The organism is Streptomyces sp. NPDC111520 (genome assembly GCF_055635295.1).
Genome location: NZ_JBVKBW010000001.1, coordinates 282,159 through 335,779, shown reverse-complemented (window position 1 = coordinate 335,779; position 53,621 = coordinate 282,159). Strand labels below are relative to the sequence as shown.

The 53,621-nt window shown below is 71.6% G+C and carries 60 protein-coding genes and 2 pseudogenes (2 of these 62 cut by a window edge); 39 read left to right on the top strand and 23 right to left on the bottom strand.

The genetic code is table 11. The features are described 5' to 3' along the window. Positions 1 to 67 carry the start of a pyruvate dehydrogenase (acetyl-transferring), homodimeric type gene (aceE, locus tag ACZ7MY_RS01570; protein ID WP_499598663.1) on the bottom strand. It extends 2,678 nt beyond the left edge of the window, so the window shows 67 of its 2,745 coding nt (coding positions 1-67); it begins with the start codon at positions 65 to 67; its stop codon lies off the left edge, out of view. 406 nt (positions 68 to 473) lie between these two features. Here aceE and ACZ7MY_RS01565 point away from each other — a divergent pair, with 406 nt between their 5' ends. The 6 genes from ACZ7MY_RS01565 to ACZ7MY_RS01540 all read left to right on the top strand — a co-directional run bounded on the left by ACZ7MY_RS01565 (position 474) and on the right by ACZ7MY_RS01540 (position 4,767). Continuing rightward, the gene (locus ACZ7MY_RS01565; RefSeq protein WP_026250565.1) at positions 474 to 914 is read left to right on the top strand and encodes a DUF3052 domain-containing protein; all 441 of its coding nucleotides are present in this window, start codon (positions 474 to 476) and stop codon (positions 912 to 914) included. Between the two features lie 132 nt (positions 915 to 1,046). Continuing rightward, a complete protein-coding gene (locus ACZ7MY_RS01560; protein WP_499598661.1) occupies positions 1,047 to 1,505 on the top strand; it encodes a peroxiredoxin in 459 nt (152 codons plus the stop codon). Between the two features lie 73 nt (positions 1,506 to 1,578). Then, the gene (locus ACZ7MY_RS01555; protein ID WP_499598660.1) at positions 1,579 to 2,154 is read left to right on the top strand and encodes a TerD family protein; all 576 of its coding nucleotides are present in this window, start codon (positions 1,579 to 1,581) and stop codon (positions 2,152 to 2,154) included. Positions 2,155 to 2,217: 63 nt separating this feature from the next. Further along, entirely contained in the window at positions 2,218 to 2,793 is a 576-nt protein-coding gene (locus ACZ7MY_RS01550) for a TerD family protein (RefSeq protein ID WP_431966316.1), read from the top strand. Between the two features lie 16 nt (positions 2,794 to 2,809). Beyond that, positions 2,810 to 3,952: a DUF475 domain-containing protein gene (locus ACZ7MY_RS01545; protein ID WP_499598659.1), complete on the top strand. Its 1,143-nt coding sequence runs from the start codon at positions 2,810 to 2,812 to the stop codon at positions 3,950 to 3,952. A gap of 83 nt (positions 3,953 to 4,035) precedes the next feature. Next, on the top strand, positions 4,036 to 4,767 hold the full coding sequence (locus ACZ7MY_RS01540) for a TerD family protein (RefSeq protein ID WP_499598658.1): 732 nt from the start codon (positions 4,036 to 4,038) through the stop codon (positions 4,765 to 4,767). Positions 4,768 to 4,792: 25 nt separating this feature from the next. On the opposite strand, the gene ACZ7MY_RS01535 is transcribed toward ACZ7MY_RS01540, so the two are convergent. Further along, a complete protein-coding gene (locus ACZ7MY_RS01535; RefSeq protein WP_499598657.1) occupies positions 4,793 to 5,761 on the bottom strand; it encodes a TerD family protein in 969 nt (322 codons plus the stop codon). A 226-nt stretch (positions 5,762 to 5,987) separates the two neighbouring features. On the opposite strand from ACZ7MY_RS01535, the gene ACZ7MY_RS01530 reads away from it, so the two are divergent. From ACZ7MY_RS01530 to ACZ7MY_RS01520, 3 genes are read left to right on the top strand one after another with little or no spacing between them, the layout of a single operon-like run. After that, positions 5,988 to 7,154, top strand: a complete 1,167-nt coding sequence (locus ACZ7MY_RS01530) for an HpcH/HpaI aldolase/citrate lyase family protein (protein WP_499598656.1) — start codon at positions 5,988 to 5,990, stop codon at positions 7,152 to 7,154. A gap of 32 nt (positions 7,155 to 7,186) precedes the next feature. After that, a complete protein-coding gene (locus ACZ7MY_RS01525) occupies positions 7,187 to 9,613 on the top strand; it encodes a phosphoribosyltransferase (RefSeq protein WP_499598655.1) in 2,427 nt (808 codons plus the stop codon). Then, complete coding sequence (locus ACZ7MY_RS01520; protein ID WP_499598654.1) at positions 9,610 to 10,437, top strand: HAD family hydrolase; 828 nt, start codon at positions 9,610 to 9,612, stop codon at positions 10,435 to 10,437. The genes ACZ7MY_RS01525 and ACZ7MY_RS01520 overlap by 4 nt, the downstream gene beginning before the upstream one ends. Here the strand turns inward: ACZ7MY_RS01520 and ACZ7MY_RS01515 are convergent. Next, complete coding sequence (locus ACZ7MY_RS01515) at positions 10,418 to 11,062, bottom strand: nucleoside/nucleotide kinase family protein (RefSeq protein ID WP_499598653.1); 645 nt, start codon at positions 11,060 to 11,062, stop codon at positions 10,418 to 10,420. The genes ACZ7MY_RS01520 and ACZ7MY_RS01515 overlap by 20 nt on opposite strands. A gap of 22 nt (positions 11,063 to 11,084) precedes the next feature. Between ACZ7MY_RS01515 and ACZ7MY_RS01510 the strand changes: the two genes are divergently transcribed. After that, on the top strand, positions 11,085 to 11,744 hold the full coding sequence (locus ACZ7MY_RS01510) for an O-methyltransferase (protein ID WP_499598651.1): 660 nt from the start codon (positions 11,085 to 11,087) through the stop codon (positions 11,742 to 11,744). A 20-nt stretch (positions 11,745 to 11,764) separates the two neighbouring features. After that, a complete protein-coding gene (locus tag ACZ7MY_RS01505) occupies positions 11,765 to 11,989 on the top strand; it encodes an FmdB family zinc ribbon protein (RefSeq protein ID WP_499598650.1) in 225 nt (74 codons plus the stop codon). 52 nt (positions 11,990 to 12,041) lie between these two features. Here ACZ7MY_RS01505 and ACZ7MY_RS01500 read toward each other — a convergent pair whose 3' ends face one another. From ACZ7MY_RS01500 to ACZ7MY_RS01490, 3 genes are all read right to left on the bottom strand, one after another. Then, the gene (locus ACZ7MY_RS01500; RefSeq protein WP_499598649.1) at positions 12,042 to 13,286 is read right to left on the bottom strand and encodes a hypothetical protein; all 1,245 of its coding nucleotides are present in this window, start codon (positions 13,284 to 13,286) and stop codon (positions 12,042 to 12,044) included. Positions 13,287 to 13,376: 90 nt separating this feature from the next. Then, positions 13,377 to 14,144 (bottom strand): DUF4097 family beta strand repeat-containing protein, encoded by a 768-nt coding sequence (locus tag ACZ7MY_RS01495; protein ID WP_499598647.1) that lies wholly within the window; start codon positions 14,142 to 14,144, stop codon positions 13,377 to 13,379. A gap of 196 nt (positions 14,145 to 14,340) precedes the next feature. Then, positions 14,341 to 15,762 (bottom strand): family 2B encapsulin nanocompartment shell protein, encoded by a 1,422-nt coding sequence (locus ACZ7MY_RS01490; RefSeq protein WP_499598645.1) that lies wholly within the window; start codon positions 15,760 to 15,762, stop codon positions 14,341 to 14,343. A gap of 488 nt (positions 15,763 to 16,250) precedes the next feature. Here ACZ7MY_RS01490 and ACZ7MY_RS01485 point away from each other — a divergent pair, with 488 nt between their 5' ends. Together ACZ7MY_RS01485 and ACZ7MY_RS01480 are read left to right on the top strand one after the other, a co-directional pair. After that, entirely contained in the window at positions 16,251 to 16,922 is a 672-nt protein-coding gene (locus ACZ7MY_RS01485; protein ID WP_499598644.1) for a DedA family protein, read from the top strand. A gap of 129 nt (positions 16,923 to 17,051) precedes the next feature. Continuing rightward, the gene (locus ACZ7MY_RS01480; RefSeq protein WP_499598642.1) at positions 17,052 to 17,729 is read left to right on the top strand and encodes a hypothetical protein; all 678 of its coding nucleotides are present in this window, start codon (positions 17,052 to 17,054) and stop codon (positions 17,727 to 17,729) included. Between the two features lie 30 nt (positions 17,730 to 17,759). On the opposite strand, the gene ACZ7MY_RS01475 is transcribed toward ACZ7MY_RS01480, so the two are convergent. From ACZ7MY_RS01475 to ACZ7MY_RS01465, 3 genes are all read right to left on the bottom strand, one after another. Continuing rightward, positions 17,760 to 18,026: a DUF2087 domain-containing protein gene (locus tag ACZ7MY_RS01475; protein WP_499598640.1), complete on the bottom strand. Its 267-nt coding sequence runs from the start codon at positions 18,024 to 18,026 to the stop codon at positions 17,760 to 17,762. A gap of 197 nt (positions 18,027 to 18,223) precedes the next feature. Continuing rightward, positions 18,224 to 18,469 (bottom strand): DUF7848 domain-containing protein, encoded by a 246-nt coding sequence (locus tag ACZ7MY_RS01470; protein WP_499598639.1) that lies wholly within the window; start codon positions 18,467 to 18,469, stop codon positions 18,224 to 18,226. After that, positions 18,466 to 18,666 (bottom strand): hypothetical protein, encoded by a 201-nt coding sequence (locus ACZ7MY_RS01465; protein WP_499598637.1) that lies wholly within the window; start codon positions 18,664 to 18,666, stop codon positions 18,466 to 18,468. Before ACZ7MY_RS01465 ends, ACZ7MY_RS01470 begins: the two co-directional genes overlap by 4 nt. A gap of 117 nt (positions 18,667 to 18,783) precedes the next feature. Between ACZ7MY_RS01465 and ACZ7MY_RS01460 the strand changes: the two are divergent. From ACZ7MY_RS01460 to ACZ7MY_RS01440, 5 genes and pseudogenes are all read left to right on the top strand, one after another. Next, positions 18,784 to 19,526 (top strand): annotated as a pseudogene (locus ACZ7MY_RS01460) (XRE family transcriptional regulator). Between the two features lie 3 nt (positions 19,527 to 19,529). Further along, positions 19,530 to 20,000 carry an NUDIX domain-containing protein gene (locus tag ACZ7MY_RS01455; protein WP_499598635.1) on the top strand — a complete coding sequence of 157 codons (471 nt, stop codon included), beginning with the start codon at positions 19,530 to 19,532 and terminating at the stop codon, positions 19,998 to 20,000. 38 nt (positions 20,001 to 20,038) lie between these two features. Beyond that, complete coding sequence (locus ACZ7MY_RS01450) at positions 20,039 to 20,494, top strand: hypothetical protein (RefSeq protein WP_499598632.1); 456 nt, start codon at positions 20,039 to 20,041, stop codon at positions 20,492 to 20,494. Positions 20,495 to 20,622: 128 nt separating this feature from the next. Then, positions 20,623 to 20,955 (top strand): antibiotic biosynthesis monooxygenase family protein, encoded by a 333-nt coding sequence (locus tag ACZ7MY_RS01445; RefSeq protein ID WP_499598630.1) that lies wholly within the window; start codon positions 20,623 to 20,625, stop codon positions 20,953 to 20,955. A gap of 92 nt (positions 20,956 to 21,047) precedes the next feature. Next, positions 21,048 to 21,554, top strand: a complete 507-nt coding sequence (locus ACZ7MY_RS01440) for a hypothetical protein (RefSeq protein ID WP_499598627.1) — start codon at positions 21,048 to 21,050, stop codon at positions 21,552 to 21,554. Between the two features lie 13 nt (positions 21,555 to 21,567). Here ACZ7MY_RS01440 and ACZ7MY_RS01435 read toward each other — a convergent pair whose 3' ends face one another. Further along, entirely contained in the window at positions 21,568 to 23,613 is a 2,046-nt protein-coding gene (locus ACZ7MY_RS01435) for an MFS transporter (protein ID WP_499598625.1), read from the bottom strand. A gap of 187 nt (positions 23,614 to 23,800) precedes the next feature. Here ACZ7MY_RS01435 and ACZ7MY_RS01430 point away from each other — a divergent pair, with 187 nt between their 5' ends. The 3 genes from ACZ7MY_RS01430 to ACZ7MY_RS01420 all read left to right on the top strand — a co-directional run bounded on the left by ACZ7MY_RS01430 (position 23,801) and on the right by ACZ7MY_RS01420 (position 26,309). After that, positions 23,801 to 24,784 carry a peptidoglycan-binding domain-containing protein gene (locus ACZ7MY_RS01430; protein WP_499598622.1) on the top strand — a complete coding sequence of 328 codons (984 nt, stop codon included), beginning with the start codon at positions 23,801 to 23,803 and terminating at the stop codon, positions 24,782 to 24,784. Positions 24,785 to 24,943: 159 nt separating this feature from the next. Next, positions 24,944 to 25,477, top strand: a complete 534-nt coding sequence (locus ACZ7MY_RS01425) for a hypothetical protein (protein ID WP_499599330.1) — start codon at positions 24,944 to 24,946, stop codon at positions 25,475 to 25,477. Positions 25,478 to 25,646: 169 nt separating this feature from the next. Beyond that, on the top strand, positions 25,647 to 26,309 hold the full coding sequence (locus ACZ7MY_RS01420) for an HAD-IA family hydrolase (protein WP_499598620.1): 663 nt from the start codon (positions 25,647 to 25,649) through the stop codon (positions 26,307 to 26,309). Between the two features lie 234 nt (positions 26,310 to 26,543). On the opposite strand, the gene ACZ7MY_RS01415 is transcribed toward ACZ7MY_RS01420, so the two are convergent. Next, entirely contained in the window at positions 26,544 to 26,888 is a 345-nt protein-coding gene (locus ACZ7MY_RS01415; RefSeq protein ID WP_499599328.1) for a DUF8847 domain-containing protein, read from the bottom strand. Here ACZ7MY_RS01415 and ACZ7MY_RS01410 point away from each other — a divergent pair. Next, complete coding sequence (locus ACZ7MY_RS01410) at positions 26,838 to 26,984, top strand: hypothetical protein (RefSeq protein WP_499599375.1); 147 nt, start codon at positions 26,838 to 26,840, stop codon at positions 26,982 to 26,984. The two genes, ACZ7MY_RS01415 and ACZ7MY_RS01410, sit on opposite strands and share 51 nt — an antisense overlap. A gap of 30 nt (positions 26,985 to 27,014) precedes the next feature. Here the strand turns inward: ACZ7MY_RS01410 and ACZ7MY_RS01405 are convergent. Next, positions 27,015 to 27,472: pseudogene (locus ACZ7MY_RS01405) on the bottom strand (transposase); the annotation flags it as partial. Between the two features lie 269 nt (positions 27,473 to 27,741). On the opposite strand from ACZ7MY_RS01405, the gene ACZ7MY_RS01400 reads away from it, so the two are divergent. The 3 genes from ACZ7MY_RS01400 to ACZ7MY_RS01390 all read left to right on the top strand — a co-directional run bounded on the left by ACZ7MY_RS01400 (position 27,742) and on the right by ACZ7MY_RS01390 (position 29,804). After that, positions 27,742 to 28,266 (top strand): ferredoxin, encoded by a 525-nt coding sequence (locus ACZ7MY_RS01400; protein WP_499598618.1) that lies wholly within the window; start codon positions 27,742 to 27,744, stop codon positions 28,264 to 28,266. Positions 28,267 to 28,539: 273 nt separating this feature from the next. After that, positions 28,540 to 28,833, top strand: a complete 294-nt coding sequence (locus tag ACZ7MY_RS01395) for a polymorphic toxin-type HINT domain-containing protein (RefSeq protein ID WP_499599327.1) — start codon at positions 28,540 to 28,542, stop codon at positions 28,831 to 28,833. 620 nt (positions 28,834 to 29,453) lie between these two features. Beyond that, positions 29,454 to 29,804, top strand: a complete 351-nt coding sequence (locus ACZ7MY_RS01390) for a hypothetical protein (RefSeq protein ID WP_499598615.1) — start codon at positions 29,454 to 29,456, stop codon at positions 29,802 to 29,804. A gap of 328 nt (positions 29,805 to 30,132) precedes the next feature. On the opposite strand, the gene ACZ7MY_RS01385 is transcribed toward ACZ7MY_RS01390, so the two are convergent. Next, positions 30,133 to 30,708 carry a TetR/AcrR family transcriptional regulator gene (locus tag ACZ7MY_RS01385; RefSeq protein ID WP_499598614.1) on the bottom strand — a complete coding sequence of 192 codons (576 nt, stop codon included), beginning with the start codon at positions 30,706 to 30,708 and terminating at the stop codon, positions 30,133 to 30,135. 127 nt (positions 30,709 to 30,835) lie between these two features. Between ACZ7MY_RS01385 and ACZ7MY_RS01380 the strand changes: the two genes are divergently transcribed. Continuing rightward, on the top strand, positions 30,836 to 31,855 hold the full coding sequence (locus ACZ7MY_RS01380) for an NAD-dependent epimerase/dehydratase family protein (protein WP_499598611.1): 1,020 nt from the start codon (positions 30,836 to 30,838) through the stop codon (positions 31,853 to 31,855). 67 nt (positions 31,856 to 31,922) lie between these two features. Then, on the top strand, positions 31,923 to 32,681 hold the full coding sequence (locus ACZ7MY_RS01375) for a Mut7-C RNAse domain-containing protein (RefSeq protein ID WP_499599325.1): 759 nt from the start codon (positions 31,923 to 31,925) through the stop codon (positions 32,679 to 32,681). Positions 32,682 to 32,689: 8 nt separating this feature from the next. Here the strand turns inward: ACZ7MY_RS01375 and ACZ7MY_RS01370 are convergent, their stop codons facing one another. After that, positions 32,690 to 33,091, bottom strand: coding sequence for a hypothetical protein (locus ACZ7MY_RS01370; protein WP_499598609.1), 402 nt, complete (start codon positions 33,089 to 33,091; stop codon positions 32,690 to 32,692). A 407-nt stretch (positions 33,092 to 33,498) separates the two neighbouring features. Between ACZ7MY_RS01370 and ACZ7MY_RS01365 the strand changes: the two genes are divergently transcribed. Both ACZ7MY_RS01365 and ACZ7MY_RS01360 read left to right on the top strand, forming a co-directional pair. Further along, entirely contained in the window at positions 33,499 to 34,170 is a 672-nt protein-coding gene (locus tag ACZ7MY_RS01365) for an HNH endonuclease family protein (RefSeq protein WP_499598606.1), read from the top strand. Positions 34,171 to 34,283: 113 nt separating this feature from the next. Continuing rightward, complete coding sequence (locus ACZ7MY_RS01360; RefSeq protein WP_499598603.1) at positions 34,284 to 35,957, top strand: alkaline phosphatase D family protein; 1,674 nt, start codon at positions 34,284 to 34,286, stop codon at positions 35,955 to 35,957. Between the two features lie 72 nt (positions 35,958 to 36,029). Here the strand turns inward: ACZ7MY_RS01360 and ACZ7MY_RS01355 are convergent, their stop codons facing one another. The 5 genes from ACZ7MY_RS01355 to ACZ7MY_RS01335 all read right to left on the bottom strand — a co-directional run bounded on the left by ACZ7MY_RS01355 (position 36,030) and on the right by ACZ7MY_RS01335 (position 40,391). Continuing rightward, entirely contained in the window at positions 36,030 to 36,824 is a 795-nt protein-coding gene (locus tag ACZ7MY_RS01355; protein ID WP_499598600.1) for an ABC transporter permease, read from the bottom strand. Next, positions 36,821 to 37,825, bottom strand: coding sequence for an ATP-binding cassette domain-containing protein (locus ACZ7MY_RS01350; protein WP_499598597.1), 1,005 nt, complete (start codon positions 37,823 to 37,825; stop codon positions 36,821 to 36,823). Before ACZ7MY_RS01350 ends, ACZ7MY_RS01355 begins: the two co-directional genes overlap by 4 nt. A gap of 59 nt (positions 37,826 to 37,884) precedes the next feature. Then, on the bottom strand, positions 37,885 to 38,727 hold the full coding sequence (locus tag ACZ7MY_RS01345) for a DUF4097 family beta strand repeat-containing protein (protein WP_499598594.1): 843 nt from the start codon (positions 38,725 to 38,727) through the stop codon (positions 37,885 to 37,887). An 84-nt stretch (positions 38,728 to 38,811) separates the two neighbouring features. Then, positions 38,812 to 39,330: a hypothetical protein gene (locus tag ACZ7MY_RS01340; protein ID WP_499598592.1), complete on the bottom strand. Its 519-nt coding sequence runs from the start codon at positions 39,328 to 39,330 to the stop codon at positions 38,812 to 38,814. Between the two features lie 383 nt (positions 39,331 to 39,713). Continuing rightward, on the bottom strand, positions 39,714 to 40,391 hold the full coding sequence (locus ACZ7MY_RS01335; protein ID WP_499598589.1) for a type 1 periplasmic-binding domain-containing protein: 678 nt from the start codon (positions 40,389 to 40,391) through the stop codon (positions 39,714 to 39,716). A gap of 173 nt (positions 40,392 to 40,564) precedes the next feature. Between ACZ7MY_RS01335 and ACZ7MY_RS01330 the strand changes: the two genes are divergently transcribed. From ACZ7MY_RS01330 to ACZ7MY_RS01320, 3 genes are all read left to right on the top strand, one after another. Continuing rightward, a complete protein-coding gene (locus tag ACZ7MY_RS01330) occupies positions 40,565 to 41,773 on the top strand; it encodes a HupE/UreJ family protein (protein WP_499598586.1) in 1,209 nt (402 codons plus the stop codon). Positions 41,774 to 41,903: 130 nt separating this feature from the next. Next, positions 41,904 to 43,829 carry a purple acid phosphatase family protein gene (locus tag ACZ7MY_RS01325; protein WP_499598583.1) on the top strand — a complete coding sequence of 642 codons (1,926 nt, stop codon included), beginning with the start codon at positions 41,904 to 41,906 and terminating at the stop codon, positions 43,827 to 43,829. 71 nt (positions 43,830 to 43,900) lie between these two features. After that, complete coding sequence (locus tag ACZ7MY_RS01320; RefSeq protein ID WP_499598580.1) at positions 43,901 to 44,983, top strand: WxL protein peptidoglycan domain-containing protein; 1,083 nt, start codon at positions 43,901 to 43,903, stop codon at positions 44,981 to 44,983. A gap of 117 nt (positions 44,984 to 45,100) precedes the next feature. Here ACZ7MY_RS01320 and ACZ7MY_RS01315 read toward each other — a convergent pair whose 3' ends face one another. Next, entirely contained in the window at positions 45,101 to 45,616 is a 516-nt protein-coding gene (locus ACZ7MY_RS01315; RefSeq protein WP_499598577.1) for a VOC family protein, read from the bottom strand. 240 nt (positions 45,617 to 45,856) lie between these two features. Between ACZ7MY_RS01315 and ACZ7MY_RS01310 the strand changes: the two genes are divergently transcribed. The 6 genes from ACZ7MY_RS01310 to ACZ7MY_RS01285 all read left to right on the top strand — a co-directional run bounded on the left by ACZ7MY_RS01310 (position 45,857) and on the right by ACZ7MY_RS01285 (position 51,131). Then, positions 45,857 to 46,411, top strand: coding sequence for a hypothetical protein (locus ACZ7MY_RS01310; protein WP_499598575.1), 555 nt, complete (start codon positions 45,857 to 45,859; stop codon positions 46,409 to 46,411). 221 nt (positions 46,412 to 46,632) lie between these two features. Continuing rightward, positions 46,633 to 47,724 (top strand): hypothetical protein, encoded by a 1,092-nt coding sequence (locus ACZ7MY_RS01305; protein ID WP_499598572.1) that lies wholly within the window; start codon positions 46,633 to 46,635, stop codon positions 47,722 to 47,724. Between the two features lie 410 nt (positions 47,725 to 48,134). Beyond that, on the top strand, positions 48,135 to 48,434 hold the full coding sequence (locus tag ACZ7MY_RS01300; RefSeq protein ID WP_499598570.1) for a hypothetical protein: 300 nt from the start codon (positions 48,135 to 48,137) through the stop codon (positions 48,432 to 48,434). Positions 48,435 to 48,621: 187 nt separating this feature from the next. Then, positions 48,622 to 48,816, top strand: a complete 195-nt coding sequence (locus ACZ7MY_RS01295; RefSeq protein ID WP_499598567.1) for a hypothetical protein — start codon at positions 48,622 to 48,624, stop codon at positions 48,814 to 48,816. A 33-nt stretch (positions 48,817 to 48,849) separates the two neighbouring features. Continuing rightward, positions 48,850 to 49,809, top strand: coding sequence for an RNA polymerase sigma factor SigJ (sigJ, locus tag ACZ7MY_RS01290; RefSeq protein ID WP_499598566.1), 960 nt, complete (start codon positions 48,850 to 48,852; stop codon positions 49,807 to 49,809). A gap of 98 nt (positions 49,810 to 49,907) precedes the next feature. After that, positions 49,908 to 51,131 carry an NAD(P)/FAD-dependent oxidoreductase gene (locus tag ACZ7MY_RS01285; protein WP_499598563.1) on the top strand — a complete coding sequence of 408 codons (1,224 nt, stop codon included), beginning with the start codon at positions 49,908 to 49,910 and terminating at the stop codon, positions 51,129 to 51,131. A gap of 98 nt (positions 51,132 to 51,229) precedes the next feature. Here ACZ7MY_RS01285 and ACZ7MY_RS01280 read toward each other — a convergent pair whose 3' ends face one another. Beyond that, entirely contained in the window at positions 51,230 to 51,550 is a 321-nt protein-coding gene (locus ACZ7MY_RS01280; protein ID WP_499598560.1) for a hypothetical protein, read from the bottom strand. 133 nt (positions 51,551 to 51,683) lie between these two features. Beyond that, the gene (locus ACZ7MY_RS01275) at positions 51,684 to 52,697 is read right to left on the bottom strand and encodes a DUF1259 domain-containing protein (RefSeq protein ID WP_499598558.1); all 1,014 of its coding nucleotides are present in this window, start codon (positions 52,695 to 52,697) and stop codon (positions 51,684 to 51,686) included. Positions 52,698 to 53,008: 311 nt separating this feature from the next. Here ACZ7MY_RS01275 and ACZ7MY_RS01270 point away from each other — a divergent pair, with 311 nt between their 5' ends. Then, positions 53,009 to 53,518: a DUF4240 domain-containing protein gene (locus ACZ7MY_RS01270; RefSeq protein ID WP_499598556.1), complete on the top strand. Its 510-nt coding sequence runs from the start codon at positions 53,009 to 53,011 to the stop codon at positions 53,516 to 53,518. Here ACZ7MY_RS01270 and ACZ7MY_RS01265 read toward each other — a convergent pair. Then, positions 53,482 to 53,621: the end of a helix-turn-helix domain-containing protein gene (locus tag ACZ7MY_RS01265; protein WP_499598554.1), read on the bottom strand. Its footprint extends 427 nt past the window's final position; the window shows 140 of its 567 coding nt (coding positions 428-567); its start codon lies beyond the right edge, outside the window — the gene reads right to left on this strand; its stop codon occupies positions 53,482 to 53,484. The genes ACZ7MY_RS01270 and ACZ7MY_RS01265 overlap by 37 nt on opposite strands.

Genomic DNA, 53,621 nt, shown 5'->3' with positions numbered 1-53,621 from the left:
CGAAATCCGGGACCTGGCTGGGAAGGCCGCCAATGATGATCGGGTTGCGATCTGATCCGGAAGCCACGCTATTCCTTCGCTTCTAGGGTCTTGCTCTGCTGGGTCGCGCCGCCTCCATCGTGTACCGCGCGTTCGGGATACGTCATCTCTACTGAGTGGTAACCACCACTAAGTGAGACAGACCCCTCTTCCAGACCCTCTTGAGGCTCTCGCATGGCTGTCCGGTGGCCGTTCGACCAAACCGCAACTCTACGCCCACTCGGACGTACGACCGACCGCAACCCCGATTCGGGAGAAACCCTGGCATAGTGGAGTGAGCCACGTCACCCCTCACGGTTCGGGTTGCGGTGACACGTCAACGTTTGGGCGGGATGGGCGGCTGGGTACTTGCGCGATCCGCCGCGCCCGTGTGGACTACCGCCCATAACCCCGCACAGGAGCGGGAAGACAACCCCCATGACAGGAGGCAGAGCGTGAGCGCGACCGCGGGCCACGCGGAGGAGCAAACCAACCCGGCGAGCCGGCTTGGTTTTGAGCCCGGACAGGTGGTCCAGGAGCTCGGCTACGACGACGACGTCGATCACGAGCTCCGTGAGGGTATTGAGGGGATCACGGGCGAAGAGCTCGCGGACGAGGAGTACGACGACGTCGCCGACGGCGTCATCCTGTGGTTCCGTGATGATGACGGCGATCTGACCGACGCCCTGGTCGACGCCACGTCCGCCATCGACGAGGGCGCCCAGATCTGGCTCATGACCCCGAAGACCGGCCGTGACGGGCACGTCGAGCCGAGTGACATCGGAGAGGCCGCGCAGACCGCGGGCCTGGCTCAGACCAGCAGTGTCAACGTCTCCAAGGACTGGACCGCCAGTCGTCTGGTGACCCCCAAGACGGCGAAGGCCGGCAAGCGCTGAGCGCAGCCCGGTACCGCGCCCCCGTGACCGAGCGTCGCGGGGGCGCCTCGTATCGCGTGCGTCCCGCGGTGCGAGACTGACGGAGGGACCCGGCCGTGGGTCCGTCTCCGTCCACCGAGAGGTGTGTCCACCATGGCGCTCGCCGTAGGCGACCAGGCCCCCGACTTCGCGTTGCGGGACCAGCACGGCCGGACCGTGCGGCTGTCCGACTTCAAGGGCTCCAAGAACGTCGTCCTGCTCTTCTTCCCCTTCGCCTTCACCGGGGTCTGCACCGGCGAGCTGTGCGCGCTCCGCGACGAGCTGCCGGCCTTCCAGAACGACGAGGTCCAGCTGCTCGCGGTCTCCAACGACTCGATGCACACCCAGCGCGTCTTCTCCGACCAGGAGGGCCTGGAGTACCCGCTGCTCTCCGACTTCTGGCCGCACGGTGAGGTCTCCCGGGCCTACGACGTCTTCGCCGAGGACAAGGGCTGCGCGGTGCGCGGCACCTTCGTCATCGACAAGGAGGGCGTGATCCGCTGGACCGTCGTCAACGGCCTGCCGGACGCCCGTGACCTGAACGAGTACGTCAAGGCGCTCGAAGCCCTGTAGTCCTGGGGAACCGGGTACTAACCTCAGGGCGTTGATCCTGATACGAGCAGCACGCGATGACATGGGAGGACCCGTGGGAGTCAGCCTCAGCAAGGGTGGCAACGTATCGCTGACGAAGGAGGCCCCCAACCTCACGGCCGTCATCGTCGGCCTCGGCTGGGACGCCCGCACCACCACGGGCGCCGACTTCGACCTCGACGCCAGTGCCCTGCTCACGGGCACCGAGGGCAAGGTGCTCTCCGACCAGCACTTCGTCTTCTTCAACAACCTCAGGAGCCCCGACGGCTCCGTGGAGCACACCGGTGACAACATCACCGGCGAGGGCGAAGGGGACGACGAGCAGATCAAGGTGAACCTGGCCGGCGTGCCGGCCGAGGTCGCCAAGATCGTCTTCCCGGTGTCGATCTACGACGCCGAGACCCGTCAGCAGTCGTTCGGCCAGGTCCGCAACGCGTTCATCCGCGTCGTCAACCAGGCCGACGACAAGGAACTGGCCCGCTACGACCTCACCGAGGACGCCTCGACCGAGACGGCGATGGTCTTCGGCGAGCTCTACCGGCACGGTGCGGAGTGGAAGTTCCGGGCCATCGGCCAGGGTTACGCGTCCGGCCTGCGCGGCATCGCGCAGGACTTCGGCGTCAACGTCTGATTCGCCGGGGCCTCGCGGTCCGCGCACGGCGGGCCGCGAGCCCCCGCGGGGGAGGAGAACAGCATGGGCGTGACGCTCGCCAAGGGAGGCAACGTCTCCCTCACCAAGGCCGCACCCAACCTGACCAGCGTGCTGATCGGGCTCGGCTGGGACGCGCGCTCCACCACCGGGGCGCCCTTCGACCTGGACGCCAGCGCCCTGCTGTGCGCCTCGGGCCGGGTGCTCGGCGACGAGTACTTCGTCTTCTACAACAACCTCAAGAGCCCGGAGGGCTCGGTCGAGCACACCGGCGACAACCTGACCGGTGACGGCGACGGCGACGACGAGGTCCTGCTGGTGGACCTGTCCGCCGTGCCCGAGCGGGTCGACAAGATCGTCTTCCCGGTCTCCATCTACGACGCCGACGCCCGGGGCCAGACCTTCGGCCAGGTCAGCAATGCCTTCATCCGGGTGGTCAACCAGACCGACCAGAGCGAACTGGCGCGCTACGACCTCTCCGAGGACGCCTCGAGCGAAACAGCGATGATCTTCGGTGAGCTCTACAGGTACGGCGGCGAATGGAAGTTCCGAGCCGTTGGCCAGGGGTATGCATCAGGGCTCCGGGGCATCGCCCTAGACTTTGGGGTCAACGTTTCGTAAAGGGATTGGATATCCAGTGCTCCTCCGAACTTTCGGCTGGTCGTTCGGTGTCACCGCCGCCGGCCTCGCCCTCGCCGGTTATCTGTGGGGTGCGGAGGGGCTTGCCCTCGTCGCCATCCTGTCGGTGCTGGAGATCTCGCTCTCCTTCGACAACGCGGTGATCAACGCCGGCATCCTGCGGAAGATGAATGCCTTCTGGCAGAAGATCTTCCTCACCATCGGCATTCTGATCGCCGTCTTCGGCATGCGCCTCGTGTTCCCGATCATCATCGTGTCGATCACGGCGAAGCTCGGGCCCATCGAGGCCATCGACCTGGCGATCAACAACAAGGAACAGTACGAGCACCTCGTCACCTCCGCGCACCCGGCGATCGCCGCGTTCGGCGGGATGTTCCTGTTGATGATCTTCCTCGACTTCATCTTCGAGGAGCGGGAGCACAAGTGGCTCGCCTGGCTGGAGAAGCCGCTCTCCAAGCTCGGCAAGCTCGACACGCTCTCCGTGGTCGTCGCCCTGGTCGCCCTGCTGATCACCGCCACCACCCTCGCCACCGACGTCTCGCACGGCGGCGGCGACAAGTCCTCCACGGTGCTGCTCTCCGGCATCGGCGGCCTCATCACCTACCTCGTCGTCGGCGGCATCTCGGGCTACTTCGAGGACAAGCTGGAGGACGAGGCCGACGAGGCCGACGAGGAACTCGAGGAGATCAGCTCGGGCGGCAAGCCGGCCGGCAGCGGTGCCTCGGCCGTGGGCCTGGCGGGCAAGGCGGCGTTCTTCCTCTTCCTCTACCTCGAGGTCATCGACGCGTCGTTCTCGTTCGACGGCGTCATCGGCGCGTTCGCGATCTCCAACGACATCTTCATCATCGCCCTCGGCCTCGGCATCGGTGCGATGTACATCCGGTCGCTCACCGTGTTCCTGGTGCGCAAGGGCACCCTGGACGACTACGTCTACCTGGAGCACGGCGCGCACTACGCGATCGGCGCGCTGGCCGTCATCCTCCTGGTGACCATCAAGTTCGAGATCAACGAGGTCATCACCGGCCTCATCGGCGTCGTCCTGATCGGCGCTTCCTACTGGTCGTCGGTGGTGCGAAACCGCCGTCTCGGGGAAAGCTCCGAGCAGCGGGACGACAAGACGGAGGTGACGAGCGGGGTCTGACCCCCGGCTCGTCACGACAATCGGGTTCACGCCGCCCCCCGCCGACCGGTGGGGGGCGGCCTGCGTGCAGGGGACGGACGGACATGTGGAACTTCCTGCGGCCGAGCGGCGGCTTCAACGCGCAGTTCGACATGGCGAACGCGCACACCATCGAGCTCACCAAGCGGCACCAGGTCGTCTCGCTGACCAAGCAGGGCGCGGCCGTCGGCAACCTGCGCATCAACCTGTCCTGGCAGATGCGCACCTCCGACACCGGCGGCTGGAACCAGCGCGGCGGCTCCTGGCTGAGCCGGCAGATGCACCTGTTCAAGCCGGAGCCCGTGCAGGCCGCCGGCCCCGCCATGGTCAACGTCGACCTCGACCTGGCGTGCATGTACGAGTTGGCCGACGGCACCAAGGGCGTGGTCCAGCCGCTCGGCAACTTCCTCGGCGACCTCGACGCCCCGCCGTACATCCAGATGACCGGCGACGACCGCTTCGGCGGCTCGTCCGGCGAGACGCTCTACATCAACCTCGACAAGCACGAAGAGTTCAGGCGCATGCTCGTGTTCGTCTACATCTACGACGGCACGCCCGCCTTCGACCGCACCCACGCCAAGGTGGAGATCTTCCCCAGTTCGGGCCCGCGGATCGAGATCCTGCTGGACGAGCGCGAACCGCAGGCCCGCTCCTGTGCCGTGGTGCTCATCGAGAACAGGAAGGGCGACCTGACCGTGCGCCGCGAGGTGAAGTACGTCTACGGCTTCCAGGCCGAGCTCGACCGGCTCTACGGCTGGGGCCTGCAGTGGGGCCGCGGCTACAAGACCAAGGTCTGAGCGCGCGGCCCCGTGCCGGGCCCGCTCAGCGGCGTTCCTGGAACTGCGGGCCCATCGGCGGCAGCCGGAACCCCTGGACCGGCTGCGGGTAGCCGTACGCGGGACCGGGGGCCGCGGAGGTCGGCGCGGGCTGCTCCTGCGGGTAGCCGTACGCCGGGGCGGCGGCCACGGTCGGCTGGGGCTCCTGCGGGTAGCCGTACGCCGGCGCCGCGGCCACGGTCGGTTGGGGCTCCTGCGGGTAGCCGTACGCCGGGGCGGCGGCCACCGTGGGCTGGGGCTCCTGCGGGTAGCCGTAGGCGGGCGGCGCGCTGGGCTGCGGGGGCACCTGGGCCGGGGCCTGCAGGGTGTACGCGTCCGGCTCCCCGGTCACCGCGACGGTCGGCGGCACGGGCTGCGGCACCGCGGCCGCCTCGCCCTCCGGCCGCGGCGGCGGCGCCTCGTCGAGGTCGCCCTCCTCCACGGTGATGCCGAACTCGGTGGCCAGCGCCTCCAGCCCCGCCGCGTAGCCCTGCCCCAGCGCGCGGAACTTCCAGCCGCCCGACCGGCGGTACAGCTCGCCGCAGATCAGGGCCGACTCGTCGCCGGTGTCCGGGACGACGTCGAAGAGCGCCAGCGGCTCGGCGTCGGCGCCGCCTGCCGTGTCGTACAGCAGCACCGTCAGGTCGGAGACCAGGGCGAAGGGGCCGCCGTCCGAGGAGGCCGCGACGACCACCCGGTCCACGCCCTCCTCCAGCGCGGTCAGGTCGACCTCGATCGCGTCCGTCAGGCCGGCCGGCTCGCTGCGCTTGGGCAGGTGCCGGGCGGCGCCCCCAGGGTGCCGGGGCTGGTTGTAGAAGATGAAGTCCTCGTCCGAGCGCACCCGGCCGTCCGCACCCAGCAGCAGCGCCGAGGCGTCGACGTCCGGCACACCCGCCCCCGGGCTCCAGCGGAGCACCGCCCGCACCCCCGAGGCCGTCACCGGGATGTTGGAGCCCTTCACCATCGCCTGCGTCATGCGCGTAATCCTGCCCTCCCGGGGGCCGTGGCCACAACGCGGGGCGTGTGACGGGTGCGGCGAGGGGGAGAGATGCGGACAGGTCGACACGTTCCGGACCCGCGGGGGTTACCTGATTTTCACGTACGCCGGGAACGTCCGCAGGGGGCTCGCACGTACGATAATCGGCCACGGCGTCGGGGGACGCTTCCCACCACACCATCCACCACCTGCCACGGGGGAACGCATGCGCCACTTCGGGCACCTCGCGCCGGACGTACGGAACGAGCTCTTCCACCAGGAGCCCGCGGAGTTCACCGCGGCCTCCCCGGCCGGCACGCTCGCCGTCGCCCTCGGCGCCACCCTCTACTGCCCGGCCACCCGGTCGCGGCTCGCCGACGACGTGCTCAAGCAGGCCGCGCGCGGGGTCGTCTCGATGGTGCTGTGCCTGGAGGACTCCATCGACGACGGCGACGTCGAGGCCGCGGAGGAGAACCTGGTCCGCCAGTTCGGCGAACTGTCCCACCGGATCCCGGACGGCGACCCCCCGCTGCTCTTCATCCGCGTCCGCACCCCCGGCCAGATCACCGACCTCGTCCGCCGGCTCGGCGACCACGCGTCCCTGCTCTCCGGGTTCGTGCTCCCCAAGTTCACCGAGGAGTCCGGGGTCCCCTTCCTGGAGGCCCTCGCCGCCGCCGAGGCGGACAGCGGACGACGGCTGTTCGCGATGCCGGTCCTGGAGTCCCCGCAGCTGCTCCACCTGGAGACCCGCACCGAGACGCTGTACGGCATCTCCCGCACCGTCGACAAGTACCGCGACCGGGTCCTCGCACTGCGGCTGGGCGTCACCGACTTCTGCTCCGCCTACGGGCTGCGCCGCTCGCCCGACATGACCGCCTACGACGTCCGCATCGTCGCCTCGATCATCGCCGACGTCGTCAACGTCCTCGGGCGCGCCGACGGCACCGGCTTCACCATCACCGGACCGGTCTGGGAGTACTTCAAGCACTCCGAGCGCATGTTCAAGCCACTGCTGCGGCAGAGCCCCTTCGTCCCCGCGGCCGTCGACCTGCGCGAGGCCCTCATCCAGCGCGACATGGACGGGCTGCTGCGCGAGATCGAACTGGACCGGACGAACGGCCTGCAGGGCAAGACCTGCATCCACCCCTCGCACGTCCAGCCCGTGCACGCACTCAGCGTCGTCTCCCACGAGGAGTGGAGCGACGCCGTCGACATACTCCACGAGGACCGCAGCGGCGGGGGCGTGCTGCGCTCGGCCTACACGAACAAGATGAACGAGGTGAAGCCGCACCGCGCCTGGGCCGAGCGCACCGTGCGGCGCGCCGAGGTCTTCGGCGTGGCGCGGGAGGAGATCGGCTTCGTCGAACTGCTCTCCGCGTGCGTGCCGTCGTGACCGACCACAGCGAGAGGGAGAGTGCCGAGCGCATGGCAGTCGAGCACGTCTGGTCCGGGCAGTGGGTCGCCGACCGCCTCGGCGTCACCCTGCGGGGAGAGGGGCTGAGTGGTCTGCTCGGCCTCGCCCTGCGCCGCAACCCCAAGCGGGCGCACCTGCTCGTCTCCAACGTGCTGGGCAAGCACGTGCCGCAGCGCCCGCGGGTCGTCTACGACGCCGGGTACGGGCTCGGCGTGCGCGTGCGGGAGCTGCTGGGCGAGGAGGAGGCGGCCCGTGCCGTGGTGCTCGGCTACGCCGAGACCGCGACCGGCCTCGGGCACGCCGTGGCCGACGGCGTCGGCACCGTCCCGTACCTGCACTCCACGCGGCGCCCGGTCGCCGGGGTCGAGCCGGTCGGCGGCTTCGAGGAGGAGCACAGCCACGCCACCTCGCACCTGCTGCTGCCCGAGGACGCCGGCCTGCTGTCCGGGGACGGGCCGCTGGTGCTGGTCGACGACGAGTTCTCCACCGGCCGGACGGTGCTCAACACGGTCCGGGCGCTGCACGCCCGCTACCCGCGCCGCCGCTACGTCGTGGTCGCCCTGGTCGACATGCGCTCGGAGGCCGACCGCGCACTCCTCGACCGCTTCGCGGCCGACCTGGGCGCGGGCGTCGACGTCCTCGCCCTGGCCTCGGGCACGGTCGTCCTCCCCGAAGGCGTGCTGGAGCGGGGCCAGGCCCTGGTCGCCGCCCATGCCGCCGCCGAGCCGGCCCGCCGGGCCGCGGCCGTGGCCGCGGTGCCGCACCGGGTGCGGCTGGACTGGCCCGCCGGGCTGCCCGACGGCGGCCGGCACGGCTTCACGCCCGTGCACCGCGCACGGCTGGAGGCGGCGCTGCCCTCGATGGCGGCAGGCCTGGCGGAGGACCTGCGCGTCCTCGGCGGCAACCCGGCCCGGCGCGTCCTCGTGCTCGGCAACGAGGAGCTGATGTACGCCCCGCTGCGGCTGGCGCAAGCCCTGCAGGACGCCCTGCCCGCCGCGGAGGTGCGGTTCTCCACGACGACCCGCTCGCCGGTCCTGGCCGTGGACGACCCGGGGTACGCGATACGCACCCGGATCACCTTCCCCGACCACGACGGGCCCGCCGACGGCCCCGGCGAGCGCTACGCGTACAACGTGGCGGGCGCGGGCTTCGACACCGTCGTCGCCGTCGTGGACAGCGCGGGCGACACGCCCGCCCTGCACGCCCCCGGAGGGCTGCTCGCGCAGCTCGCCGCCCACACCGAAAGGCTCCTGCTGGCCGTGGTGCCCTCGTACGAACCCCGCCCGCCCGCCCCCACGCTCCCGGAGCCGCTGCGCGGACCCGCGTTCTCCTCGTACGCCGCCGACGAGGTCGGCTGGCTGCTGAAGGACCTCTCCGACGTCGAGCTGGAGGCGCCCACCGAGGAGCGCGAGGAGGCCATCCAGAGCGGCGGGGCGCACTACGCCGAGTCGCTGCCCGTGGAGTACCAGCCCAGCGCGGAGTACCAGGAGCTGTTCCGGTCCGCGCTGGCGGACTCCGCCGGCCGGATCGCCCGCGCCGTCGGCGCCGTGACCGAGCTGGTGCTCGCCGAACGCGGCCCGGACGCCGTCCTGGTGTCGCTGGCCCGCGCGGGCACCCCGGTCGGCGTGCTGATGCGCCGCTGGGCCCGGCACGCGCACGGCCTGGACCTCCCGCACTACGCCGTGTCCATCGTCCGCGGCCGCGGCATCGACACCACCGCCCTGCGCTGGCTGGCCGGACACCACGACCCCGCCCGTGCGGTGTTCGTCGACGGCTGGACCGGCAAGGGCGCCATCACCCGCGAACTGGCCGACGCCGTGGCCCCGTTCGGGGGCTTCGACCCGGAGATCGCGGTGCTCGCCGACCCCGGCTCGTGCGTCCGCACCTTCGGCACCCGCGACGACTTCCTCATCCCGTCCGCGTGCCTGAACTCCACCGTCTCCGGCCTGGTCTCGCGCACCGTGCTGCGCTCCGACCTGATCGGCCCCGACGAGTTCCACGGCGCCAAGTTCTACCGCGAGCTGGCCGGCTCGGACGTCTCCGGCCTCTTCCTGGACGAGGTGTCGGCCCGCTTCGCCGCCGTGACCGACGAGGTCGCCCGCGACGTCAAGGAACTCCAGGCCGGCGACCGCACGCCCACCTGGGAGGGCTGGAAGGCCGTCGAGCGGATCAGCGAGGAGTACGGGATCGGGGACGTCAACCTGGTCAAGCCCGGCGTCGGCGAGACCACCCGGGTGCTGCTGCGCCGCGTGCCCTGGCGGGTCCTCGCCCGGCGCGGCGCGGGCGGCGACCTGGCGCACATCCGGCTGCTCGCCGAGCAGCGCGGCGTCCCGGTGGAGGAGGTGGACGACCTGCCGTACTCCTGCGTCGGGCTGATCCACCCGCGCTTCACCCGGGGCGCGACCGGAACGGACGGCAAGGCGGTGGAGGCCAAGTGAAGCAACGCCCGGAGATCGTGAAGTCCCTCGTCGCCAGCGACCTGGACCGCACCCTCATCTACTCGCCCTCGGCCCTGGCCCTGTCCATGGCCGACGAGGAGGCACCGCGGCTGCTGTGCGTCGAGGTGCACGAGGGCCGGCCGCTGTCCTTCATGACCGAGAACGCCGCCGCGCTGATCCAGCGGCTCGCCGCCGCCGCCGAGTTCGTCCCGGCGACGACCCGCACCCGCAAGCAGTACCGGCGCATCAACCTGCCGGGCCCGGTGCCGCGGTACGCGATCTGCGCCAACGGCGGGCACCTCCTGGTCAAGGGTCACACCGACCACGAGTGGAACGCCGAGATGCGCCGCCGCCTCGCCGAGGGCTGCGCGCCGCTGGAGGAGGTCCGCGCCTACCTGGCCCGCACCGCGGACGGGTCCTGGCTGCGCAAGGAGCGCGTCGCCGAGGACCTGTTCGTCTACCTGGTCGTGGAGCGGTCGCTGCTGCCCGAGCTCTGGGTGAAGGACCTCGCCGAATGGGCGGAGGAGCGCGGCTGGACGGTCTCGCTGCAGGGCCGCAAGGTCTACGCCGTCCCCAAGCCCCTCACCAAGTCCGCGGCCCTGGCCGAGGTCGTCCGCCGCACCGGCGCCGACCACGTGCTCGCCGCGGGCGACTCCCTCCTGGACGCGGACCTGCTGCTCGCCGCCCACACCGCCTGGCGGCCCGGCCACGGCGAACTCGCCGACACCGGCTGGGGCGCGCCGCACGTCGACGCGCTGACCCTGCCGGGCGTCGCGGCGGGGGAGGAGATCCTGCGCCGGATGCTCAGCGTGGCGCGCCGCTGACCCCGTCCGGCCGCACGACCCGCGTGCACGCGCTGCGCGTCGCCTCGACGCGCAGCGCGTTCGGCCGTTCGCTGGCCTCGATGAAGGCCCGGGCCTCCGACTCGGTGCGACCGCCCGTCAGATGCCGTTCCAGCAGCCGCTCCTCGCGGACCGCCGGGTCGGCCTCGACGAACCACAGCTCGTCCAGCAGGTCCCTGACCTCGTGCCAGCCGGCGGCGTCGTCCGCCAGGTAGTTCCCCTCCGTCACGACCAGCCGGGCCTCGGGCGGCACGGCGATCCCCGCCGCGACCGGCTCGTCCAGCGCCCGGTCGAAGTCCGGCGCGTAGACGGTACGGCCCTGCCACGAGCGCAGCCGCCGCAGCAGGTGGACGTAGCCGTCCACGTCGAAGGTCTCCGGCGCGCCCTTGCGGCCGCGCAGCCCGAGCCGGTCCAGCTGGGCGTTGGAGAGGTGGAAGCCGTCCATCGGCACGTAGGCCGCGGTGCCCGCGCCGAGCCGCGCGTCGACCCCCTCCACCAGCGAACGGGCCAGCGTCGACTTGCCCGCCGCGGGCGCACCCGTCAGCCCCAGCAGAACCCGTCTGCCTGGCATGCTGGGCACCAGGGCGAGGACGTCATCCACGTACATGCCGCCACCTTAAGGAGCAGCCGTGCACGAGACCAAGAACCCGCAGCTCACGCCCGAACTGTACGAGTACGTCCTCCAGCACAACCCGCCCCTGGACCCGGTCCAGGAGGAACTGGTGGAGATCACGCGCGCCCGCTTCGGTGACGCGGCCGCCATGCAGTCGGCGCGCGAGCAGGGCCCGCTGCTGGCCTTCCTGGTACGGCTGACCGGCGCGCGGCAGGTCGTCGAGGTCGGCACCTTCACCGGCTTCTCGGCGCTGTCCATGGCGCAGGCGCTGCCCGCGGACGGGCGGCTCATCGCCTGCGACGTCTCCGAGGAGTGGACCGCGGTCGCCCGTGAGGCCTGGGCCAAGGCCGGTGTCGCCGACCGCGTGGACCTGCGGATCGCGCCCGCGCTGGACACGCTGCGCGCCCTGCCCGGCGATCCCTGGATCGACTTCGTCTACCTCGACGCCGACAAGGACAACTACCTCAACTACTGGGAGGAGCTGGTGCCGCGGATGCGGCCCGGCGGGATCGTCGCCGCCGACAACACGCTCTACCACGGGCGGGTCGTGGACCCGCACGCCACGGGCGGCACGGCGGGGATCCAGGCCTTCAACGACCGCGTCGCGTCCGACGGGCGAGTCGAGGCGCTGCTGCTGACCGTGGCGGACGGGCTGACCCTGGCGCGCAAGCTGTGAGCCGTGGTTAATCTGTGCCCATGCCCCGTTACGAGTACCGCTGCCGCTCCTGCGGCACCACGTTCGAGCTGAGCCGGCCGATGGCCGAGTCCTCCGCACCGGCGGAGTGCCCCGCCGGACACGACGACACCGTCAAGCTCCTGTCGACGGTCGCGGTGGGCGGCACCGCCTCCGCGTCCGCCGCGGCGGCCCCCCGCCCGGCCGCGGGCGGCGGCGGGTGCTGCGGCGGCGGGTGCTGCGGCTGAGGCTGAGGCTGGCTGACGGCGCGACAGCCGAACGGCACGCGGCCGGGGTGCGCTACGGGCGTCCCGAGGCGCGGTCCTCGCGGATGGTGGTGACGACCCGCGCCGCCGCGTCGCGTACCGCCGCCGTCTCCATGAGGAAGTGCCACCAGTCGGGGTGACGGCCCTGGAGGCCCTCGACGGCGCGGTCGAGCCGGGCCACGGCCTCGTCGAGCGGGCGCGCGTGCCGCTGCTCCGGTGTCGTACGGCCCTGCATGGCGAGCCGCTGGGCGTCCCGGACGGCGAACCGGGTCCGCTCGATCTCGCCCTGCGGGTCCTTGCTGACCTCGTTGAGCCGGCGCAGCCGGCCACCGGCCGCGGACACCGCCGCGTCGGCGTCGTCGAGCAGCGCCCGTACCGTGCCGAGCAGGGCCGTCGCGTCCGGCCAGCGCTGCTCGTCCCGGGCCTTCGCCGCCTCCGAGAGCTTCTGCTCCGCACGGCCGACGGCCTCCGTCGCCCGCTCCGGTACGTGCTGCAGGTCCTGCCAGCACGCCATGCTGAAACGGCGGCGCAGCTCGCTGAGGACCGGATCGACGCCCTCCGTGCGGGTGGCCAGGGCCTGCGTGCGGGTGCGCAGCGACACGATCCGCTTGTCGATCTCGCGGGCCCGCTCGGGCAGCCGCTCGGCCTCCGCGCGGATCGCCTCGGCCGTGCGCAGCACCTCGTCGGCCCGCCGGATCGTCTCCTGGACGCCGTGCGTCCCGGCGCCTTGGTTGAGCTTGGTCAGCTCCGGGCCCAGGGCGGCCAGCCGGGCCGCGAGGTCGTCCGCGCGCAGGCCCGAGGCCCGTACCGCGTCCAGCGCGTTGGACGCGGCGAGCAGGGCCTGCCGGGCCCGTTCGACGGCCGGGGCCAGCCGGGCGAGCTGGGTCTCGGCCTTGTCCAGCAGCGGGCCGAGCCCCCGGGCGAAGGCGTCCAGGTCCTGCCTGGCCCGGACCAGGTCGTCCTTCGCCTTGGTGAGCTCGGTGCGGGCGCGGGCCGCGGTGGCGGCCTCCAACTCGTCGCGGTCCAGGTCGTAGGCGTCGACCGCCGCGATGTAGGCGGCGCTGACCTGGTCGATGCGCTCGCCCAGCGAGCGGAAGTCCTCGCTCGCGCGCCGCGCGGCGGGGGAGCTGTCGACCGCGGTGATGGTCTCTATGGAGATCACCAGGTCGCGCTGGGCCGTGTCCAGCTCGTAGAACGCCTCGGCGGCGGCGTCCTTCGCGGCCTGGGCGTCGGCGCGCAGGTTGTCGCCGCGCCGCCACCACGAGCGTGCCGTCGTCACAGTCGCCCTCTCCCGCAGGTCCGCCGCCGGTGGTTGTCCGCTCCAGTCTCCCACCTGGCTGGGACGAATACACGGGTCGGGCGGTTGCGGTCAGCGGCCGGCTTCCGTGACGCTCACCGAGCCGTCGCCCGTACGGACCGTCACGACGTGGCCGCTGCTCTCGTCGCGGGGAACGTCGACGCTGACGTGCCCGTCGCCGGAGCGCGCCGAGACCTTGTAGCTCTGGTGGGGCAGCGCGACGCTGACCCGGCCGTCGCCGCTCGTCGCCTCGACGAGATCGGGCACCTCGTCGAAGGCCAGCTTCACCGAGCCGTCGGAGGTGTGTGCGCTCACCTCGCGGGAGCCGATGCCGTCGGCGTCGATCCGGCCGTCGCCGCTGGAGAGCCGCAGCGGGCCGGTCACGTCCCGGACGACGACCGAGCCGTCGCCCGTGCTGAGCTTCAGCGGGGTGCTGAAGCCGCTCGCCTCCACGCTGCCGTCGCCGTTGACCACCGTCAGGCGTACTCCGCGCGGCACCAGGACCTCGTGCCGCACCGAACAGTTCTGCGCCACGCCCTGGCACTTGGTGCGGAAGCTGAGGGTGTGCCCCCGTATCGACCAGGTGGCCTTCGGGGTGTCCCCGAACACGGCCCACCCGTCGAACCAGCGGGTGACCTGGACCTCGTCCACGTCGGCCGGTTTCACCACGACCGCGCTGTCGGAGGAGTCGATGGTCAGCTCGTTCCCGTCGAGCGCGAAGCTCTTGCGCTCCGGCTCGCTGTCGTCGGAGGCGTTCGCGCAGGCGGACGCCGTACCGATCAGCGCCACGACGCCCGCGGCGGCGGCGATGGTCCTCAACGTGCGGGTGCTCTTCGTCATACCCAGGACGCTACGGAGCGCCCGTTCTGCCCGGAATCAGGGCGCCCACCGGAAGCGGGGTGGGGAAAACCCCCGCCCCGTCCGGGGGTTCCGCGGGCGGCGGCCGTGCTCGTGACGGACGGTGCGGCCGGCCGGGGCCGTTCCGCCGCGCCACGGGCACGCGCCGTCGTTCCCGCGGGCCGCGCGGGCGCCGGGGCTACTCCCCGGCCCGCGCGATCTCGACGTTCTCCAGGACGCCGAGGGCGTCGGGGACGAGGACGGCGGCCGAATAGTAGGTGCTGACGAGATAGGAGATGATCGCCTTCTCGTCGATTCCCATGAAACGCACCGAGAGGCCCGGCTCGAACTCGTCCGGGATTCCCGTCTGGTGGAGGCCGATCACACCCTGGTTGTCCTCGCCGGTGCGCATCACCAGGATCGAGGTGGTGTTCTCCCGGGAAATCGGGATCTTGTTGCAGGGGAGGATCGGGATTCCGCGCCACGACGGGATGTGGTGGCCGTGGAAATCGACGGTGTGCGGCACGAGACCGCGGCTGTTGAATTCCCTTCCGATGGCCGCGATGGCCCGCGGATGGGCCAGCAGGTACTGGGCGTTGCGGCGCCGGCTGATGAGCTCGTCGAGGTCGTCCGGGGTGGGCGGGCCGGAGTGCGTGGTGATGCGCTGCCGGTAGTCCGCGTTGTGCAGCAGGCCGAACTCCCGGTTGTTGACCAGTTCGTGCTCCTGCCGTTCGCGCAGTGCCTCGATGGTCAGCTTCACCTGCTGCTCGACCTGGTTGTAGGGCTGGTTGTACAGGTCGGCGACGCGGGTGTGGACCTTCAGCACGGTCTGGGCGACGCTCAGCTCGTACTCGCGCGGGGCGAGGTCGTAGTCCACGAAGGTGCCGGGCAGGTCGGGTTCCCCGACATGGCCGGAGGCCAGTTCGATGGCCTTCTCGCCGTACTTGTTCTGTGCCTGCTGGGTTCCGGTGACGAAGCCCGCGACGTGCTCGCGCAGTCCGTCGGCCTGCTGCATGACGGACTGGAAGGCCTGGCGCGGCAGGGCGAGCGCGGTGACCGGGGTGGCCGCCCTCGCGGTGTAGTCCCAGGTGCTCTCGGGGCCGGCCAGGCCCTCGGAGCCGAAGTGGTCGCCGTCGGCGATGCTGCCGATCACGCCCTGGCCGTCCCACTTGGCCGGGGCCAGCTTGTTGATCCTGCCGTGGGCGACGAGGAAGACGTGGTCGGCCGGCTCCCCGGCGGCCACGATCGTGTCGCCGGGCGCGTACTCCCGCTGCTCGAACTGCCCGGCGAGGGCGGTGAGCACCGCGTCCTCGGTGAAGCCCCGCAGCAGCGGCAGTTCGCCGAGTTCCGCCGGGATCACCCGGACCTCGGAGCCGGTCTGGACGAAGTCCACCCTCCCGTCGCCCACCGAGTAGCTGAGCCGCCGGTTGACCCGGTAGGCGCCGCCGGCGGCCTCGACCCACGGCAGCACCCTCAGCAGCCACCGTGACGTGATTCCCTGCATCTGTGGCGCAGATTTGGTGGTCGTCGCCAAATTCCGCGCCGCAGCGGTGCTCAGACTCCGCTGAGACTGGCCGTTCCCCGTCGCCGCCTCCGACGCGACACCCGGCTCAACCGTCATGGATGGTCCTTCCCTTGCGGCCTGATGGCCCACGCGCACAAAGGCGTGGTTAAGACAAACAATTCACGGTGGAACGAGGTTTGTTGTGCGGTGGTCCCCCTGCCTTCGGCCGCTTTCCTCCCGGTAACTACCCACCGGGTGGAGCACCCTGCACTCACTCATTCGGGTGAGCGCGCCCGGACGTACGCGTGTGCGACCGCTCGCGCAGGTCGGCAGGGTGTGAATGTGTGGCATGTCCATGATGCGCACGGGAAGGTGAGTGGAACATCTCGTTCCGGGGACGTTTCGTCGCCCCTCCCGGTTAATCGCGTGCTATTCCCGATGCCCACCATCGAAGATGAGGAAAACGTCACGCGCCCCCGAGGGGATCACCTGAGCATGGCTGGCGTACGCTGTACGGCTGAGAGCGGGTCGCAGGAGAACCGCTTCTGCGCGACACCGCCTCACACCCCGGAGGCGCCGCGCACTCGCCAGGAGAGGAGGACGCGGTGTTCGTCGGAGCAGGTTCCCTGTTCGATTCACCGTGGATCTACGCCCTGGTAGCCGCCTCCATCGTGCTCGACGTCTTCCTGCCGGTGATGCCGAGCGGCGTCCTGCTGATCTCGGCCGCCACGGCCGGCACCGCCGCCGGCGGCAGCAACGACCTCCTCGACGTACTCGCCCTGCTGCTCTGCGCGGCCGCGGCCTCCACCCTCGGCGACCTCGCCGCGTACCGCCTGGCCTGGCGTGGCGGCAACTGGATCGACCACCGCGTGGCGCACTCCCGCCGGCTCTCCACCGCCCAGGAGATCCTCGGCGCGGTCCTGTCCCGCGGCGGCGGCGCGCTCGTCGTGCTCGCCCGCTTCGCCCCGGCCGGCCGCTCCGTCGTCAGCCTCAGCGCGGGCGCCGCGCACCGCCGCATACGCGAGTTCCTGCCCTGGTCCGCGCTGGCCGGACTGGCCTGGGCCGCGTACAGCGTGGGCCTGGGCTACGCGGGTGGCCAGTGGCTCGGCGCGGGCTGGCTGGGCACCGCCACCTCCGCCGTCGCCCTGCTCGGCTCCGGCTCCCTCGCCGCGTACGTCTTCCGCCGCGAGCGCCGCGCCCACGCGGTCGTCCCCGTGACGCTGCCCGCGCAGGTCGCGGCCTCGCCCGAGCGGGCCGCCGTCGCCGAGGCCCGCTGACCCGTACCGGCTCGGACCCGGACCCGCCCCGGGTGGTCTCCGCCGGTGGGCGGCCCGCCACGAGGCGTGACAGCATCGGTACGGACATCCACCGGTCTGGGGGGCCCACGGACGGATCGGAGACCCCCGATGCGACTCGGACCGCTCACCGGCCTGGCAGCCGTGATCCTGGCCGCCGTCTCCTACGCGCTCCAGGGGGCCACCCCCGGCATCGGCAGTTCCGGAGTCGCGGTCAGGGCGTTCTACCTCAGCCACGACACCAGGCAGGGCGTCGGCCTCTACCTGCTGCTCATCGCCGGGCTCTTCCTCGCGTTCTTCGCCGGCTACCTGCGGCACGTCCTGGCCGCGTCCGACCGCACCGGCTGGCTGCCCCAGGTCGCCTTCGCCGGCGGCATCCTGGCCGCCCTCGGCTTCTGGATCAGCGCCGGGCTCACCCTCAGCCTCATCGAGGCCAGCGACCGGCCACTGGTCGGCGGCGGCGCCCTCCAGGCGCTCAACGCCCTCGGCAGCGACCTGTTCATGCCCATCCTGGCCGGGATCGGCGTCATGCTGCTCGGGGCGGGACTGGCCGTCTCCCGCAGTGCCGCCGGCGCACTGCCGCACTGGCTGGGATGGGCGGCCTTCGTCCTGGGCGTGCTGATGTTCATCCCGTTCGCCGGCTTCATCGGCCTCGGGCTCGCCGGGCTCTGGGTCATCGCCGTGTGCGTGCTGCTGCTGGCCCCGGGGCGCCCGCAGCCCGCCGGCGGCGCCCCCGGCCCGGACGGCCCCGCCGGTCCGGGTCAGCCGCGCAACGGCGCCCCCCGCTGACGCCCCCGGCTCCAGCGCCGCGGCGGGGGGTCAGCGCTTCCTGCGGTACGCGGCCCCGTCCGCGGAGCGCTCCAGCCAGCCGCCCTCGACCAGGTAGCGGCGCAGGGCCGCGCAGTCGTCGTGCACCGTGCGCAGCGCCTCGTTGACCTCGCGCTCGTGGTAGTCCCGGCCCGGCAGGAAGAGGGTCTCGGTCAGGTGCCGCAGCAACTGCTCACGCCGCGCCGCCCGGCGCGGGACGACCGTCAGCCGCCCCTGCGAGAACAGGGCCGACACCGCATGCGCACCACTCTCGGACACCGCGCACTCCTCCAGGATCAGGACGACTACTCCGTCGCGCAGCGTCCCACGCCTGACCGGCCGCGGCACGCGATTTTCCCTCCCGGCGCCGTGTGGGCACGCCCGGCACGTGGTGCGCGGCCCGCCGGGCCGGTGACGGGCGTGCGCTGAGGCAGGATGGACGCATGAGCGTCGTCAAGATCAATGATCTTGCCGAGCTACGCGCATGAGATGGGGCCGTCGCGGGTCACGCGCGCGTGGTCGGTCACGACGCGCCGGAACAGGTCGTGCCCCGTTCGGCCCGTGTGCCGCAATGCCCAGTCCTGCGCCACCCCGTGCGTGCCCTGTGCCCCTGAGTCCTGGCCGCAGCCGGACGTGACGCAGAACGCTTCGTATGTCACTCCGCCCTCGGGCAGGTGGCGGATGGTGTGATCGACTAAACGGTAGACCGACCGGGGGCTCATCTCCGAACTCCGTGAGCATGGTCGCGCATCTCGACGTTGAGATCGGAGACCCGGGAGAGGTCCCCGCGCATTCGCGCTTCGGTGCGCTGAGTGTCGAGTGCCAGGCACACGTCGCACCCAGCAGTCGGCACGGGGTCGGAATCGAGCCGCAACGGCAGCTCGACCGGCGCCGGCAGGTACCTGGTCGGCTTGGTCATGAGCTGATCTTCGCCCCCGGGGCCGGGACGCCGGAACCTCCCGTGAACCACACTTCGGGACGTCCCGCAACGGGTAAAACGTCCCGGGGAAGGTTGCGCGCCACCAGGAGAGACCGAATGCCCAACGAGAGACTACGAGCCGCCATGGCTGCCACAGGGTGCACGTACGCCGGCCTGGCGGCGAAGGCCGAGGTCGACCCCAAGTCGGTCGAGCGGTGGGTGAATCTCGGCCGGACCCCACGCCGAGAGGCGGCCATGCGTGCCGCCGAGGCCTTGGGTGAAGATGTGTTCGCACTCTGGCCTGCGCTACGGCAGGCACGTGCGGCACGTGCTGTGAGCCCCGAGTTGGTCGCGCTGCACGACCAGCGGGCGGACGTCCCGGTATCCGCATTCTCGATCTGCTGAGCCGAGCGCGTCAGCACATCGACGTGCTGGTGTACGCAGCGGTCTTCTTGCACGAGGCTTACCCGCGTCTCAACGAACTCCTGCGTGAACGTGCCGCCGAAGGATGCGCGGTGCGTGTCGCGCTGGGTGACGCGGACAGCGAGAACGTCCGACAACGGGGCAGCGAGGAAAGGTTCGGACACGGCATCGAATCGCGGTGCCGCCTGGCCCTCATGCATTACTGACCGCTGGTCGGCCTGCCGGGGATCGAGATTCGCACGCACGCCACGACGCTTTACAACAGCATCTTCCGTGCCGATGATCAGGTGTTGGTCAACGCTCACGTCTTCGGCGTGAACGCGTACGCCTCTCCCGTGTGGCACTTGCGTCGCAGCTCCGACGGTGGGCTGTTCGACACCTACGCCGGGAGTTTCGACGCGGTGTGGGCGGCGGCCGCACCCGTAGGAGAGGTCTGACCGATGGCCCGGACCGAGTACTACGACGACGGAAACGCCCCCGAGCCCAACAGTCTGGTTGTCGCCGCTTCGGCCGTCGTGACGGACGACGCAGGACGCATTCTGTTGCAGCGCCGCGCGGACAACGGGCTCTGGGCTCTGCCGGGGGGTGGCATGGAAATGACCGATTCGCTCCCGGGAACGGCCGTGCGCGAAGTGAAGGAAGAAACCGGTCTGGACATCGAAATCACGGGACTTGTCGGCACGTATTCCGACCCGCGACACGTGATCGCGTACACGGACGGGGAAGTGCGGCGACAGTTCAACGTCTGTTTCACGGCGCGCATCACCGGTGGCTCGCTCGCGGTGTCCTCCGAATCCACGGAGGTGCGCTTCGTGGACCCGGGTGAACTTGACGCGCTGCCCATCCACCACACGCAGAGGTTGCGCCTGACGCACTTCTTGGAGCACCGGGATCGGCCCTATCTTGGCTGAGCAAGCGAGGTTCGGCAGTGAGTGAATGAGGATTCCGTATGGAAGTGACGCTTCGGAGGATCCCGGCGACCGACGTCGGGAGAGGGTTCGAACACGTGGTGTCCGGATTCTCCGGCGAAGGCGAGGACGGCGACCGGGAGTGTTGCCTCGGTCGTGAATGGGTGGCGCTGGAGAAGGTCTTGATCCCGCTGGGGGAGGACGGGATGGGCGAACTGGCCGTGCGGTTCGGTGACCTGCTGGGGGATGACGATCTTGGCACCGTCTGCCTCTACTTGCCTCCGGACGAGGTCGTACTCGTTTCGCATTTCCTGAAGCCGCTTGATTTCGAAAAGGCCGTAGCGGATCAGGCCGGAGGGCTGGCCGCGTCATTCCGTGGCGGTCGAATTCCGGACGGATACCAGGAATCTCTCGTCTTTTGTCTGCACCGGCTCAGGGATCTTTATGCCGAGGCGGGGCGGGCGGGGGAAGGCGTCGCGAAACTCATTGAGGCGTGATCCCTCGCGTCCTGCGCCTGGGGGGCGACTTGCTGTCGTCATCGCGCTGTCCGGACCGCCGGATGTAGGAGACTGCACTCACAGGTCCAGAAGGAGCCCGTCCGGGTCCCCTTGGTGAGAGGTGTCGCGTGCCCAGCGTCGTCAAGATCAACGTACTGACCGTCCCGGCCGAGCAGCGCGAGGTGCTGGAGCAGCGGTTCGCCTCGCGGGCGGGCGCCGTCGAGAGTTCGGACGGCTTCGAGTGGTTCGAGTTGCTGCGTCCGGTCGAGGGCACCGACCAGTACCTCGTGTACACGCGCTGGCGCAGCGAGGAGGACTTCCGCAACTGGATGTCCGGTCCGATGCAGGCCGCGCACCGCGAGGGCGGCGGCGAGGGCGGCGAGCGCCCCAGGCCGGCCGCCACCGGGTCCACGGTGTGGTCCTTCGAGGTCGTCCAGCAGGCCGCGCCGAAGCAGGCCTGAGCCCGCGCGGCGCCCCGTCCTGCGGGGCGCCGCGCACCCGGCCCCGGGAAACCGCCTTGCCGTCCGCGATCACCGGACGTCAGGCTGTGACCATGGACAGGCCGCTGCTCTTCCTCGACGTCGACGGCCCGCTCAACCCGTACGCGGCCAAGCGCACCCGGCGGCCCGTGGGCTACACCACGCTGCGGGTCCCGGTGGCCGGCGTCTCCGCACGTCCGCTGCGGGTGTGGCTCAACCCCGCGCACGGCGAGGCGCTGCTCGGGCTGGGATTCGAACTGTGCTGGGCCACCACGTGGATGGCGGAGGCCAACCACTGGATCGGCCCGGTCATCGGTCTGCCCGAACTGCCGTACGTCGACTTCGGTGCCGCGCTGTTCGCGCACCGCCCCGACCTCGTCCACTGGAAGACCGAGGCGCTGGTGGCGTACGCCGCCGGACGGCGTTTCGCCTGGGTCGACGACGAGCAGAGCCCGGCCGACACGGACTGGGTCGCCGCCCACCACCCCGGCACGGCCCTGCTGCACCACGTCGACCCGCGCGTCGGGCTGCGCGAGCCGGACTTCACCGCGCTGGCCGCCTTCGCCGCGCTCGCGCCATGACCGTCCCGCCCGCTCACGCCGCCGGGCGGTGGGGGCCGGGCCGGTCCTGGTCCTGGCCGCAGAGCTCGGTGGTGAGCCGGGTGAGCAGGGCCGCCAGGTCGGCGTGGTGTTCCGGGTCCCAGTCGCCGAGGAGTTCGGCCAGCACCTTGCGGCGGGCCTCGGTGAGCAGGGCCACGACCTCCTGACCGCGTTCGGTGAGGTACAGCGGGTTGCCGCGGCGCGCGGCGTAGCGGTGTTCCTCGATCTCGAAGGCGGCGGCCTCGATGACGTCGTAGGGCACGGTGGTCTGCACGGCGAGGTCGACGGGGTCGGCGGAGCCGGTGCGGGCGATGTACAGCAGCAGCCAGCCGGAGGCGGGCTGGAGGCCGAGGCCGGTCAGGTCGGTGATCCGTACGTACAGGTCACGGCGGGCCTCCCGGCTGCCGAGCACGCTCAGGCCGCGGGCGATCTCGTCGAGGGAGGAGCGGTCGACGGGGTTGGCGCCGATCGTCTCGCTCGCGTCGGGCACGGTGACGGTGCGCCGCAGCGGCTGCTCCTTGAGGAACCAGGCCACGACGAAGGCCAGCGCGCAGACCGGCACCGCCCACAGGAAGACGCTGGTGATGGCGGTGGAGTACGCGTGCAGCACGGGGTCGCGCAGGGACGCCGGGAGTTGCCGTACGCCGCGCGGATCGGACTGGACCATGGCCGGGTCGAAGCCGGGCGGCAGGGCGAGACCGCTGAGGGCGGCGGTGATCTCGCGGGCCAGGTTGGTCGCGAAGATCGTGCCGAAGATGGAGACGCCGAAGGCCGCGCCGATGGAGCGGAAGAAGGTGGCACCGGAGGTGGCGGCGCCCAGGTCGGCGTAGCCCACCGCGTTCTGCACGGCGAGGATCAGCACCTGCATGACCAGGCCGAGCCCCAGGCCGAAGACGAGCAGGTAGCTGCTGAGCGCCCAGACCGCGGTGGTCTCGTCGAGCCGGTGCAGCAGGAACAGCCCGAGGATCGTGACGGCGGTCCCGGCGATCGGGAAGACCTTGTAGTGGCCGGTGCGGGAGACGATCTGGCCGGAGGCGGTGGAGGCCACCAGCATGCCCACCACCATGGGGATCATGTGCACGCCCGACCAGGTCGGCGAGTAGCCGTGGACGACCTGGAGGAACGTCGGCAGGAAGGTCAGCGAGCCGAACATGGCGAAGCCGATGACGAACGAGATCACCGAGCACAGCCAGAAGGTGCGGATGCGGAACAGCCGTAGCGGCAGCACCGGTTCCTCCGCCCGCCGCTCGACGAGGACGAAGACCCCGGCCAGCAGCACGCCCAGCACCGCCAGACCGATGACCTGCCAGGAGCCCCAGGCCCAGGTCGTGCCGCCCAGTGAGGTCATCAGCACCAGACAGGTCGCCGCGGCCGCCACCAGCACCATGCCGCCGTAGTCGATGCGGTGCGTGGTCCGCCGGACCGGGATGTGGAGCACGGTGGCGATGACGGCGAGCGCGACGATGCCCAGGGGGAGGTTGACGTAGAAGACCCAGCGCCAGCTGAGGGTGTCCACGAACAGCCCGCCCAACAGCGGCCCGAGTACGCTGCTCGCGCCGAACACCGCCCCGAACACGCCCTGGTAGCGCCCCCGGTCGCGCGGTGGCACGATGTCGCCCACGATCGCCATCGACAGCACGATCAGCCCGCCGCCGCCCAGGCCCTGCAGCGCGCGGAAGGCGATGAGCTCGCCCATGCTCCGGGACAGGCCGCACAGCGCGGATCCGATCAGGAAGATCACGATGACGGACTGGAAGAGCTTCTTCCGCCCGTACATGTCGCCGAGCTTGCCCCACAGCGGGGTGGCGGCGGTGGAGGCCAGCAGGTAGGCGGTGACCACCCAGGAGAGGTGCTTCAGTCCGCCCAGGTCGCTGACGATCGTCGGCAGCGCGGTGGAGACGATCGTCTGGTCGAGGGCGGCGAGCAGGAGGCCGAGGGCGAGCGCGCCGATCGCGACGTACACCGCACGTTTGTCGGTCACTTCGGCCGGGCCGTCCCCCGCGGCCCGCCCCGCCGGGGCAGTGGTGTCGTCCTGCGCCATAGGGACTCGTTCCGCTCGGGCACCGGGGCTCCGGTACCGCGTTCACGTCACTTCTTCATAAATATTCACACCCTTTCCACGAGATTGGCTCCGTTTGTACGACCGGAGGGGCCGGAGGCGCCTGGGCACCGGGCCCGCGCGGTCTGCATAATCACTGCGTCTGTCAGGGGATGGGGAGGGGGCGCCGGTGGCGTCTGACAAGCCGGGGTCACCGGCTTCGCAGGAGGAGCACGAGTACGAGTCCCTCCGGGTGCGGCCGTACGTGCCGGGACCCGAGGGCTACGCGGACGCGGAGGAGGCCGTCCCGGCCGCCGTCGCGGCGGGGGCGGCCGAGGCCTTCCCGTCGCACGACGCGGGCCCGCCGACGGCACCCCTGCCGCCCGTGCCGCCGGAGGGGGCCGGCGGGGCGGCCGGGCAGGAGGAGGACACCGACCTCATCGACCTCGGCACGGTCTCCTCGGACCGGCTGCCGGTGCCGGTGGCCGCCACGTCCCGCGAGCTGGTGCCCCATCCCTCCCGCGCCGAGGGCAGGCGCCGCGCCGGGGCGCACCGCCGCCGTCGGGGCGCGCTCGTCGCCGGTGCGGGCATCGCGGCCGTCGGCCTCGCCGTCGGCGCGGTCTTCCTCACCGCCCAGCTGACCGGCGTGCCGGACCGCACCGAGGCGGCCCCCGACCAGGGCGTGTCCGAGCCGGCGGTCGAACTGCCGTCCTCCGCGCGGCCCTCGGCCTCCGTCTCGCGCTCGGCCTCGCCCAGCGTCACCGCCTCCACGCTCGCCTCGGCGAGCGCCTCGGCCTCGGCCACGACCGGCGCGCCGACGCCCAGCGTGACCGCGTCCCGGCCGACGGCCTCCGCGAGCGGTCAGGTCTCCCAGGCCCCCAGTTCCGCGCCGCCGCCGGCCGCGCCCGTGACGCTGCAGCGCGGCGACACCGGCCCGGCCGTGGTGGACCTGCAGAACCGCCTCAAGGCGATGCGGCTCTACTACGGTCCCGCCGACGGCGACTACAGCCGCAAGGTCGGCGACGCCGTGTCCCGCTTCCAGTTCTTCTACGGGGTCAAGGGCGACCCGCAGGGCGTCTACGGGCCCAACACCCGGGCCGCCCTGGAGGCGAAGACCGGGTCCACGCAGGACCCGGACCCCGACGGGGACGAGAACGGACACGGCCGGGACTGACCGGCCGCCGCGTTCCGCACGACGACGCCCGCCCCGGACCGCACCCGGTCCCGCGGCGGGCGCCGCCGTGTCCGGCCCGCGGGGGCGCTCGGGCAGGATGGGAGCGTGGCGATCGACGACTTCGGGCTGAGGGGCTTCCAGCTCGTACTGCTGCGGCGCATGGCCGACCACCGGCCCGAACTGGTGGAGGAGGCGCTGCGCACGCTCGGGGCGAGCCGTGGCGAGATGCGGGAGGCGAACCGCCGCTGGCAGGCCTGGGGGCACGCCAAGGGCTTCCCGCGCGGTGAGCGCCGCTACCGGACGGTGCTCGGGCCGCCCGAGACGGTGCTCCGGCGCCAGGTGGGCGACCTGACCTGCCCCGCGCTGCTGTGGCCGGTTCCGCTGTGGCCGACCCTGCGGTACGAGGTGCTCTGCGCTCCGGGCGGCGGGGCGGTCTGGAACGAGTGGCTGGTCCGCGCGCCGGGGGAGCGGGGGCCGCGGCTGTCGGGCCTCGCCGACCTCGCGCCCTGGTCCTGCACCGTCGACGAGGTGGCCCGGGCCTTCCCGCCCGCGCGGCCCCTGGAGGGCGACGCCCCCACCCGCTGGCGGCTGCAGTTCACCGACCCGCAGGCCCCGCCCGGGGCGGCGCCCCGGACCGCGGGCTTCACCCACGGACTGCTGCAGTACGTGGACGGGGCGGACGCCGCGCGGTGACCCGCGTCGCGCGCTGGAGGGGCGCGGCCGGCCCGCGAGCCGGACACGCCGGCGGGCACCCCCCTGGCGGAACCGCCGCACGGTTTTGTATCGTGTAGGAACAAAGTGGTTCCGCCCGTTTCCCCTGACCGGCGGGCGGGCCACTTGCTTGTACGTCCGAGGGAGTTCCATGCTGTCGCCGTCCACCGTCGTCCCCGCCCGCGCCCTTCTGCTGGACATGGACGGCACGCTGGTCAACTCCGATGCCGTGGTCGAGCGCTGCTGGCGCCGGTGGGCCGCGACGCACGGGCTCGACGGCGACGCCGTGATGAAGGTCGTCCACGGCCGCCAGGGCCACGCCACGATGGCGGTGCTGCTCCCGGACCGCCCGATGGCGGAGAACCACGCCGACAACGCCCGCATGCTCGCGGAGGAGACCGCCGACGTCGACGGCGTCGTCCCGGTCGAGGGCGCCCCGGCGTTCATGGCGGCGCTGCAGGGCCGCCCGCACGCCCTGGTGACCTCCGCGGACGAGGCCCTCGCCCGGGCCCGCATGGGCGCCGCCCGGCTCCCGATGCCCGAGGTCATGGTCACCGCGGAGAGCGTCAGCGCCAGCAAGCCCGACCCGGAGGGCTTCCTCAAGGGCGCCGCCGAGCTGGGCTTCGGCCCCGAGGACTGCGTGGTCTTCGAGGACTCCGAGGTCGGCATCGCGGCCGCCAAGGCCGCCGGGATGCGGGTGGTCGGCGTGGGGCCCCGCGCGGCGGCCCACGGGCCGACGGTTCACGTCGACCACCTCGCGCAGGTGCGCGTCGAGGCCGCGGCGGACGGGACGCTTCTGCTCCACATCGGCTAGGCATCGGTGCGGGCCGGTTGTCGTGTGCGGGTCCGTTGCGCCTGCGGCGGGCTGTTCCCCCACCCTCCGCCCTCCCCCCAGCCTTCGGCCGGGGGGACCCCCATCCGGCACGATTGGTGCGGGCCTGCGTACGTCGTTGTGGGGTCGGTGCCGCGCCGGCGCACTCCCCCAGCCTTCGGCCGGGGGGACCCCCAGAACGCTCGCGCTTTACCCCAACATCCTTGGGCACCGGACTTAACCGCTCGTCTCCCCCAGCCTTCGGCCAGGGGGAGCACCCCGACACACCCCCTCCCGTCGTATGGGCGCACAACGGCCGGGGGGTGCCCCTATCTCGTTGGTCAAGCCGTGTGGGCGCGTGAGGGGCCCTCCGGTGGAGGCGTCAGTCGTGTCGGCTCCGGCGTATCCGTAGGTCCAGCCGGCGGCAGTATCGGGGGCAGGGACGGCTTCGTAGATGTGCCAGGCAGCAGGGCTTCCAGGTGTCTGTCCCTGGCCGCCGCGAGCACGAAGGCGTGCGGGCGGAAGCCCGTCTTGGCTGAGCTGGACGATTTTGGTCCGTCCGTTGAATGGGCCGCCGGTCACCTTGATGCCAACGGTGTTGTTGACCACCTCGCCGGCGAGCCAGCGGTGGATGAGTTTCATGTGCTCGGAATCCTCGGCCTCCATCTCCGAAGCTGATCACGCGCCTGTCCGCAGGACAAGAAGGTCTCAAGTCGCTGCGGCGGGACGGGACTCATAGAAGGTTCCATCGCGGAGCATCGCGAACAGGACGTCCGCCCGCCGTCTGGCGAGGCAGAGCAGGGCCTGGGTGTGGTGCTTGCCCTGGGCGATCTTCTTGTCGTAGTAGGTCCGCGATGTCGGGTCGGCCAGGGCCGCGAACGCGGAGAGGAAGAAGGCCCGTTTGAGCTGCTTGTTCCCCCCTCTTGAGGGCTGTTCGCCGCGGATCGACGAGCCCGAACTCCGGGTGGCAGGGGCGAGGCCGGCATAGGCGGCGAGGTGGCCGGCGGTCGGGAAGGTGCTGCCGTCGCCGACCTCGATCAGGATCCGGGCTCCGGTCCTGACACCGACTCCCGGCATCGAGGTCAGGACCTTGAAAGAGGGTGGTCCTCCAGCAACTCCTCGATCCGCCTGGCCAGCAGTTTCCGCTGGTCGAGCACGGCCGTCAGCGGTCCGTCGATGCCTCCGGCCCCGGTGACACCACCCCCCGGATCATGAACAACAAGGGGGGGAAGTCATGCCGGGCCCGAAGGCCGGAGGCCCCATTGCGGAGCCACGAAGACGGTAACGGGGGGCGGATAGGCAGGTGCATCCACCGCCGACCGCTGTCGAACCCCGCACCGGTCTTCAGCCGCCCCCACCCTTCCGGAGGGGGTGTTCGGACAACGACCATGCGAGGGGCGGCCGAGGCACCCCGGCTGGGGCCTAGTCTCGGTGGGTGACCCTCTACTTCGACCCCCTCCCGCTTCTCGGCGACGACCGTAAAGTGTTCGGCGGCCGTTGGGAGGACCGCATGTGGCTCAACGTTCCCGGCCCTTTCTATGGCGCCGAGACCGACAACTGCTGGACGGGCCGGCTTCACGCGCCCTGTCACGTCCTCTACGGGGGCGAGTACCTGACGGAGTACGTCTACCGGCAGCCCCGGACGCGGGACGAGTTGGCGCGGCTCGTCGAAGCGGCGGACCAGGACCCCTTCGCCGGATACGCCTGCGACGGCGACGCACACTGGACCGTCGAGTCCGTCCGGGAGTGGTGGCGCGAGCGCGGCCGGATCACCTCATACCTGTCGGCTGAGGAACGCCGCTGGGAAGAGGCGGATTGGGCCGGACAGGGCCTTGCCCTCGCCGTCGCCGACTACGCGGCGTACATCGAGGATGGGCTCGCGGCGGACCTGCGGGTCTACCTCCACTGGCTGGAGGAGGGAATCTCCCCCACTCCCGGTGACCGGCTGCCGCGGCTCTAGGCGGCCGCGCAGCCGACGAGCGGAGCAACGTGGTGCAGCGCGTTACATGGGATACCCGCCACACACCCTCGTCGGCAGTCGAGGCGTACGACAGCCGGACGCGGTGCGAAGGCGGTCCGGGGTTGCCGCACGTGCCTATCTGACCCCCACCGGCCGTTGTGCGCCCATACAACGGGAGCGGGTGTGTCGGGGTGCTTCCCCTGGCCGAAGGCTGGGGGAGACGAGCGGCGGACCCGGCGCCCAAGGATGTGGGGGTAAACCGCGAGCGCCACCATCACCAATCATGATGACGACCTGGTCGACCTCACGGTACGCACCGCCGATAAGCGAACCGCCGGGTTTCACACCACCTCCAAACACCCAATTTGGGACGACACTCTCCACACTTGGATCCGCGCCGCCAATCTCACCCCGGTCCACGCCCTCAACACCGCTGACAACCGCCACGTCTACGTTGTCAACGTCAAGGCGATCGCCGGCGCGGCCAACATGCACAACCTCACCGTCGCCGAGCTCCACACGTACTATGTACTGGCGGGTGAGACCTCTCTCCTCGTCCACAACTGAAAAAAGAAGCAAGGCGTCTACGAATTTCCCGATCAGTGGAATCCAGGAGCGACGTACGTCGGCATGACGCTGAATTTTAACGTCAGGCTCGCGGAACACCTGCGGACTGGGCGATTGAGGAGTCTCGATGCGCAGGATGACATTTTCACGTTGCGGCGAATGTATGGAGATGCCAGTGACGCCATCCCGAGCAACCAGACCGCTAAAGATAGGGTCAAATCCCTTGATTTAGTCTTGAGGGCATGGCACTGGATCGGGTAGTGGCTAGCGAGTCCGGCTAGTTTTGACACGAAAAAGCGGGGCCTGAGTGATATCCAATTTCACTCAGGCCCTGTGTTGACCTGATGGCATGGCGTTAACCGACACCCACCGGCACTAAGAACGGCGAAATTGTGACTACAACGTACTGGGATCCAACCCCCATTGCCAGGTCTTCGGTCGGATTCTCCGTTGAGTTCTCAAATGAAAGATTTGAACTGCCCAGCCCGGAGTCCTACCTACTCGGGGCATGGGAGAATCGGGACTGGCGAAATGTCCCGGGACCGTTCTACGGGGCTGGAACCGACAACTGCATGATGGGGAGAGAGATCGCCCCGAATAATATCCTCTACGGAGATGACATGGAGGAATTCGTATTTCGGCAGCCTCGAAATCATTCCGAGGTTAAAAATGTCCTATTTTCCGCATTCAACGACCCTTACCGTGCCTACGCGTTCGATGGCGATCAGGGCTGGACGGTCGAAAGTGTCAGGGGTTGGTGGGAGAATCGGGGAGATCTGCAACAGTGGATTCGAACTGTCTCCCAAAAATTGGCCCATAAAACAAATGCAACAGATTGCGATCTAGTTTCTGGGCTACGGGAAAATCTTGCTTATATCGACGGTGACCTGGGTCGGGATTTGAGGTCGTACATGTATTTTCTCGACAACGGTGAATCGCCAAAAATGGGTGTAATCCTGCCCGATCTGTAAGGGCTTGGTGCGCTGGGCTGTTTTTTGGCGGAGTGATTGTGCTTCGCGTTCCCGCTGGCCGATGGGGAGAAGTTTGTTCTGCGGTGGGAGGCTGAGCACCCTCCTGTGTCTGGGTTTATCCTCAGTACGACCATGGCGTTCTGGGGTCCCCCCGGCCGAAGGCTGGGGGAGTGCGCCGGCGCGGCCTCGACCCCAACACAACGTGCGCAGGCCCGCACCAATCGCGCCGGATGGGGGTCCCCCCGGCCGAAGGCTGGGGGAGGGCGGCAGGGTGGGGGAGAAACCGCAACAGCAACCACAACGGCGCCGCACACGACAACCGGGCGCCTCACACCCCCCGGCCCCCCGCGGAGCGAAGCCCGTCGACGATCAGGTCCAGGATCCGCCCCGCCCGCGCCTCCCCGTTGCGGGCCGGGTCGATCCGCCACAGCACGCTCAGCTGCAGCAGCACGTCCTCGGGGTCGAGCCCGCGCTTGAGCGACCCCTCGGCGGCCCCCGCCTCGAGCAACGTGCCGATGGCGGCGACGAAGGGTTCGTAGTTCTCGTCGTCCAGGCCGCCGTTGGTCGCCGCGTGGACGACCTCGGCGACGCCGAACTTGAGCCGCCCGTAGTGGGCGACCTCGTCGAACCAGAGCCGCAGCGCCGTCAACGGCGGGTGGACTTCCAGCAGTTCGGGGGCGCGGCCGATCAGTTTCCCGATGTCGTGCCGGTAGAGCTCCATGATCAGGGCTTCCCGGGTGGGGAAGTGGCGGTAGAGCGTCCCGATGCCCACGCCCGCCTTCCTGGCGATCGCCGTGAGGGACGCGCCGCTGGAGGTGGAGAGCTCCTCGCGGGCGGCGGTCAGGATCCGCTCGCGGTTGTCGCGGGCGTCCTTGCGGGTCGGTCCGGGGGGCTTCGGGTTCACGGGTGTCGGCCGTCCGTCGGTGGTCGATTGCTAAAACGGAGGGGCCTCCGGTACGGTCGTGACGTGTGGCGGAGGGGCCTCCGCTTCATTCTGGCACACCCCATCCCCACGCACGGAGGACACCGTCATGCCCGAATTGGTCCTGGTCACCGGCGGCAGCGGCTACATCGGAGGCTGGTGCGTCGCCGAACTCCTGCGGCGTGGCTACGACGTGCGGACGACCGTGCGCGGCCGGGACAGGGAGCGGGCCGTCACCGAGGCCGTGGCGCAGGTCGCCGACCCCGCCGGGCGGCTGCGGTTCGCCGTCGCCGACCTCACCTCCGACGAGGGGTGGGACGCCGCGCTGGAGGGCGTCGACCGGGTGCTGCACGTCGCCTCCCCGCTCGGCCTCACCGCCGCCGACCCCGGCGCCCTGGTCGCCACCGCCCGCTACGGCGCGCTGCGGGTGCTGCGCGCGGCGACCGCGGCCGGGGTGGGGCGCGTCGTGATGACCTCCGCGGCGAACGCCGCCAGTCCGTCCTCGTACGCGGAGGAGGGCGTGACCGACGAGACGCTGTGGACCGACCCCGACGACCCGACGCTGATCCCGTACCGGCGCTCCAAGACCGTCGCCGAACGCGCGGCCTGGGACTTCGTGGCCGCCCACGACGGCCCGACCGAGCTGACGACCGTGCTGCCCGGCGCGGTCTTCGGCCCCGTGCTCACGCCGGACACCCGCGGTTCCGTCGGCATCGTCGCGCGCATGCTGACCGGCGGGATGCGCGGGGTCCCGAGGATCGGGCTGGAGGTGGTGGACGTGCGCGACCTCGTGGACGTCCACATCCGGGCGATGACCTCCCCGCGGGCCGCGGGCGAACGCTTCCTGGCCACGGGCGAGTTCATCTGGATGGCGGACATGGCCCGCGCCCTGCGCGACGGGCTCGGCCCGGACGGCCGCAAGGTGGCCACCCGGCAGGTCCCGGACCTGGCCGTACGGTTCGCGGCCCGGTTCACCGACCCGTCCCTGCGAGAGATCACGCCCTCGCTCGGCCGCCGCAACCGCCACAGCACCGAGAAGGCGCGCCGCGTCCTGGGCTGGGAGCCCCGGCCGGCCCGGCAGACGGTGCTGGACTGCGCCCGCAGCCTCATCGACCACGGGGCGGTGTGATCCGGCTCGCGGAGAAATCCGCGTGTGCCCCGCGCCGCCGGGGTGACATCCTGGCGGGGTGAGCGGCCTGAACGGACCCGAGATCGGCATCACCTTCGCCTCCGCGCTGCGGCTCTTCGCCGCGGCGCCACGACGGGAGGGGCGGACGACCGTCGTCACCGACGGGGTGTCCACCCTGGGGCACGTCGTGGAGTCGCTCGGGGTCCCGCTCACCGAGGTCGGCCGGCTGCTGGCGGACGGCCGGGAGGTGCCGGTCTCGTACGTGCCCGCCGGCGGCGAGCACGTGCAGGTCGAGCCCGTCACCCGGCCGCAGTCGGTGCCGGGTGCGCCCCTGCGCTTCCTGCTCGACGTGCACCTGGGCACGCTCGCCCGGCGGTTGCGCCTGCTGGGCGTCGACGCCGCGTACGAGAGCGAGGACATCGGGGACCCCGCCCTGGCCGCCCGCTCGGCCGCCGAGCGGCGGGTGATGCTCTCACGCGACCGCGGACTGCTGCGCCGCCGGGAGCTGTGGGCGGGCGCGTACGTCTACAGCGACCAGCCCGACGAGCAACTGCGGGACGTGCTGGGGCGGTTCGCCCCCGACCTGGCCCCGTGGACGCGCTGCACGGCGTGCAACGGGCCGCTGCGGGAGGCCGACAAGGACGCGGTCTGGGAGAAGCTGGAGCACGGCACCCGTCGCAGCTACGACGTCTTCGCGCAGTGCGCCGACTGCGAGCGCCCCTACTGGCGCGGCGCGCACCACGCCCGCCTGGAGACCATCGTCCGGGACGCGGTGACCGAGTTCGGCGCCGCCCAGGCCGCCCCGCCCGGCCGGCTCGCCAACTGAGGGACGGCTTACAGGCGTTCCCCGATGCGGGCCGGTTCCGAGGGGTGCGGGCCGCCACCGTCCTTGATGTCCTGCTCGCAGGTCCGCCTGTCGTAGGACCGGTCGTTGGGTATCACGAGTACTCCGGCCACCCGCTCGGGGTCCTCGACGGTGAGCCAGTCGCCGCCGGTGGGGTCGCCGTTCGGCCCGAACGCCTGGGACGGGGAGATCGTCCGGCACCCCAGCACCACGCGCTCCTCGTCGACCGCGCAGGCCTCCACCACGGGGTCGGATCCCCTGCCGGCGCCGGCGTCGGCGCCGTCGAAGCGGAAGCGGAAGCGGACCTGGTCGCCTTCGGAGGGCTCCTGCGGGTGGAGTTCGAGGCGCCAGCCGACGACCTCGGCGGTGACGCCGACCGGCTGCCCGTACACGTCCTCGACCCGCAGCCGGAGCAGCCGGACAGGGCGAGGACCGCCAGGGCCGAGGAAGCACCGGCACGTACGCGTGCGGGGAACACTGAGGGGGCCTCCCGTCGGGGTCGGGCGGAGCAGTGTAGCCAGGGCCCTCGCGGCGGTGCGGCACGTTCCGGCCATGACTGACGGCCGATCAGAGACGCCTGATCCGTGCTGCCTTGGCGGCCTGAGCCCACCGCGCCCGGACCGTAGGGGGTCGGCCGGCGCGGGCCCCGTGGTGTGGATCCGGTGACGTCCGGCCTCTAGACATGACGTGTCCATGTCGCCAACCTGTTACCTGCCGCTTGTCCCGCAGAAACGTCCCAGCAGAAGGATGGCCAGCGGTTTCAGCGGCCAAACACCCCCACACCAAAAGGGAGTTCCCTATGTCCCGGATACGCAGTGCTCTCGCGCGGCGCAGTGTCTACGCGCGTCGACGCCTGGGTCTCCTCGTGGCTCTCACCAGCCTGTTCGCCGGTTTCGCGACCCTGAACGGCCCCACCGCGCAGGCGGCGCTCCCCACGCCCGTCAGCGCCGCCACGGCCCGCACCTACCTGGCCTCGCTCAAGGTCGCCACCGAGAACCGCTCCGGATACAACCGCGACCTCTTCCCGCACTGGATCACCATCAGCGGTGCCTGCGACACCCGTGAGACCGTCCTCAAGCGCGACGGCAGCGGCGTGGTCACCAACTCCTCCTGCTCGGCCACCAGCGGCAGTTGGTACTCCGTCTACGACGGCGCCACCTGGACCGCCGCCTCCGACCTCGACATCGACCACCTCGTGCCCCTCGCCGAGGCCTGGGACTCCGGCGCCTCCGCCTGGACCACCGCCAAGCGCCAGTCCTTCGCCAACGACCTCACCCGTCCGCAGCTGATCGCCGTCACCGACAACGTCAACCAGGCCAAGGGCGACCAGGACCCGGCCACCTGGATGCCGTCGCGCTCCGCCTACGCCTGCACCTACGTGCGCGCCTGGGTCCAGGTCAAGTACTACTACGGCCTGTCGGTCGACACCGCCGAGAAGAACAAGCTCAGCAGCGTGCTCAGCGGCTGCTGATCCCGCGTCCCGGCCCCGCCCGGCCGCCGGGACCGCGGCCGGGGCGCGGCCGGGAACTCACGCCTTCCCTCCGACGTCCACAACTCACGACGACGGAGGGAAGGCCGACCGCCATGGCAGAACTGCGCCTGGGCCCGCTGCTGAGGTACGTGGACGAGGGAACGGCCACCGTGTGGGTCGAGGCCGACCGCCCCGCCACCGTGACCGTCTCCTGCGACGACGGGGCCGAAGGCACCGAGCGCACCTGGCAGATCGCCGGCCACCACTACGCCGTCGTCACCGTGGACGGGCTGCGCCCCGGCACCACGACGGCGTACCGCGTGCTCCTCGACGGGCAGCAGGTCTGGCCGCTCGCCGACTCCCCGTACCCGCCGAGCACGATCCGCACCGCCGGGCACGACGGCAGCGGCGAAGGGGACGGCGAGGCGGACGGACGGCCGCTGCGGGTCGCCTTCGGCTCCTGCCGCTGGGCCGCACCGCCCCCGGACGAACCCGACCCCATCGGCCCCGACGCGCTGGACACCCTCGCCCACCACATCGCCTCCGGCGACGCGCCCCGCCCCGACCTCCTGCTGCTGCTCGGCGACCAGATCTACGCCGACGAGACCTCCGCGGCCACCCGCCGCTGGCTCGCCCGGCGACGCGACCTGAAGGAGCCGCCCTGGGACCAGGTCGCCGACTACGAGGAATACACCCACCTCTACTACGAGTCCTGGCTCGACCCGGACATCCGCTGGCTGCTGTCCACCGTGCCCAGCTGCATGATCTTCGACGACCACGACGTCATAGACGACTGGAACACCTCCCACACGTGGCGCGACAGCATGCGGGAGACGGACTGGTGGCACGAACGCGTCACCAGCGGCCTCACCTCGTACTGGGTCCACCAGCACCTCGGCAACCTCACCCCCGCCGAACTCGCCGCCGACAAGCTGCTCGCGGCGGTACGCGCCGCCGACGACGGCACCGAGACCCTGCGCGCCTTCGCCGCCCGCGTGGAGGCCGACCCGGCGCACACCCGCTGGAGCTACCGCCGCGACCTCGGCCGCACCCGCCTGCTCATGGTCGACTCACGTGCCTCCCGCGTCCTGGACGAGCACGAACGCGCCATGCTCGACCCGGCGGAACTCGACTGGCTGCGCGAGAACGCCCGCCCGGACGGCAGCTTCGACCACCTGCTCGTCGGCACCTCGCTGCCCTGGCTCCTGCCGCACGCCATCCACGCCACCGAGGCCTGGAGTTCGGCCCTCTGCGGCGGCAGCCGCGGCCACCGCTGGACCCACCGCGGGGAGCGCCTGCGGCAGGCCGGAGACCTCGAGCACTGGTCGGCCTTCCCCGACTCGTTCGACGACCTCGCCGGCATCCTCACCGACGCCGCGGACGCGCCCGAGGCCCCCGCCACGATCTGCGTCCTGTCCGGCGACGTCCACCACGCCTACACCGCCGAGGCCACCCGTCCGGGCCGGCCCCTGCGCTCCCGGGTGCTGCAACTCACCTGCTCCCCGGTCCACAACACCATCCCCGGGTACATGCGCCTCGCCTTCCGCTTCGCCTGGACCGGTCCCGCCCGGCTCCTCGGCCGGGTGCTCGCCCGCCACGGCCGTGTCGACCGCCCCGCGCTGGGCTGGCGCAAGCTGGACGGTCCCTGGTTCGGCAACCAGCTGATGACCCTGACCCTGCGCGGCCGCGCCGCGGAGCTCCGCCTCGACCAGACCCGCGCGCCGAAGGGGACCTCACGACGGGCGGCGCTGGTGACGGTGATGGACACGCACCTCACGACCGGCTGACCACCACGACCGGACACCACGACGGAGGGCCCGCGCGCGGCGCGGGCCCTCCGTCGTGGTGTTCATGGAGGATCAGAACTTGCCGGTGCTGTTGAACCTCGCGGTGGACCAGAAGTAGCCGAGGACGGTGAGGCCGACGCACCAGGCGACGGCGATCCAGGCGTTGTTGCCGATCCCGGTGCCGAGGAGGAGGCCGCGGAGGGTCTCGATGGCGGGGGTGAAGGGCTGGTACTCGGCGACGGGCCGGAACCAGCCGGGCATGGAGTCGAGGGGCACGAAGGCGCTCGACAGGAGCGGGAGCAGGATCAGGGGCGTGGCGTTGTTGCTGGCGGCCTCGGCGTTGGGGCTGACCAGGCCCATGCCGACGGCGATCCAGGTCAGCGCGGTGGCGAACAGGACGAGCAGGGCGAGGGCGGCGAGCCATTCGAGGACCGTCGCGTGGGTGGAGCGGAAGCCGATGGCGACGGCGACGGCGGCGACGACCAGGACGCCGACGAGGCACTGCAGGACGCTGCCGACGACGTGCCCGACGATCACGGAGCCGCGGTGGATGGCCATGGTGCGGAAGCGGGCGATGATGCCCTCGGTCATGTCGTTGGAGACGGAGACGGCGGTGCCGATGGTGGTGCCGCCGACGGTCATCAGGAGCAGACCGGGGACGAGGTAGGCGATGTAGGCGGAGCGGTCGGGGGTGCCGCCGCCGATGCCGGCGCTCATCACGTCGCCGAAGACGTAGACGAACAACAGGAGCAGCATGACCGGGGTGAGGAGGAGGTTGAGGGTGAGGGAGGGGTAGCGACGGGCGTGCAGGAGGTTGCGGCGCAGCATGGTCGCGCTGTCGCGCAGGGCGAAGGTGGGGGTGCTCATCGCAGGGCCTCCGTGGTCTGGTGGGGGAGGGTGGCGTCGCCGGTCAGGGCGAAGAAGACGTCGTCGAGGTCGGGGGTGTGGACGGTCAGTTCGTCGGCTTCGATCGCGGCGGCGTCGAGCCGGTCCAGCAGGGTGCGCAGGGCGCGCTGGCTGCCGTCGCTGGGGATCTGCAGGGTCAGTGCCTCGTCGTCGCCCGCGGCGGCGGGCAGTTCGTCGGCGGCGGAGCGGTAGGCGGCGGGGTCGGTGAAGCGGAGCCGTACGTGGCCGCCGGGGACGAGTCGCTTGAGTTCCTCCGCGGTGCCCTCGGCGGCGATGGTGCCGTTGTTCAGCACCGCGATGCGGTCGGCGAGTTCGTCGGCCTCCTCCAGGTACTGGGTGGTGAGGAAGACGGTGACGCCGTCGGAGACCAGCTCGCGGATGATCTGCCACATGGTGTGGCGGCTGCGCGGGTCCAGGCCCGTGGTGGGCTCGTCGAGGAAGATGATGCGGGGGCTGCCGACCAGCGTCATGGCGATGTCGAGGCGGCGCTTCATGCCGCCGGAGTAGGTCGACGCGGGCTTCTTGGCCGCCTCCGTGAGGTCGAACCGCTCCAGCAGTCCGGCGGTCACCTGCCTGCCCTCGCTCTTGGACAGGTGGTGCAGGTCGGCCATCAGCAGCATGTTCTCCTCGCCGGTGATCAGCCCGTCGACGGCGGAGAACTGCCCGGTGACGCCGATCGCGGCGCGCACCGCCTGCGGTTCGTCCGCGAGGTCGTGGCCGGCGACCTGGGCCTGCCCGCCGTCGGCGGTGATGAGCGTGGAGAGGATCTTGACGGCGGTGGTCTTGCCGGCGCCGTTGGGGCCCAGCAGCGCGAACACCGAACCGGCGGGGATGCGCAGGTCGATGCCGTCGAGGACGGTCTTGTCGCCGAAGGACTTGCGCAGTCCGACGGCGGAGACGGCGGCCGGCGGCGTGCGGCCGTCCGGAGACGTCCTGGGCGTGGGCATGACAGATGAAGGCATGGGGCCCTCCGATCGAAGGCTGAGGCGGGTGGGGAGGGGAGCGGTGGGGGTGGTGGTGCTCAGGCCCGGGCGCGGTGGATCTCGATGTTGCCCCAGCGGGTCCGGGCGTGGACCTCGACGGTGTCCTCGGTCTTCTGCGGGGCCTCGGAGCCGCTGAGCGTGTTGCGCACCTGCCCGCGCTCGGAGCTGACGTCGAGCCAGGCGGCCGTGCCCTCGCGGACGCCGACCTCGATCGCGCCGTAGGAGGTCTCCAGTCGGACGGTGCCGCGGGCGACCTCGGCCACGCGCAGGTTGCCGTGGGCCACGGTGGCCGTGACCGAGGCCTCGGCGCGCGCGATGTCGACGTTGCCGTGGGCCCCGCGCACCCGCAGCTCGCCGAGCGCGGCGCCGACGGTCGTGGTGCCGTGCGAGTTCCGCATCTCGGCGGGGCCGCCGAGGGTGCCGACGCGCAGGGTGCCGGAGCTGGTGGTGATCTCGGCCGGGCCCTCGACGCGGTCGACGGTGACCGTGCCGTGGGAGGCGGTCAGTTGCAGCGGGCCGGTCGTGTCGAAGCGGACGTCGTTGGACGAGGTCTTCACGCGGACCTCGCCGAGCCGGCCCTCGCCCAGCACCTGGGTCCAGGAGCCGGTGACGTCGACGTCCGAGCCCGTGGGCAGTTCGACCGTCACGTCGACGGCGCCGCTGGGCCCGATGAGGAAGCGCTCCTTCGTCCTGACGGTCAGGGCGCCGTTCGCGTACGCGACCTCGGTCTGCTCGGCGGCCCGTACGTCCTTGTCCCGCTTCGGCTCGCGGGGCCGCACCTCGACGACGGTGTCGGGGCGGTCGCCCGCGGTGAACCGGATGGAACCGGCGCCCACGTGGGCGGTGACCGAGATGGGTCCGGGGGTGTCGAAAGAAGGCATGGCTGTCCCGTCCTCTTGAGTCCTTGAGTCGTCCCCGCTGGTGGGACGTGGTGTGTGGGTGAAGTGGGTCGGGGCGCGGGGCGCTTAGCGCACCCAGCCCCGGAAGCTCTGTCCGGTGGTGCGGGTCTTCTCCTCGGCACGCGGCTGCGGTGCGCCGTCGACGGCTGCCGACACGGCGCGCACCAGCCACGCGTTGACCGACAGGCCCTCGCGCCCGGCGGCCTCCTCGGCGCGGGTCTTGAGGTGCGCCGGCAGGCGCAGGTTGACGCGGGCGGTGCCGCCCTCGTCGCCCTCGGACGCCGCGGGGGTCCTGAGCGGTTCGACGGGCGCGGTGCCCTGGTCCGCGGTGCCGCCGCCGGTGGGCGGCAGCGTCACCACGAAGTCGGGGTCCAGCCCGCGCAGCCGTACGTCGACCGAGCCGGGGGCGAGTTCACGGGTGATCTCGTCCATCGCGGCGGAGAGCACGTTGAGCATGGTCAGGCGGGTCGCCGACTCCAGGGGGGCGGTGAGCCGTTCCGCCAGCTCGCGGGCGTCCTCCCCGCCGGCTTCGGCGGCCACCGCGAGTTCGCGGCGGAGGGTGTCGACATACGGGGTGAGGTCCATGACGCCATAGTGGCACCATCATGGCGCCATGCGCAAGCCCCTATGGCGCCGTATGTGGCACCGGATCGGCGACATGAGGTCTGAGCTGGGCAAACGTGGTGGTTGCGGTGAGGGCGGAGGCGGTGTCATCGGCGGCCGATGCGCCATCCGAGGCTCGACGTGGCACCGGATGGCACCACGTGGCACCGGGTGGTGTCACTTGGCGCCATGTGGCGCCATGTGGTGCCATGCGGTGCCAGGTAGTGACGCCGCCGGAGCGTCCGCCCGCCGGTCAGCCCGCGCGTTCTGCCGGGTCCTCGGAGCGCGCGGCGCCGTGGCGGCGCGGGGTCCCGGTCAGGGCCTCGGCGGCGGAGTGGCAGGGGACGGGCGCGGCGCCGGGGGTGTCACCCCTCGTGCTCGTCCAGCCAGAGGACGATGCCCGTCACGCCGCCCAGTACGGACGCCACGCCCGCGCGGATCGCCGCGGCGCAGCGGGCGGGGGTGAAGGTGCCGGCGTCGTACGTCGAGGACATGCCCAGGCCCTCGCCGCGGAACGAGGCGCCGGACCAGTCGACGGAGGTGACGTTGGCGGTGGGCTCGGCCAGTTCCGCGCCCACCACGAGGAACTGCTGCGAGAGGTGGTTCGGGGTGACCGTGGCGAGGGGGTCGATCAGGTCGTTGCCGGCGCTCACGATGAGGTCCGGGTGCAGGTCGAGGGCTCGGGTGGCGGCGGGCAGGAGGTCGGAGGCGTGCTCGGCCTCGACCTTCCTGAGGTCGACGTGCTCGGCCCGGGCCCACTCCTCGACCGCGGTCACGAGCGTCTTGGTGGGGCGGTCGTCGCCCGCGGTCAGCAGGACGACGCGGTAGCCCTCGGAGGGGTGGACCCCCGACCAGGAGCCGGGCCGCGGGGTGGCGGTGGCCTCGGGGGCGGGCGGGGCGGCGCGGTCGACGAACCCGGGGCCGGGGGCGCCGACGGCGCTGGGGCTGGGGTGCGGCCGCGACCAGTCGTCGCCGGAGCCGCATCCGGTGAGCAGCGCGGCGGCCGCGGCCAGGACGGCGGCGGCCTGAAGCGAGGGGCGCAAGGCGATCGACCTCCGGGTGTGACAGGTGGTGCCGTCCCCATCCTGCAATCCCGTTTCCCATGGTCTCCATCCACCGGGGGCCGTTCTCGAACTTGTTTCCGCACGATTCGCCGACCGGCCGGTTCCGGTTCACCCATGACGTGCACGGTGCAGTGGCAACCTGAAGGAGCCACATGTCACATCGCCTCCGCCGCACCCTCGTCGGGATCACCGCGGCGGTGATCGCCCTCCTCGGCCTCGGGCAGCAGTCCGCGTTCGCGCACGGGTTCACCTCGACCGTGTACGCCGACGTCGCGCCGGCCGACGGGGGCCGCATCCGGACCACGCTGGAGCTCGAGTACGACCTCTTCGTCGTGTCCGCCGCCGACTACCAGCACGACGACGACCTCTTCCGGGAAGGAACCGCCGCCTTCGACGCCGGGGACTCCCGCGCGCAGGCCGCGGCGCTGGCGGCGCACGCCGAGTCCGCCGTCGCGTACGCCGCCGAGCGCTTCACGGTGACCTCCGACGCCAAGGCCTGCACCGCGACCCAGGCCGGCGGCTTCACCATGGGTACCCGCGAGGGCGTCCCGTACGCCACCCTCCGGCTGGACTGGAACTGCCCGCAGGGCGACGACCACGAGGTGCGCAGCGGGCTGTTCCCCGACTCCGAGGGCTACGTCAAGGGCGTCAAGACGATCGTCACGTACACGCTCGACGGCGGCTCGGGCAGTGCCGCGCTCGACGCCGCGCACCCGTCCTTCTCGGTCGGCCAGTCCTGGTACGAGCGCTTCTGGGAGTTCTTCCGGCTCGGCGCCGAGCACCTGCTGACCGGCATCGACCACATCCTCTTCCTGCTCGCCCTGATCGCCGGTTCGCGGCGGCCGCGCGAGATCGTGCTGGCGGCCACCAGCTTCACCCTGGCGCACTCGGTGACGTTCATGCTCGCCGCGCTGGGCGTGGTCGACGTGCCCGCGCGGATCGTGGAGCCGGTCATCGCGTTGTCGATCGCCGTGGTCGCCGGCTGGTACCTGTGGCGGATCTGGCGGCGCGGCGACCACGCGACCGAACTCGAAGCCTCCGGGCAGGGGCACTTCAGCCTGGACCGGGCCGGATGGACCCGGCTGGGCGTCGTGTTCTGCTTCGGCCTGGTGCACGGCCTGGGCTTCGCGGGCGCACTGGGGATCGACGAGGCCTGGTCGTGGACGCTGCTGTGGTCCCTGCTGGTGTTCAACGTCGGCATCGAGACCGTCCAGTTGGCCATCATCGCCGTCGTCTTCCCGCTGCTCATCGTGCTGCGCCGGCGCTCGGCGCGGGCCGGGCTGTGGGCCACGGGTGCGATTTCCGCGGGGGTGTCCGTGATGGGGCTGGTGTGGTTCGTGCAACGTGTGTCCGGATTCTGAGACTCCGTCCAGGGCTCGTGCGAAGTTCAACTACCACGTAGCTCGCATTTATGTTCGCTTTACCTTCCGAGGTGAGCGTGGAGATCTCCACTCGATGCACACGATTCGTGCACAGAAGGAAATGACAAACATGAGATCGAGCAACTCCTCGCGGACCTCCGGGTCCGCGCGGCGCCGTGTGGCCACCGGGGCCACCGCGGCGTTCCTCGGCCTGACGGTTGCCCTTGGCAACGGGCTGGTGACCTCGGCGTCCGCCGCCGACACCGCCACGCTGAGCGGTATCGTCCTCGGTGTCGGCGCCAACGAGACGCAGCGCACCGTGACCTGGTACTCCTCCGCCGACACGGCGCAGCAGATCCAGGTCGTCCCGACCGCGCAGCTGGTGAACGACGAGTTCCCGGCCGGCGCCGCTTCCTTCGACGCCATCGGCGCGGCCAACATCGCCACGAGCGGCGGCTACAACCGCCACGCGACGATCACCGGCCTCAAGGAGAACACCCAGTACTCCTACCGCGTCGGCAGCGAGGGCAACTGGTCCTCCGCCTACTCGTTCAAGACGCAGGACTTCGAGGGCGAGTACGACTTCCTGTTCTACGGCGACCCGCAGATCGGTTCCTCCGGCAACCTGGCCGCCGACCAGGCCGGCTGGCAGGACACGGTCGACGTCTCGCTGCGTGCCAACCCGAACGCCGAGATCCTGGTGTCGGGCGGTGACCAGGTCGAGACGGCCAACACCGAGTCCCAGTGGAACTCCTTCCTCGCTCCCGACGGACTGCGCCAGTACCCGTGGGCCGCCACCATCGGCAACCACGACGTCGGCGGCAAGGCCTACGAGCAGCACTTCACCACCCCGAACACCGACCGCTCGGCCCCGTACTACGACAACGGGAACCCCGCGGGCACCAAGTCGGGCGGTGACTACTGGTACATCTACAAGGATGTCCTGTTCATCGACCTGAACAGCAACAGCTACAACTCCGCCAACGGCGGCGGTGACGCGGCGCACGTCAACTACGTGACCGACGTCATCAACAAGCACGGCAACGAGGCCAAGTGGAAGGTCCTCGTCTACCACCACGCGATCTACTCGCCGGCCTCGCACGCCAAGGACGGCGACAACAAGCAGCGTCGTCTGGACTTCCCGACGACGTTCTCCAAGCTCGGGGTGGACCTGGTCCTGCAGGGCCACGACCACAGCTACTCCCGCAGCTACCTGATCAAGAACGGTGAGAAGGAGAACCCGGCCGAGCAGCCCGGCGCCTCCGACGTGTACCCGGGTCCCGGCGGCGTCCTCTACGTGACGGCCAACTCCGCCTCGGGCTCGAAGTACTACGACATCACCAAGCCGGACAGCAGCGGCACCAGCGGCGCGGGCAACGGCGCCGACCCGCTGAACCCGAACAGCTACTGGTACAACTCGGTCCAGAACCAGGAGCACGTCCGCACCTACGTCAAGGTCCAGGTGCGCAACGACAAGCTCGTGGTCGAGAACATCCGCAGCGCCGCCAACGGCGCCGACCAGCCGGTCGGTTCGCACGTCGACGACGTCACGGTGCACCCGTACCACGGGGACAAGCAGGACCTGCAGGTCAACGTCCCCAACCCGGCTCCGGGTGAGTTCGGCTGGACCATCGACGGCTACAACGGCCTGGTGGACCTCGGCACGGCCAAGGAGGAGAACGGCGACCACTTCGTCGCGGGCGGCAAGATCAACCCGATCCTCGTCTCCGACAGCCGCCGTTCGCTCGCCCCGTGGTCGATCTCGGCCAACGTGAGCGACTTCAAGGACGCCGACAAGACGTTCTCCGGCTCCTACCTGGGCTGGACGCCGTACGTCCTCGACGGCGGCGCCGGTGCCACGGCCGGTGACCCGGTGACCTCCGGCTACGACGACCACGGCCAGGGTCTGTCCGTCTCGCGGGGCCTCGGCACCGCCGAGCAGGGCCACCCGCGGGGCTCCGCCAAGCTCGGCGCCGACCTGGATCTGAAGATCCCGGACAGCGTCGAGAAGGGCGGCTACCGCGCCACCCTCACGATCACTGCGCTGAGCAGCTGACCGTACCCGTTTGACGGCGGGGCAGGCACCGTCGGTGCCTGCCCCGCCTCCCCGCTCCAGGAGACCCCGACATGCACCCGTCCGCACCGCGCCGCACGACGCCCCTCGCCCGCACCGCCGTCCTGGTCCTGCTCGCGGCCCTCGCCCTCGTGGGCCTCCACGCGGGCCCCGCCCGGGCGGCCGACGGCGACGTCACCTGGACGGTCAGGACGGCCGCGAACGGGTTCGGCGACGACCGGTCCAGCTACAGCTACAGCGTGAACCCCGGCGGACAGGTCAAGGACGCCATGGTCGTGGCCAACCGCAGCAAGGACCCGCTGCGGCTCGCGCTCTACGCCGCCGACGGCTACACCACGGACACCGGGCAGCTCGACCTGCTCACCAAGGACAAGAAGTCCGTCAAGATCGGCGCCTGGGTCCACGCCGACCGCGACAGCGTCGAGATCGAGCCCGGCAAGACCGCCGAGATCCCCTTCACCGTCACCGTCCCGGACAACGCCACTCCCGGCGACTACGTCGGCGGCATCCTGACCTCGCTCAAGCAGTCCGACGAGGCCCAGGGCATCAACGTGGACCGGCGGCTGGGCATCCGGGTCAAGCTGCGGGTCAGCGGCGAACTCAAGCCCAAGCTCGCGGTCGAGGACCTGCACGTCGACTACGACGGCCCGGCGAGCCCCTTCGGCAAGGGCGACGCGACCGTCACGTACACGATCCACAACACCGGCAACGCGATGCTGTCGGCGCGCCAGTCCGTCTCGGTGGCGGGCCCGTTCGGATGGCTGCGGGCCAACGCCGGCGACATCGCCGCACCGCCCGAGCTGCTCCCCGGCGAGAGCTGGAAGGTGAAGGTGCCCGTCCACGGCGTGGCCCCCGCGGTCAGCCTGACCGCGACCGCCACCCTCACCCCGATGCTCACCGACGCGTCGGGCTCCATCACCCCCCTGGACCCGGTCGAGGCCACCGCCCACGGCTGGGCGGTCCCCTGGATCCTGCTCCTGCTGGTCGTCCTGGTCGCCGCGGCCGTCGCCGCCGCGATCGTCTTCACCCGTCGCGGCCGCGCACGGCGCAAGCAGCGCGAGGACGGCCGCGTGCGGGACGCCGTGGAGAAGGCGCTCCGCGAGAAGGACACGAAGGCCGCGACCGAGCAGAGCTGACGCCCGGCGGCTCCGCAACCGCCCCTCGGCGGCGTCCGTTCCCGGCGCCGGGAACGCCAAGAGCCGCGCGCGGCCCGTGTATTGCCCGGGCTGCGCGCGGCTTGTGTCGTGGCGGGGTCAGAGGAGGTACTCGCCGAGCGCGTAGCCCTTGGGCTCCGTGATGAGCTCGATCCGGAGCCCGTTGGGGTCGGCCAGGAACATGCTCTGCGCGACCTCGGTCGGGAAGTCCGCGTACGCGATGCCCCGTTCCTCGAGGCGGGCCTTCACCGTGGCGAAGACCTCGGGCGTGACCGACAGCGCGACGTGGTGGCCGCCGCCGACGGTCTCGGCGTACTCGGGGTGGGGGTGCCCCGGGAAGTCGAAGAAGGCGAGCATGTTCTCGCCGCCCATGTCGAAGAAGAAGTGCGTCGACCCGCGGTAGTCGCGGTTCTCGACGAGGTCGACGAGCGGAAGGCCCAGGACGTCCCGGTAGAAGAGGATGGTCTCCTCGACGTCCCGGGCGATGAACGCGGCGTGGTGGACGCCCTGCGTCGTCGGCGCGGGGCGCTCCGCGGCCGGCAGGAGGTAGCGGTCCCGCAGTTCCGCCTGGCGTTCCAGGATCGCCTGCAGTTCCTCGCCGTTCGGCTGTGCCATGGTCGTGACTCCTCATCCTGCGGACTGGGCCGACTGTGCGGACCGCGCCGGCCGGGCGGGCGAGCCCTGGCGACGGCCGGGCCCGCCCTGACCCCTGCCCCAATTACTTGACGCGTCAACTGAACATAGAGCCATTTATTTGACACGTCAAGCATGGGGGCGCGATGCCCCGCGCCGCCGGTGCGTGAGCGCGGGAAACTCCGGTGCGCCGCCGCGCCACGCACTGCCACACTGCGCCGCATGACGCGACCGGAGTTGACCGAGCTCGACCACCTGCGGGAGGTCGAGCGCCTGGCACGCGCCGTCGTCTCCGCGGCCGGCGACGAGTCCTGGCTCTCCTACCTCCCCGAACCGCAGGACGCGACCGCACTGCAACGCGCGGTCAACGCCCTCGCGCGCTCCATCCGGCACTACCACTTCCCCGGCGACGGCTGCGTCGACGACGAGGACCGCCCCGACGTAAGGCTCGTGGGCGTCGTCATCCTGCGCCCCGGCGCGATGCCGGCCGAGTGGACCGAGACGTACGACGACGCCTGCGCCCGCCTCGGCGTCGAAGCCCGGCCCGACGGCTGGGCCCTGTGGAACACCTGGTCGGACGGCGGCATGCCGGCCACCATGGTGGTCTCCGCTGTCGACACCACCGAGGGCCTGCTGCGCAACTGGTCCCGGGGCCGCGCGGCCCTCCCCGTGCTGCCGCTGCCCTCCCAGGTCGCCCTGGTCCACCAGGGGTGGAACGCACCCATGGTGCTCTCGCCCGCAGCCGCCCACCGCACGGGCCTGTCGGGCCGGCCGTGAGGCATGCGGTCCGAGGTGGTGCGGGCTGAATGCGCTTCAACCCCCTTCCTGTTTCAGGATGGTGACGGGTCGTCCCTTTACGCCGCTCCGGATCACCGGTGAAACTGGTGCACCGTACAGCGAGCGGTGCACCGGCCCCGGCCGCCCGTCCGCACGCGAGAGATCACCCCCGTGAGACGGCGTCCCCCACCCCGGCTCCACCCGCCCGGTGAAGGACATCCATGCGACGCTCCACCCTGATCACCCGCACGTTCGGCGGCCTGGCCCTGGCCTGCGCCGCCGTGGCCCTGGCGCTGGTCTTCGTGCGCTACGACGCCCCGGCCCCGCGCTGGGACGTCCTCTCGGCCCTCGGAGCGGCCGCCGTCGCCGCCGGAGCCTGGGCGCTCGCCTGTCACGTGGCGCTGCCCCTCGTCACGGCGCCCTCGCCTCCGGGACAGCCGCTCCCGCCGCCACTGCCCCGCCGACTGCCGCTCCCCGCCCGTGCAGTGGGCGGCACGACGGGGGCCGTCCTCCTCATCGTGACGCCGTTCGTGCTCGCCCGCCTGGCGGCCGGCTCCGGGGGTGTCCTGTCCGGAGCGGTGATCATCCTCGTGCTGGTGCTGACGGTGAAGACGCTGCTCTTCGCACGCCGCCGGGTCAGCGGGGCCGAGGTGCGCGCCAAGATGCGGGTGCTGTCCGAGGACGCGGGACGGGGCGAACTCCACGCCGTACGCGTCCGGGTCGGGGAGCCGGTCCGGATGCGGTACCTCGAGCGCGGGTCCAAGCCCGGCGAACTGGACGTCACGCAGTTCCACTGGGTCGTGCTCCACGACGGCGCACGCGAGATCAGGCTGGCCGGGCCCGCGAAGGAGGTGGGCCGGGCGAGCCTGCGCCTCGGCGGCCAGGAGGGCTGGCTCTGCTGGCCGGAGCGGTGGAAGCTGATCGACGAGGAGCTGCCCGCGGCGTTCGTCGCCGACGGCGGCGAGGTCTTCACGGGCCTCGCGGATCCGGACGAGGCGCGCCCGTACCTCGGGGGCGTACACCGCGCGGCCCCCGCCGACCGTCCCGTACGCCGCCTGCCGCGCACCACCGCGTTCTCCGCACCGGTCCACGCCCGGATCCTCGGCGGGGCCCTGCTCGCCGCGCTGATCGCCGCCCCCGTGCTCTACGCCGGACCCGGCCGTCTGCACTGGGCGGTCGACTGGCTGCTGTGCGCGCTGGCCGCGGCCGCGGTCGTCCTCCTGCCGCTGCGCGGGACGGGTGAGGCGAGCGGGGCCCTCCCGGAGGGGCCGCACTGGTCGGTGCGCGAGGAGTCGGACCCGGCGATCGCGTGACGCGGGCCGGGCCGGGCCGTCCGGGCGGGACCGGCACGGGCGAGCCGGGCGATGGTGGCGGAGGGTGACCCCGGACCCCGGTCATTGGCCAGGGGGCGCCGGAGGGTACACGGTCGGCCGCGGGGCCGCGAAGATTTCCGACGGGGCCGTCGCACCGCCCCTGACCTGCGCAGAAGCGTCCGCGCCTGCGCCGTTACGCGGCGCTTTCTTTTGACTCCGGGCCCCACCCGTGTCACGGTCATGTCCTCGGCGTTTGCCGCCTTGCATCACGGCGTCCCTGCCCGGTGAGCGAGAACGCGTGGGTCACGTGCCCCTCGTCCTGCCGGCTCCAGGCACACGAAGCCGGTTCGACGACGGTCGGAAATGGCACGGCCGTTGTCCACCAATCTTCACGTACGAAGGAGATTGACATGCGTGCAAACATCACCGTCCGCCGGACTGTCGCCGCGGCGCTCGCGGCACCGATGCTCGCCTTTGTCGCGGCGGGCACCGCCGATGCGGCACCACAGACCACGACCATCGCCCGTTCGACAGGCGTCACGAGCTACGTCCAAGGCGGCGGCGGCTTCGGCGGCTTCGGTGGCAACGGGTTCTACGGCAACAACTTCTACGGTGGGTTCGTCCCCGCCGTGGTCGTCCCCGTGGTCGTCCCCGTCGCCGGATTCGGCGGATTCGGTGGATTCGGCGGCGGATACTTCCCGTTCCGCTGAGGGCTCACCGCCCCCGGCGGCCACCGCGGCACGCCCCGCCCGGCCGGAGGTACCGTGACGAACCGTCACGGGGCCTCCGGCCTCGGGCCGCGGCCGTCAGCGGCGGGAGTCCCGACGGCGGCCCCTCGCCGCCCGGTCTTCCAGGGCCATTCGTCCCACGACAGCGCCGGAACCCTCATCGGGACCGGTGACTTCGAACTCCGGACGAGGACCACCCCCGGCACCCTCGACCGCGTGCTGGAGCACTTCGGCGCCCGCCGCGTACTGCGGTGACCACCGCCCCACCAGCACCGTCCTGGGCGTGTCCGACCCGGCGCTGCCCGGCCGGCTCGTCGAGACCGGCGCGGTCGCCCGCCTCGACGTCCTCGACGTCACGCACTGACGGCCCGACCGCGCGAGGGCTAGGATCCCGGCCATGGCCCTGACCCCGCACGACGTGGACCGGTTCGAGGCGTCCAGGCCCCGCCTGGAAACCGTCGCCTACCGTCTGCTCGGCTCCGCGAGCGAAGCCGAGGACGCCGTGCAGGAGACGTTCCTGCGCTGGCAGGCCGCCGACGTCGGCCGCATCGACGTCCCCGAGGCGTGGCTGACCAAGGTGCTCACCAACCTGTGCCTCAACCAGCTCACCTCGGCCCGTGCCAGGCGCGAGACGTACGTGGGCCAGTGGCTCCCCGAGCCGCTGCTCGCCGGCGACCCGATGCTCGGCCCGGCCGACACCGCGGAGCAGCGCGAATCGGTCTCGTACGCGGTCCTCGTCCTGCTGGAACGCCTCACCCCGAGCGAGCGCGCCGTGTACGTGCTGCGGGAGGCCTTCGCCTACCCGCACCGCGAGATCGCCGAGATCCTCGACATCACCGAGGCCGCCAGCCAGCAGATCCACCACCGCGCGAAGAAGCACGTCGCGGACGGCAGGGCCCGCGGCGCCGCCGCCGGCGCCATGATCGACGAGGCGGCGGCCCGGCGGGTCGTCGAGGAGTTCCTGGCGGCCGCCACCAGCGGCCGGACCGAGCCGCTCGTACGGCTGCTCACCCAGGACGTCGTCGCGGTCGGCGACGGCGGCGGGAAGATCCCGGCCCGCACCAAGGCGTTCGAGGGCGCCGTCGCCGTCGCGAAGTTCCTGCGGGGCCTGTTCACGCCGGGCACCGCCAAGCGGGCGCTCGTCGGCGGCTCGGCCGAGGTCCACGTGACGGCCGCCAACGGCGCTCCCGCCGTGGTCGCGGTCGTCGACGGCCGGGTCGTCGGCGTCATGTGCCTGGAGCTCACCGCCGACGGCATCGCCGCCGTCCGCAACCAGGTCAACCCCGACAAGCTCGACCGCGCCACGAGGCGATGGGCGGCTGGCGACCACGGGGAACCCCTGCTCCACGCCTTCTGACGCCGATGTGACGTGCTTCACATCCCGTTCCTGTCAGGAAACGGCGGGCCGCCCGGTTCAAGTGGCGAATCCGCTGGAGAGCAGACAGGAGCCAGGACATGCAGCACCGCATCGTCGTCCTCGGAGCCGGGTACACCGGAGCCAGCGCCGCCGGGCGCCTCGCCCGGCGGCTGCACCGCGAGGACGTCGCCGTCACCCTCGTGAACGTGGACCCCGACTTCGTCGAGCGCGTCCGGATGCACCAACTCGCCGCCGGCCAGGACCTCACGCCCCGGCCCCTCGCCGGGATGTTCGAGGGCACCGGCGTCGAACTGAGGACGGCCAGGGTCACCGGCGTCGACGCCGACCGCCGCACCGTCACCGTCCGGGGCGTGGACGGTGACGGAAGCGCCGGCGGCACCGGCAGCGCCGAGGAACTGCCGTACGACACCCTCGTCTACGCGCTCGGCAGCGGCTGGAAGGACCAGGGCGTCCCCGGCGCCGCCGAGCACGCCCACGAGATCGCCGGCCGCGCCGGGGCGCTCCGGGCGCGCGAGCGCCTGGCCGGGCTCGAGGCCGGCCGTCACGTCATGGTGGTCGGCGGCGGTCTCACCGGCCTGGAGGCCGCCACCGAGATCGCCGAGGCCCGCCCGGACCTCGCCGTCGCCCTCGCCGCCCACGGCGGCCTCGGAGACTGGCTCTCCCCGAAGGGCGCCCGGCACCTGCGCAAGGTCGTCGACCGGCTCGGCATCACCGTGCACGAGCACACCACCGTCGCCGCCGTGGAGGCCGGCCACGTCCTCACCGCCGACGGCACGTCGCTCCCGGCCGCCGTCACCCTGTGGACCGCGGGCTTCGCCGTCCACCCGATCGCCGGGGCCACCACCCTGGAGACCACCGCCACCGGCCAGATCGTGGTCGACGGCACCATGCGCTCGGTCTCCCACCCGGACGTCTACGCCGTCGGCGACGCCGCCCTGGTGGCGGGCCCCGGTGGCAAGCCGCTGCGGATGTCGTGCGCCTCGGGCATCCCCACCGCCTGGCAGGCCGCCGACTCCATCGCCGCCCGCCTGACCGGCGGCAAGCTCCCCAACGTGCCGCTGCGCTACTTCAACCAGTGCATCTCGCTGGGCCGCAAGGAGGGCCTGATCCAGTTCGTCACCGCCGACGACCGCGCCGTCGGCGCGGCCGTCACCGGACGGTTCGCCGCCGTCTACAAGGAACTGGTGTGCAAGGGCGCCGCCTGGGGAGTCGCCAACCCGACCTTGGGCCTCCCCGGCCGCCGCCGCAGGGTCACCCCCCGGCCCGTCCCGTCCGACCCCGCCGTCCGCACCCCGGCCTGACCCGTCCCGTGACCGACGTCACGCCCACCACGCCCCGCCGCGGGGGACCACCCCGCGCGCGGGGCGGCGGGACGCCGGGGAGCGGGACGCCGGGACGCTCAGGAGTTGGCGAAGAGCGCCGCCGTCGGCAGCAACGTGGCCAGGACGCTCAGCAGCCAGTAACGGCGCGCGGTGAGCGCCGTCCGCGCCGCGAGCGGCCGGTTGGCCGCCCACCAGAGGACGGCGAACAGCAGCACGACGGGCCCGAAGAGGACCAGCCCGGGCAGGATGCCGTCGTTCTCCGTCGGCTCCCGCCGCGTCAGACCCAGGTCCGCCAGCGGCCAGTTCGCCGCGAGGTACCAGAGCATCCAGAGCGGGACCACGCCCGGTATCCCCAGCAGCAGGTTCACCCCCAGTGCGGTGTACCACCGTCCCGCCATCGTGCCCGTCCCTCCCCGTGACCGTCTCCGGAGACGGTACAACGAAGGGGAACGGAGCCGGCCGCCGCTCCCACCACGGGTGATCCGTGTGGAACGGCGGCCGGGACGTGCCAACCCGCTGCCGGACGGGCGCTCAGCCGATCTCCACCGCCATCCCCTTGACGTTGGTGGCGTCCAGGGCCTTGCGGATCCCCTTGGCGAGCTTGACCGCGTCACCGACTGCCCAGAAGTGCACGAAGAACAGCCGAGGTTCGTCCACGAGCCCGTGGTTGTGCAGTTCGACGAGTTGGCACCCGGCCTGCCTGAGCGCCGCCAAGACGTTCTGGACCTCACTGGCGATCATGGCGCAGTCGCCGCTGACCGCGGCCCGACCGTTGCCCAGCGGCTGGTAGTTGATCGCACTGGTCGACCCGAGGCCCGGCGGCAGCACCATGCCGGCGTCGATGATGGTCTCCCGGCGCACGAAGGTGTTCTTGTAGACCCCGTCGTCGATGCCGCCCTTGACGCCCATCACCTTGTCGATGGTGGCGGTGTCCATGTCGAGCTCGCGCGGCTTGCTGTGGTCCGGCCGCCCCGGGGGCGGGGCACCGGTACGGTCGAGCGCCGCGCGCAGGCCCTTGGCGATGGCCACGGGGTCCTTGCCGTGCGCGTGGACGTGGACCCACCAGATCTCGGGCGTCTGGGACAGCAGGTGCTTGTGGATCGCGGTCTGCTCGATCTTGCGCTCGTGCAGCACGTCGGCGAAGGACTGCATCTCCTTCTCGGTGACCACCACGTCGCCCATCAGCAGCGTGTTCCCGTCGGCGTAGCGGACGAAGGACACGTGCGAGCCCAGCGCGAGCCCGGGTTTGACGGTGACGCCCTGCGAGACCACGTTCAGGTCCCGGCGCGGCAGGCCCGTGTGGTACATGAAGTCGCGCCTGATGTCGCCCGTCCGTCCCAGCGCGAGGGCCACCTCCTTCCAGTCCGTCAGGGCGGTGCGCACGGGCATGACCGACGGGTGGTTGTGCTGCTTCGACGTCCCGTTGGGCGCGCACGCGGAGATCGCCCCGCCCAGCACCGGCGCCAGTGTGGCCGCGGCGAGCAGATGCCGCCGTGACGCACCCGTCCGCGGGGTGGTGTCCTGCTGTCGGTCCTCACGCATCATGTGTGCCTCCTGACGGGATGGAAGCACGGCGAGCCACGCACACACCCCAGCACCGCCAGCACTGCGGCCAGGTGGGTGAAGCGTCCGTCGGCAAACGGGTGAGCCCACCCGGCGCAACGGCCTCCGCGCCCGCACCTCGCCCGCCGCGGCGGCGCCGCCCGCCGGGGCGTCATCCGCCGGCCCGCACCCGGCGGGTCCGGGCCGGCCCGTCAACGGCGCCCGACGGAGCCCCGCGGGGGCCCGACGTCGACCGGTGCCCCCGGCTCATCGCGCCGTGCCGACCGCGACGGGGCCTGTCAGAGGCTTCCGTCATGCTCGCGTACGTGGACGAGAACGCCTTCTGGCAGCTGATCGAGGACTGCGCGCCGACGACACCCGACCCGGACGCGGAGCGGCTCGTCGCCGCCCTGACCGCCCGCCTGGCCGCGGGCCCCCTGGGCACGGTGAAACAGTTCGCGGAGCACCTGTCGTGGGCGCTGTACCGGCTTGATCGCAGGGAGTACGGACAGGACCTGTCGGGCGACGCCTTCCTGTACACCCGGGCCGCCGTCGTCGCCGCCGGACGCGAGACGTACGACCGCGTCCTGCGGGATCCGGCGGCGTTCGAGCCCTTCGCGAGCGGCCTCGTGTGTGCCGAATGCCTGCTGTACGTCCCGGACCGGGCGTACGAGCACCTCACCGGCGAGGAGTGGGAACGCCGTACGCGCTACTGCTACGAGTCCTACTCCAACACCGCGGGCTGGGCGCGCTCCCAGCAGGACCTCGCTCTGCCGTGGGGGAGAGGTCACGGCCCCGCGACGCGGGCGAGCACGACCGCGTAGCGGCACTCGGCGTCGCTGGTGTTGGCGAAGACGTGCGCGACCGGTTCGTCGATCTCGATCGAGTCGCCCGCGTCGAGTTCGTGCACGGCGTCGCCCTCGTGGA

What these genes read in the sequence shown, in the direction of transcription:
- ACZ7MY_RS01305 (WP_499598572.1), top strand. Translation starts at nt 46,633, where the DNA reads ATGCGACGCTCCACCCTGATCACCCGCACGTTCGGCGGCCTGGCCCTG.
- ACZ7MY_RS01440 (WP_499598627.1), top strand. Translation starts at nt 21,048, where the DNA reads ATGGACAGGCCGCTGCTCTTCCTCGACGTCGACGGCCCGCTCAACCCG.
- ACZ7MY_RS01560 (WP_499598661.1), top strand. Translation starts at nt 1,047, where the DNA reads ATGGCGCTCGCCGTAGGCGACCAGGCCCCCGACTTCGCGTTGCGGGAC.
- ACZ7MY_RS01495 (WP_499598647.1), bottom strand. Translation starts at nt 14,144, where the DNA reads ATGACGAAGAGCACCCGCACGTTGAGGACCATCGCCGCCGCCGCGGGC.
- ACZ7MY_RS01365 (WP_499598606.1), top strand. Translation starts at nt 33,499, where the DNA reads ATGTCCCGGATACGCAGTGCTCTCGCGCGGCGCAGTGTCTACGCGCGT.
- ACZ7MY_RS01490 (WP_499598645.1), bottom strand. Translation starts at nt 15,762, where the DNA reads ATGACGGTTGAGCCGGGTGTCGCGTCGGAGGCGGCGACGGGGAACGGC.
- ACZ7MY_RS01465 (WP_499598637.1), bottom strand. Translation starts at nt 18,666, where the DNA reads ATGACCAAGCCGACCAGGTACCTGCCGGCGCCGGTCGAGCTGCCGTTG.
- ACZ7MY_RS01390 (WP_499598615.1), top strand. Translation starts at nt 29,454, where the DNA reads ATGGAGGAATTCGTATTTCGGCAGCCTCGAAATCATTCCGAGGTTAAA.
- ACZ7MY_RS01515 (WP_499598653.1), bottom strand. Translation starts at nt 11,062, where the DNA reads ATGTACGTGGATGACGTCCTCGCCCTGGTGCCCAGCATGCCAGGCAGA.
- ACZ7MY_RS01320 (WP_499598580.1), top strand. Translation starts at nt 43,901, where the DNA reads ATGCACCCGTCCGCACCGCGCCGCACGACGCCCCTCGCCCGCACCGCC.
- ACZ7MY_RS01280 (WP_499598560.1), bottom strand. Translation starts at nt 51,550, where the DNA reads ATGGCGGGACGGTGGTACACCGCACTGGGGGTGAACCTGCTGCTGGGG.
- ACZ7MY_RS01325 (WP_499598583.1), top strand. Translation starts at nt 41,904, where the DNA reads ATGAGATCGAGCAACTCCTCGCGGACCTCCGGGTCCGCGCGGCGCCGT.
- ACZ7MY_RS01340 (WP_499598592.1), bottom strand. Translation starts at nt 39,330, where the DNA reads ATGGACCTCACCCCGTATGTCGACACCCTCCGCCGCGAACTCGCGGTG.
- ACZ7MY_RS01350 (WP_499598597.1), bottom strand. Translation starts at nt 37,825, where the DNA reads ATGCCTTCATCTGTCATGCCCACGCCCAGGACGTCTCCGGACGGCCGC.
- ACZ7MY_RS01420 (WP_499598620.1), top strand. Translation starts at nt 25,647, where the DNA reads ATGCTGTCGCCGTCCACCGTCGTCCCCGCCCGCGCCCTTCTGCTGGAC.
- ACZ7MY_RS01330 (WP_499598586.1), top strand. Translation starts at nt 40,565, where the DNA reads ATGTCACATCGCCTCCGCCGCACCCTCGTCGGGATCACCGCGGCGGTG.
- ACZ7MY_RS01285 (WP_499598563.1), top strand. Translation starts at nt 49,908, where the DNA reads ATGCAGCACCGCATCGTCGTCCTCGGAGCCGGGTACACCGGAGCCAGC.
- ACZ7MY_RS01270 (WP_499598556.1), top strand. Translation starts at nt 53,009, where the DNA reads ATGCTCGCGTACGTGGACGAGAACGCCTTCTGGCAGCTGATCGAGGAC.
- ACZ7MY_RS01275 (WP_499598558.1), bottom strand. Translation starts at nt 52,697, where the DNA reads ATGATGCGTGAGGACCGACAGCAGGACACCACCCCGCGGACGGGTGCG.
- ACZ7MY_RS01530 (WP_499598656.1), top strand. Translation starts at nt 5,988, where the DNA reads ATGCGCCACTTCGGGCACCTCGCGCCGGACGTACGGAACGAGCTCTTC.
- ACZ7MY_RS01525 (WP_499598655.1), top strand. Translation starts at nt 7,187, where the DNA reads ATGGCAGTCGAGCACGTCTGGTCCGGGCAGTGGGTCGCCGACCGCCTC.
- ACZ7MY_RS01540 (WP_499598658.1), top strand. Translation starts at nt 4,036, where the DNA reads ATGTGGAACTTCCTGCGGCCGAGCGGCGGCTTCAACGCGCAGTTCGAC.
- ACZ7MY_RS01535 (WP_499598657.1), bottom strand. Translation starts at nt 5,761, where the DNA reads ATGACGCAGGCGATGGTGAAGGGCTCCAACATCCCGGTGACGGCCTCG.
- ACZ7MY_RS01550 (WP_431966316.1), top strand. Translation starts at nt 2,218, where the DNA reads ATGGGCGTGACGCTCGCCAAGGGAGGCAACGTCTCCCTCACCAAGGCC.
- ACZ7MY_RS01480 (WP_499598642.1), top strand. Translation starts at nt 17,052, where the DNA reads ATGCGACTCGGACCGCTCACCGGCCTGGCAGCCGTGATCCTGGCCGCC.
- ACZ7MY_RS01300 (WP_499598570.1), top strand. Translation starts at nt 48,135, where the DNA reads ATGCGTGCAAACATCACCGTCCGCCGGACTGTCGCCGCGGCGCTCGCG.
- ACZ7MY_RS01450 (WP_499598632.1), top strand. Translation starts at nt 20,039, where the DNA reads ATGGAAGTGACGCTTCGGAGGATCCCGGCGACCGACGTCGGGAGAGGG.
- ACZ7MY_RS01360 (WP_499598603.1), top strand. Translation starts at nt 34,284, where the DNA reads ATGGCAGAACTGCGCCTGGGCCCGCTGCTGAGGTACGTGGACGAGGGA.
- ACZ7MY_RS01355 (WP_499598600.1), bottom strand. Translation starts at nt 36,824, where the DNA reads ATGAGCACCCCCACCTTCGCCCTGCGCGACAGCGCGACCATGCTGCGC.
- ACZ7MY_RS01425 (WP_499599330.1), top strand. Translation starts at nt 24,944, where the DNA reads ATGGCCGACCACCGGCCCGAACTGGTGGAGGAGGCGCTGCGCACGCTC.
- ACZ7MY_RS01435 (WP_499598625.1), bottom strand. Translation starts at nt 23,613, where the DNA reads ATGGCGCAGGACGACACCACTGCCCCGGCGGGGCGGGCCGCGGGGGAC.
- ACZ7MY_RS01505 (WP_499598650.1), top strand. Translation starts at nt 11,765, where the DNA reads ATGCCCCGTTACGAGTACCGCTGCCGCTCCTGCGGCACCACGTTCGAG.
- ACZ7MY_RS01380 (WP_499598611.1), top strand. Translation starts at nt 30,836, where the DNA reads ATGCCCGAATTGGTCCTGGTCACCGGCGGCAGCGGCTACATCGGAGGC.
- ACZ7MY_RS01455 (WP_499598635.1), top strand. Translation starts at nt 19,530, where the DNA reads ATGGCCCGGACCGAGTACTACGACGACGGAAACGCCCCCGAGCCCAAC.
- ACZ7MY_RS01315 (WP_499598577.1), bottom strand. Translation starts at nt 45,616, where the DNA reads ATGGCACAGCCGAACGGCGAGGAACTGCAGGCGATCCTGGAACGCCAG.
- ACZ7MY_RS01470 (WP_499598639.1), bottom strand. Translation starts at nt 18,469, where the DNA reads ATGAGCCCCCGGTCGGTCTACCGTTTAGTCGATCACACCATCCGCCAC.
- sigJ (WP_499598566.1), top strand. Translation starts at nt 48,850, where the DNA reads ATGGCCCTGACCCCGCACGACGTGGACCGGTTCGAGGCGTCCAGGCCC.
- ACZ7MY_RS01310 (WP_499598575.1), top strand. Translation starts at nt 45,857, where the DNA reads ATGACGCGACCGGAGTTGACCGAGCTCGACCACCTGCGGGAGGTCGAG.
- ACZ7MY_RS01345 (WP_499598594.1), bottom strand. Translation starts at nt 38,727, where the DNA reads ATGCCTTCTTTCGACACCCCCGGACCCATCTCGGTCACCGCCCACGTG.